Below are 57,671 nucleotides of genomic sequence, written 5' to 3'. Positions count from 1 at the left end.
CTACCGGTGGATTTTTTTCAGCAGTATCGCCGGTGCTACTGCTACCAGATCCGCCACCGCTACAACCGGATAGGAGTAAGGCAATTAGGGAGATCTTTATAATTTTTCTCTTCATAACTTTTAACCGGTTATCTTTGGCGCCTGATTATGCAGTTTGAATCTATAGAAATTCAAATGTTACTTTCTATAATTTTTTTTTCACAAAAATTTTTTTAATTGGCAGGCTTCTATAGATTATGTTTTCGAGAGTTGAAAATTTTGCACTTTGGTGCCACTTGCTATTTGGATGTTTTTTTAAGAGTTCTGTACCAAAAGGAAGGGTGTATTTTTGCAATTTTCAGGATTTTTGATTTTATTTTTGTTTGGTGGATGAGCTGGAGCGGCGATTTCTGCGGTTGTGGCTGATTTTTTTGAGTGGGTTGTGTCTACATGCTAGGGCCTGATTGAGATGAGAGTAAATATAAAGTTACCACAAAGAAAAGAGTATCTTGTTAGATATTTTCAGTGGTATTTTTGGAGGGTTTAGGATGATGGTTTTTTCTGGCTTTAGTGGCAGGTTGGTGGTGTCAATAAGATATTTGAGATTTTAAAATGAGAATAAAGGGGGATCTGGTGGCATTTCAGCTCCAGGCAGTCAGAGTTGAAGATAGTAAGAGCCATATCAGGAACAGACGTTTCATTTAGCTAAATTGTATAGTAATGATTTTTTATTTTGATTGGATGTAGAGTAGCAATAACAAGCGCTTAAACAATATTCAATAAAAAAGCCCCCGGTTTTATTCGGGGGCTTTTTAAAATCTGGATGAAAGAGTTTTAAGATTACACCTTAAACTCAGTATCCAGCTTCTTTTCCACCAGCTGCTTTTTTAATTTCGCATACTGGGGTACGCCGTTTTTGTAGGGTGGGTAGTCCTCGCCCTGAATTAACGGTAACAGGTACTCGCGTCCCGCATCGGTAATGCCGAAGCCGTCCTCGCTAATATATTCTTTCGGCATAAATTTTTCGACGTTGGCCACTTCAGACAATGGCGCTTCCGCGATAGACCAGCTGTACTCTTCACCTTCTGCACGAATAATTGCCGGCATAATGGCGTTTTTGCCGGCTGCCGCCATTTCCACGGCGGCGCGACCGACGGCGTAGGCCTGCTCCACATCGGTGGCGGAGGCGATATGGCGGGCGGCGCGTTGCAGGTAGTCGGCCAGTGCCCAGTGGTATTTCAGGCCCAGCTCGCTTTTGATCATATTGGCGAGGGTTGGTGCCACACCGCCCAGCTGCTTGTGACCGAAGGCGTCGGTAGTGCCGGCATCGGCGAGGAAGGTGCCGTCTTCGTACTGGGCGCCCTCGGAGGCGGCGATTACGCAGTAGCCTTTCTCGTCCACGGTCTTTTGCACCTTGGCCAAGAACTTCTCTTTATCGAAGGCCACTTCTGGGAACAGGATAATATGTGGTGCATCGCCTTCCTCTTCCTGGGCCAGGGCGCCGGCAGCGGCAATCCAACCCGCGTGACGACCCATCACTTCGAGGATAAAGACCTTGGTGGAGGTGGCGCACATGGAGGCTACGTCCATGGCCGCTTCCTTGGTGGAAACCGCAACGTATTTGGCTACGGAGCCGAAGCCGGGGCAGTTGTCGGTTAGCGGCAGATCGTTGTCGACCGTTTTGGGAATATGGATGGCCTGAATTGGGTAACCCATGGTCTCAGACAGCTGCGAGACTTTCAGGCAGGTGTCAGCGGAGTCGCCGCCGCCGTTATAGAAGAAGTAGCCGATATCGTGGGCCTTGAATACTTCGATCAGGCGCTCGTACTCTGCGCGGTTCTCTTCCAGGCTCTTCAGCTTGTAGCGGCAGGAGCCAAAGGCGCCGGAGGGGGTGTGACGCAGTGCGGCGATGTCTTCCACACTTTCCTGGCTCACGTCGATCAGTTCCTCACGCAGTGCGCCGAGGATGCCGTTCAGCCCCGCATAGACTTTACCAATTTTGTCCTGGTTTTCACGGGCAGCTTCTATTACGCCGCAGGCGGAGGCATTGATTACGGCAGTCACACCACCGGACTGCGCGTAAAAGGCGTTCTTCTTCGACATGGTTATCCTGTTTTCATAGAGATCTTGGGAAGTGACCCGATCCGGTTGTCCGCCGGACGCTCTTCGGCGGCGCCAGTGGGGAACTCCGGGAGCTCGTATCGGGTGTCGGCCGTAGCTGGAAAATTCCTACCACCCTACCAGGGGTGAGGCCGATCTGTGCGGGGGCGGAGTCTAATGGAATAGCGAGTAAATTGCATGGCAAACGGGGCATTTGGCAATTACTGGCCTGTTTTGCCGTGGTAAGCTTGCGCCGCAACCCCCAGGAGTACAGATTTTCGCCATGCATATCCATATTCTCGGTATTTGCGGCACCTTTATGGGCAGCCTAGCCCAATTAGCGGTGGCCGAAGGACACCGGGTCACCGGTAGCGATGCCAATGTTTACCCCCCCATGAGCACTCAACTACAGCAGGCGGGTATTCAGATCACCGAGGGCTATGACCCGGCTCAGTTGGAGCCGGCCCCAGACCTGGTCATTATCGGCAATGCCATGTCCCGCGGTAATCCCGCCGTGGAAGCGGTACTTGAACAGGGGCTGGCCTATACCTCCGGTGCCCAGTGGCTCTGTGACCACTTCCTCGGTGGGCGCTGGGTACTGGCAGTAGCGGGCACTCACGGCAAGACCACAACTGCCAGCATGTTGGCCTGGATTCTGGAAGCGGCGGATATGCAACCGGGCTTCCTGATCGGGGGGGTGCCAGGCAACTTTGGAGTGTCTGCGCGCTTGGGGGATTCCCCTTTCTTTGTGGTGGAGGCGGACGAATACGATACTGCCTTCTTCGATAAGCGCTCTAAGTTTGTGCATTACCGCCCACGCACAGTGATTATCAACAACCTGGAGTTCGATCACGCCGATATCTTCGACGATTTGGCGGCGATCCAGCGGCAGTTTCATCATCTAGTTCGCACGGTGCCCGGCAACGGCCTGATTGTCAGCGCCGCAGAAGATAATGTGGAGCAGGTATTGCAGCAGGGTTGCTGGAGTGAAGTTCAGCGCTTTGCCAGTGAGGATCAGCCGGGAATCAGTGCCGGCGACTGGCGAGCGGTGAATATTGCCGCGGATGGCAGCAGCTTTAGTGTGCTGTTCGAGGGTGCCAAAGTGGCGCGTGTGGAGTGGGATCTCACCGGTATGCACAATGTGCGCAATGGTCTTGCCGCTATGGCTGCAGCTCGTCATGTGGGCGTGGTACCTGAGCTAAGTGCCACCGCACTCGGACGTTTTCAGGGCGTAAAGCGCCGTATGGAATGCCTGGGCGAAGTGGCTGGTATCCGCGTTTACGATGATTTTGCCCACCACCCAACTGCGATCGAATCCACGCTTACGGGCCTCAGGGCCAAAGTGGGCAAGGACAAGATCATCGCCTTGATTGAACCCCGTTCCAACACCATGCGTATGGGCGTGCATCAGGGCCAGTTGGCCAGTGCCTGTAGCGGTGCGGATATGGTGTTGTGGTATCAGCCCCAAGGGATGAATTGGTCGCTGAATGAAGTTACTCACCACTCTCCGGTGCCGGCCAAGATTTTTGACACTATCGAGAATGGTGTGGAATCGGCACTGCAGCTCGCCGGTGAGGGCAGTCATATCGTGGTGATGAGTAACGGCGGCTTCGGTGGTATCCATCAGCGTTTGATTGGAGCCCTGGAGCAAAAATATAACTATTCGACCTGAAAAGAGTCAGCACTTTAGTGATCGGGGAAGTGATCTTGCAGCAAGCCACATTTAATAAAACCGTTACCCTGGCCATGACTGGGGCTTCCGGGGCCCAATACGGCCTGCGTTTGTTGCAGTGCCTGCTCGCTTCTGGCGTGCGCGTCTGGCTGTTGATGTCTGAGGCGGCCCAGGTAGTGATCAATACAGAGACCGACCTGCAACTGCCGGAGGGCGACGATGACACACTGCAGGCTTTTCTCGCCGATCGCTTCGGCGCGCAGGAGGGCCAGTTGAAATTGTTTGGCAAGCGCGACTGGTTTTCGCCGGTGGCATCCGGCACTGGAGCGTCGGCCAGCATGGTGATCTGCCCGGCCAGCGGTGGCACTTTGTCGGCCGTTGCCTGTGGAGCTTCCAATAATCTGATTGAGCGCGCTGCGGATGTGGCGTTGAAGGAGCGCCGCCAGTTGATTTTGGTTCCGCGCGAGGCGCCTTACTCGGAGATTCACCTGGAAAATATGCTCAAACTCACCCGCATGGGCGCGATGATTCTGCCGGCCAGCCCCGGTTTTTATCAGAAGCCGCGCACGGTCGAAGACATAGTCGATTTTGTGGTGGCGAGACTGCTCGATCAGTTGGGCGTGGAACAAAAGTTGTTGCCGGCTTGGGGTGAGTAGGTCACAGGGAGATAAAAAATAGTGAAAGCGAGCATAACCATCCACTACTGTGTGCAGTGCAATTGGATGTTGCGGGCTACCTGGATGGCCCAGGAGTTGCTTCACACTTTTGCGGATGACCTACAACAGGTTGCATTACAACCCGGAACTGGAGGAGTATTCGAAATCCGCATTGGTGAAAATTTGATCTGGGAGCGCAAGCGCGATGGCGGTTTTCCCGGAGCAAAGGAACTCAAGCGGCGCGTGCGGGACCTATTGTTTCCCGAGCGCGATCTGGGACATATCGATACTCCCTGAAAATATTTCCAATAGCGCCGTGTAAACGCAAATTTTGTATTTGCACCAGCACTGCCGGGGCGATCAAAATATGCGCCGTACTGCGGCCCACTGATTTATTGGATAGAAGCAAAAACCTATGCTGTCAGCTTTCAAGAACTCGTATGAATACCTGGTAACCAAGCGGCCACTGGCTGTGTTGGTAGTTATCGGCCTGCTCACCCTGCTGGCAGCGATGGGCTTGCCCCGCTTCAAGATCGATGCCTCGGCGGACTCCCTCACCCTGGAGGCCGATGAGTCCCTGGATTATTTTCGTGAGATCGCCGAGCGCTACGCTAGCGGGGACTTCCTGGTGGTCACCTATCGCTATAAGGATGGCGACCTGTTTAGCGATAAATCTCTACAAGCTCTGGCCAAGTTACGCGATGAGCTGGCCGGAGTAGATGGCGTTTCCAGTGTACAGACCATCCTCGATGTCCCTTTGCTGTACAGCCCCAAACTGTCTTTAACCGATATCACCGATGAGATTCGCACTCTGTCCCAGGCAGATACTGATCGAGACCTGGCCCGACAGGAGTTTCTCTCCAGCCCTATTTACCGCGAATTGATTCTGAGCCCGGATGGCCAGACCACCGCACTGCTCGCCAATCTGACGCTGGATAGCCACGGTATAGAATTGGTACGCGAGCGCGATGCCCTGCGCCGCAAGCGCAATAGTGAGGGCCTGAGCCCGGAAGAGGCTGCGCGCTTGGAAGAGGTGAGTGCCGTCTATTTGGAGCACCGCACTGCTCAGGAGTTGGAAGCGCGGGCGCGAGTTGATGAGGTGCGGGGGATTCTCGCCGGTTACAAAGGCGAGGCAGAGTTGTTCCTCGGCGGTGTGACCATGATCACTTCGGACATGATCACTTTTATCAAAAGTGATCTGGTAGTGTTTGGTGTGGGCATCCTCGTCTTCATTATTCTGACTCTGTTGCTGATCTTCCGTCAGCCCCGTTGGGTGCTGTTACCGCTGCTCACCTGTGTCACCACCGCAGTGACGATCCTGGGCCTGCTCAGCTGGCTCGACTGGCGCATGACTGTGATTTCCGCAAACTTTGTCGCGCTGCTGCTGATTATTACCCTGGCGATCACCATCCACCTGGCGGTGCGTTACCGCGAATATATTGCGCAAAACCCCGACTGGAGCCGTGAAACACTGGTGCTGCAGACTGTGCGGTTTATGGCCAAGCCCTGTCTGTACACGGCCCTGACCACTATCGTTGCGTTTGTATCGCTGGTGGTGAGTGGTATTCGCCCGGTTATCGACTTTGGTTGGATGATGACGATGGGGGTAACTCTAGCCCTGATGTTGTCCTTCCTGATTATCCCCAGTTTTCTGATGATCCTGCCCAAGCGCCAGGGCAAAGTGAGTGCGGATAATTCCCATGCATTTACCCTGCGTTTCTCTAGCTTTGCCGAGCGCCATAAGTTTGTGGTGTTGGGGGTGTCCCTGGCCGCTGCGGTGATCAGTGTGGCGGGAATGCTGCAGCTTAAAGTGGAAAACCGCTTTATCGATTACTTCGATGATTCCACCGAAATTTACCAGGGTATGCTGGTGATTGACCGCCGCCTGGGCGGCACTGTGACCCTGGATATTATCCTCGACAAGCCTGTGGAAGAGGAGCCTGCCTTCGAAGGTGAGGAAGATCCTTTTGCCATGGAAGTGGAGGAAGATCCGTTTGCGGTAGAGGAAGATCCCTTTGCCTCAGATGACCCTTTCGGCGGAGAAGAGGAGTCTCAGGAACAGAGTTATTGGTTCACCGTAGCTGGTCTCAATACCTTGGAACAGTTGCACGATTACCTGGAGGAACAGCCAGAGATCGGCAAGGTGCAGTCCCTCGCCACTCTGTACAAAGTGGCTCGTGACTTGAAAGGTGGCCAGCTCAATGACTTTGAGTTGGCGGTGGCCAATACCAGCCTGCCGCCGGAAATTCGCGGCGTATTGGTAGATCCCTATCTCTCGGTTGAGAACAATCAGGCCCGCATTACCCTGCGGGTGATGGAGACTGATCCGAATCTGCGCCGTGGCGAATTGATCGAGCGCATTTACGATTACGCGCATAATGAAATGGGTATAGCGCCGGAAAACATCCACCAGACAGGACTGCTGGTGCTCTACAACAATATGCTGCAGAGCTTGTTTAAGTCCCAAATCCTGACCCTGGGGGCGGTATTTGTGGGCATCCTGTTAATGTTCCTGGTGTTGTTCCGTTCTCTGTCGATTGCCATTATCGCGCTGGTACCGAATATGCTGGCGGCCTGTGTGGTACTCGGTGGTATGGGGCTCGCCGGTATTCCATTGGATATGATGACCATCACCATTGCGGCGATTACCGTGGGTATTGGGGTGGATCACGCGATTCACTATCTGTACCGCTTCCGCGCCGAGTTTGCCAAAGACGGCAATTACCTGGCTACCATGCATCGCAGCCATGCAACTATCGGTCGCGCCATGTTCTACACGGCGATCACCATTATTGCCGGCTTCTCGATCCTGGCGCTGTCCAAATTTGTGCCTTCTATTTACTTTGGCCTCTTGACCGCCTCGGCCATGTCCGCGGCACTGCTGGGCTCACTGACTTTGTTGCCATTGTTATTGGTGATATTCAAACCTCTGGGTGCCGGTTCTGTAGATAGAAGTGAGGTGGAAATTCCAGAGGGGGCAGCCAAGGCCTGAGGGAATATTTTTTAGAGTTAGCAATAAAAAGCCGGGCAATTGCCCGGCTTTTTATTAGCAGATTAATTCGCGGAGAATTAATCCTGGCGGCTGGTGATTTCCAGAAGGTGGTAACCAAACTGAGTTTTTACCGGGCCGTGTACCTTGTTCAGTTCCTCAGAGAAAACGACCTTGTCGAACTCCGGCACCATCATACCCTTGCTGAACTCACCCAGGTCACCGCCGGAACGGCCGGAAGGGCATTGGGAGAACTGCTCCGCGATTTTGCCGAAATCGGCGCCATTTTCGATCTGATCTTTCAGTTCCAGGCACTTGTCTTCGGTCTGTACCAGGATATGGCGGGCTGTTGCTTTAGGCATGAATAGTCTCCATTCGTTAATAAACCGCAGCAGCTTAATGGCTGTGGGTCGTGCTTGCCACCGACAATTACCGGGATTCCGTGGAATATTGCACTCAAACAATTGGATTGGCGCTTAAAGGCCTCGCCAGAAATCTCGGTGATCCTGTTGGCAGTGGTATCTTTAGTACTTCAACCCACCCAACGAGAGAGCATTTTGCAACAGATCCCCCTTTTTCCCCTGAGCGTGCCCCTCTATCCAGGTGTTGCGCTACCTCTGCGTATCTTTGAACAGCGTTATCTGCATTTGGTTAGCGAATCTCTGAAAAATGAGAGCGGCTTTGGTGTTGTTTTGATTCGCTCTGGCGGCGAGGTGGGCAACGCCTCGGTTTGGCCCCTTGGGGTCTATGTGCATATTGTCGATTGGAGTCAGGGAGAGGAGGGCTTGCTGCATGTGCAGGTAGTCGGGCGGCGGCGCTTCCGCATCAGTCACACCGAGCGGGCTGAAGACGGCCTGTTGCTGGGGGATGTTGAGTGGTTGCCGGATAATGCCCCCCGGCCGATACCTGCAGATTGCGATGGCCTAATGGCAGTGCTGGAAGAGTTAAAGGAGCGTGCCAAGGATCTTTCACTCAAGTTCGATAATGTCGACTCCGCCGATGCCCTGTCCTGGCAACTGGCCCAGTTGTTACCCCTTGAGGATAAAGCGAGAGTGGATTTGCTGGCCCTGGAAGACCCCTTGGCCCGTCTCGCCAATATTGCTGAGAACCTGGATCGTTGGAGCAGGGAGTAACCCAGCAGTAGGAATCCATTTATGCCGTTTAAACCCCCGGCTGCTGGGTTATACTGCGCGGCCGACCGGATTTCGCACGGAGAGCCAAGTGACCACGACAGCCAGCACTGATCAGCAATCTACCCGCGACAAACTCGAACAGATGGGGCGAGCCGCTAGAGAAGCTTCTCGCACAATGGCGCGCGCAGATACTGAGGTCAAGAACCGTGCCCTTGCAGCAATTGCTGCCGAGTTGGAAGCCAATCGGATCGAACTGGCCAAGGCCAATGCGGCTGATATGCAGGCCGGACGCGAGCGCGGTCTGGATGCGGCACTGCTCGACCGATTGGAACTCAATGATGAGCGCATCGACGGTATGATCGAAGGGCTGATACAGGTGGCCGACCTACCGGACCCGGTGGGGGAAATTGAGGATTTGTGCTATCGCCCCAGTGGAATTCAGGTGGGTAAGATGTGTGTGCCCCTGGGAGTAGTGGGCATTATTTACGAGTCCCGTCCTAATGTGACTATCGATGCGGCCAGTCTCTGCCTGAAATCCGGTAATGCGACTATTTTACGTGGCGGTAGTGAGGCGTTGCAGTCCAACCGGGCTATCGCCGCCTGCATCAGTGCAGGGCTGCGCGAGGCCGGCTTGCCACAAACGGCTGTACAGGTAGTGGATACTAGCGACCGCGCTGCAGTGGGCGCCCTGATCACCATGCCCGATTATGTGGATGTCATAGTGCCACGTGGTGGCACCGGCTTGATCGAAAGGGTCAGCCGCGAAGCCAGTGTGCCGGTGATCAAACACCTGCACGGCGTTTGTCACGTCTATATCGATGACCTGGCTGACGAGCAGAAGGCCTTTGAGATCGCCTTGAATGCCAAGACCCACCGCTACGGCGTTTGTAACGCTATGGAAACGCTGTTGGTGGCCGAGGCAATTGCCGGGAAAATTCTGCCGCGCTTGGCTGAGGCCTATACGCTGAAAGGCGTAGAATTGCGCGGGTGTGAACGCAGCAGAGAGATATTGCCACAGATTAACGTAGCCAGTGACAGCGACTGGAGTGAGGAGTACCTTGCGCCCATTCTCGCTATCCGTGTCGTGGCGGATATGGATGGCGCAATGGATCATATTGCCCGCTATGGCTCTGGCCACACCGAGGCTATTGTGACTCAGGATTACAGTCGCAGTCGTCGCTTTCTTGCCGAGGTGGATGCCAGCTCGGTGATTATTAATGCCTCCACGCGCTTTGCCGACGGGTTTGAATACGGCCTGGGGGCGGAAATCGGTATCAGTACTGATAAAATCCACGCCCGTGGACCGGTGGGGCTCGAAGGGCTCACCTCGCAAAAGTGGATTGTGCTCGGTGACGGGCATATCCGCCGATAGTTTTTCGGGCCCGGCAGCCAGCAAAGAGGTAATTTTGGCAACTAAGCGGCAGACCATCGCCTTATTCGGCGGCACTTTCGACCCGGTGCACTTCGGCCATCTGCGCATGGCGCTAGAGCTGCGCCAGGCCCTGGGTTTCGATGAAATGCGTCTGTTACCCAGCCATCAGCCTCGCCATCGTCAGAGTCCAGGAGTTTCCTCACGCCAGCGTAGTGAAATGTTGGCGCTGGCATTGGCTGGTTGTGATGAATTGCAGCTGGATGAGCGGGAACTACAGCGCGGTGGCGACACTTATACGGTAGATACCCTCGAAGCGCTGCGTGAGGAATTGGGGCCACAAGTGTCTATCAGTTTCTGTATGGGTACTGACTCCTTGTTGACCTTGCATCGCTGGCATCGTTGGCAACGCCTGTTGGAGCTGGCTCACCTGGTCGTTGTGACCAGGCCCGGCTGGCACTTGCCGGAAGCGAGCGCAGCCACTGGCAATGCCGAGCTAGCGAAATTGCTGCAGCAGCATCGCGGCAACGTGGCCGATTTACATAAATATGCCTCAGGTCGCCTGGTTTTGCGCGCGCAAACCCTGCTGCCAATTTCCGCTACACAGATTCGCCAGTTGCTGGGCAGCGGCCAGTCTCCGCGTTTCTTACTGCCAGCAACGGTGTTGCAATATATTGAAGACCATCAACTCTACACAGAATCGGTTGCCACTGGTGACCAGTAATGAATCAAGGTGTTATGACAAATATTAAAGATATCGCGCTAAATGCTCTGGAAGATCTGAAAGGCAAAGACATTGTCGCTCTGGATGTTTCCGAATTCTCTGATGTGATGGACAACCTGGTGATCTGCACCGGTACCTCCAGCCGCCAGGTAAAATCGCTGGCGGAAAATGTGGTGGACGAACTCAAGAAAGAGGGGGTGCGCCCGATTGGTGTTGAGGGCAAAGAGCAGGGCGAGTGGGTACTGGTGGATTATGGGGATCTGGTAGTGCATGTAATGCTCGCGGATGTGCGCAATTTCTACGACTTGGAAAAACTCTGGTCTATGACTCCAAATACCCGCGATGAGGCGGATGGTAGCGATCCCCATCAGGGTTGATTAAGTGAAGATTCGCATCCTCGCCGCCGGAGGCAAAATGCCGGCATGGGTCCAGGAGGGTTATGCCGAATACGCCAAGCGTCTGCCCCGTGAAATTGCTCTGGAAATGGTGGAGATCCCCCTGGGGCAGCGGGGCCAGAAAAGCTCTGCGGCACTGATTGATAAAGCGCGCAAGAAAGAGGGCGAGGCCATGCTCGCTGCTCTCGGCCCGCGCGATCATGTGGTGGCGCTGGATGTTAAGGGCAAGCCTTGGAGTACAGAGCAATTGTCCGACCAGCTGCGCGACTGGCAGCTGCTGGGGGAAAATGTCAGCCTGTTGATTGGCGGCCCAGACGGGCTTTCGCAGGACTGCCTGAGCCGGGCGCGTCAGCGCTGGTCTCTGTCACCTTTGACCCTGCCGCACCCTCTGGTACGTGTGGTTTTGGCCGAGCAAATTTATCGCGCCTGGACCCTGCTTGCCGGCCACCCTTATCACAAATAAGACATTTGCGACCAAGTGCGGAGAGATTTGCCAACTGGAATTCTCTCTCCGTGCGTTCGCTGTGGTAATGTAGTCCGAATTAGTTTTTTCCCGCGCCAGTCATAATCGTTTAAAAAACGCCAATGCCCCACGATCATCACCTCAAGGACCCCCACACGGAGCAGCGACTGTTTCGCAACCGCATGTTGGTGGCCATTGTTGGTGTCATCGCGTTGCTAGGGGTTTTGATTGCGCGTTTTTATAATTTGCAGGTGGTAGATTACGATGACTACCGCACCCAATCCGATGATAACCGTATTCAGGTACGCCCCGTCGCTCCAACTCGCGGGCTGATTTACGATCGCAACGGTATATTGCTCGCGGATAACCGCGCCAGTTATAACCTTTCTATTGTGCGTGAACGGGTGAAAGACCTGGACGCAACCCTCGAACTGGTCGGCCATCTGGTCCGTCTGGGTGACGGCGATGTGGCCAAATTTCGCAAACGCTTGCGTCGCCGCCGTCCATTTGAACCGGTGCCTCTGAGGTTTCGTCTGAGTGAGGAGGAAATCGCACGGATTAGCGTGAACCAGTTTCGCATGCCCGGAGTTTCCGTGGAGGCTGAGTTGGTGCGCTACTACGCCCTGGGAGACCTGTTTGCCCACAGTGTTGGTTACGTGGGGCGTATCAGTGATCGCGACCTGAGTAATTTCACTAAAGAGGACGTGCGCCTCTATCGCGGTACCCGCAGTATCGGCAAGGTGGGACTGGAGCGCTCCTATGAGAAAACCCTGCTCGGCGAAGTAGGTTATGAAAATGTGGAGATCAATGCACGCGGGCGAGTATTGAGGGTGTTGGAGCGCCAGGACCCCAAGCCCGGTGCTGACCTTACCCTGCATCTGGATGCGCACCTGCAACAGGTGGCCTCGGATGCCCTGGGCGATCGCCGCGGTGCAGTTGTCGCCATCGATGTGAACACCGGCGGGGTGCTGGCCTTCGTCAGCAAGCCCTCCTTCGACCCCAACCTGTTTGTAACCGGAATCAGCTTTGCTGATTATCGCGCCCTGAGTGATTCCCTCGATGTGCCGCTGTTTAACCGTGCGGTACAGGGCCAATACCCGCCTGGTTCGACCCTGAAGCCGCTGATGGGGTTAGGCGGGCTCGAGGCCGGACTGATCACCCGTGAAACCAAAATTAAGGATCCGGGATTCTATAAGCTGCCAAATGATCCACGTCTATACCGCGACCATGTGCGCTGGGGCCATGGAGAAAAGGTGGATCTGATTCAGGCTATGGCGCAGAGCTGCGACGTCTATTTCTGGGATATGGCTCACCGCTGGGATATTGATGGCATGCACGATATGGCCGCTCACTTCGGCCTGGGTTCCAAGACCGGCATCGATCTGCCGATGGAACGCTCCGGCCTCTTCCCCTCGCGGGATTGGAAGCGCGGTGCGCGGGGTATGCCCTGGTTCCCTGGCGATAGTCTGAACGCCGTGCTGGGGCAAGGGTTCGTCCTGGCGACGCCCCTACAGCTGGCGGTGATGACCGCTACCATTGCCAATCGCGGTACCCACTATCGCCCGCAAATGGTGAAAACCATCAACGGGGTCGAACAGCCGGCGGAAATTCTGCATAACCTGGAGGCGCACCCTGATAATTGGGACCTGGTGTTCGAGGGCATGGAGGCGGTGGTCAATCGCAGCTATGGCACGGGCAAACGCGCGGGTAAAGACCTGAACTTCCGTGTCGCTGGAAAATCCGGCACCGCCCAGGTGGTAGGTATAGCCCAGGGCGCCCGTTACGACTCAGAGGCTCTGCAGGAGCGCCACCGCGATCACGCCCTGTTTGTCGCCTTTGCTCCTGTGGATAAACCGCGTATTGCTGTAGCGGTCTTGGTCGAGAATGGTGAAGCCGGTGGCGGCGTGGCGGCGCCGGTGGCGCGGGAATTATTTGCCGAGTGGGTGCCACGACCAGACACCCAAGAGAATACGGCGCAGAAAACCAGATTGAGCAAAGGGGTGGATAATGGCTAGCCGCGATTTTTCTCACCGGCTGTCCGATGCTCACGGCAGTCTCCGAAAGCCGGTGAGTCTGGCGAGACGCCTACACATTGATGTGCCACTGCTGGTGCTTTTATTGGTGCTTGCCTCTGTGGGGCTGGGGGTGCTCTACAGTGCTTCTGGCGGCGATATGAACTACGTGCGGCGCCAGTCTATATTTATGTGCCTGGCGTTCACCGGCATGTTTATTGTCGCGCAGATTCCGTTGGATTTTTATCGGCGCTGGTCTCCCTGGGCCTATCTGGGCGGCTGCGCTCTGCTGGTGGGGGTGTTGCTCTTTGGCACCGGTGCCAAGGGCGCCCAACGTTGGCTGGAGATTGCCGGCTTCCGCTTTCAGCCTTCGGAGGTGATGAAGTTGGGAGTGCCGATGATGGTGGCGGCTTTCCTGCACCAGCGCGCCCAGCCCCCGTCCCTTGTGACTGTCATTGGGGCTCTGGCCATCGTGGCGGTTCCAGCTGCTTTAATTGTGCGCCAGCCAGATTTAGGGACCTCTATCCTGATCGCCGCTTCCGGCCTGTTCGCGCTGTATTTGGCCGGGTTGAGCTGGAAGATGATCGGAGCGGCGGCCATGGGCTTGGTGGTTTCCGCTTGGCCAATCTGGCAGTGGGGGCTCAGGGACTACCAGCGCCAGCGTATCCTGACACTTCTGAATCCTCACGATGATCGCTTTGGTGCTGGCTGGAACATTTTCAATTCCAAAGCCGCCATAGGTTCCGGGGGGGTGTATGGCAAAGGCTATTTGCAGGGCACCCAGTCGCAGCTGGACTTTCTGCCGGAGAGCCATACCGACTTTATTATCGCGGTGTTGGCTGAGGAGTGGGGGATGCGCGGTGTCCTGTTACTGCTTTTACTCTATGTGCTGGTGATTGCTCGCGGCATCTATATTAGCTTTATGGCGCAACATCTATTTGGGCGCCTGCTGGCGGGGAGTATTACCCTCACTTTTTTTGTCTATGTGTTTGTAAACATTGGTATGGTTACGGGATTGTTGCCAGTGGTAGGGGTACCCTTGCCAATAATCAGTTACGGTGGAACCTCACTGATTACCTTAATGGCGGGATTCGGTATTCTCATGGCCGTAGGGACCGAGCGGCGCAGGGTACATTTTTGATGAACCAGCGGCGCAAATCAAAAACTGGATGTAGAGACGCGAGATGAAGACAGGAGCGGTGGTTTTGAAGTGGACCTCGGGACTATTGGTTGGTATGGGGCTAGCGCTGGCAGCTTGTGCGCAGGAGCCCGGCCACGGCGATAATGCCGACGCGCAAAAGTTCGTGGAATATATGGTGCAAGAGCATCAATTTGACCGCAACGAAATGCAGGAACTGATGCGCAATGCTAAGCGCAAGGACTCTATCCTCAAGGCGATCAAGCGCCCCGCAGAAAAAGCCAAGCCCTGGTATCAATACAAAAAGCTATTTTTAACTCCGCAAAGCATTGCCGGCGGTGTGGATTTTTGGGATAAGAATGCTGAGGCCCTGGCAGAAGCTGAGAAAAAGTATGGTGTCCCAGCTGAGGTTATTGTCGCGATCATCGGTGTTGAAACCCGCTACGGTGGCAATATGGGAGGCTACCGGGTACTGGATGCACTCTCCACCCTAGCCTTCAATTACCCGCGCCGCTCTGAGTTCTTTACCAAGGAGTTGGAAAACTACCTGCTTTTAACCCGTGATCAAGGTATGGACCCTCTCGCGCTGAAGGGCTCCTATGCCGGTGCCATGGGTTACGGCCAGTTTATGCCTTCAAGCTACCGCGCCTATGCGGTGGATTTCAGTGAAGATGGCAAGGTGGACATCTGGACCAATACAACCGATGCGATCGGCAGTGTGGCTAACTATCTGGCCAGGCACGGCTGGAAGCCCGGTGAGCCAACGACTGTATTAGCCAACCCGCGCCCCAATGCAGATATGACCATCGTCAACGATACCCTACAGCCCGAGTGGACAGTGGGTGAGCTGGCGGAAAAAGGTTTTAATGCTACCAGCCAAGTGGCACCTGAAATGCCCGCGATTGTTTTCTCTCTGCAGACTGAGCAGGGCAAGCAGTACTGGTTAGGCCTGAATAACTTCTCCACTATTACGGCTTACAACCGCAGCCGCCTCTACGCCATGGCAGTGAATGAACTTGCCCAGGAGATTGTTAAAGCGCGCGGCGGAAAGAGCTGAGTTGGAGATAAATAATTCCTGAGAATAATTGCCAAAGCCGGGAACTAATGGTGATGGTGGTAATCAATAATTTTCTGTTTTACTGAGCAGTTATAGATAACAGCGGCTTGGAGATGGCAGCCTGGGGTTGCCGCGCGCCGGGGGGATTATGTTTCAGCGCAATATACGGCGAGTGTTCCTACTCGCCGCTTTGTTTTTGGTCGCTTGTGGCGGCCCGCAAATTAAGCCGAATAAGCAGGGCGAGCAGGACTTCGATAGCCTTAAGGATAGCGGCCCAGCCAAACCGGTAAATATGCTCGCTACGCCGGAGCCCACACCCGTGCGGGAACCAATCGGACCGGCGGGCAATAAAAGCCCTTATAAAGTCAAAGGTGTAACCTATCACGTACGCCCTGCGGTTAAGGGCTACAAAGAGCAGGGTAAGGCCTCCTGGTATGGCACCAAATTTCATGGGCGACGCACTGCCAATGGCGAAATTTATAATATGTATGCCATGTCCGCCGCGCACAAAACCCTACCGCTACCCAGTTATGCCAAGGTAACCAACCTGGATAATGGGCGCAGTATTATTGTGCGCATTAACGACCGCGGCCCCTTTGTTCACGGCAGAATTATCGACCTGAGTTATACAGCAGCGCAAAAGTTGGACTATGTGAATCAGGGTGTTGCCCGTGTTGAGGTAGAAGCGCTGGACCCAAATACCCTGCCACCGGTGACGGAAACCCTATTGGCTGGCGATGTAACTGGCGGCCTGCCCCAGGATGCCAGTATCCGCCTGCCGGAAAATACCTTCCTGCAAGTGGGAGCCTATAGCAGCCCAGCCCAGGCCGAGAAAATTCGGGCTCGCTTGGCTGCAGCAATTGACTATCCTGTTTCTGTCAGTCCGGTTGAGCGCAGTGGCAAGCAATTTTATCGGGTGCGCATAGGCCCAATCTCCCAACAGCGGGCCCTGGCCAATGCACGGGAAACTGTGCAGAAGAATCAGCTGGGAGAGCCCCAGGTTGTGTATGAGTAAAACCCATCGGTAAAAGTGCGGCCCAAACGGTGAATACTCCAGTTTGTGGAGAAAGGTCACGGTTACCGGAGAACCGTAAAATCCTGACGATATTCTTTTCTCGAAATTGCTGAAAAACCCGTCATCAGCTGTGCCGGCAGCATAGGGGGGATAGCTAGTCGTCAGTGATCACCAATGGAATTGACGGTCATAGGAACGACCGTTCACAAAATACTGCGCAATGGCGTGAATTTTCTTGTATTTTGTCTTTATTACTGGCTCACGGCATAAGGTGATAAGCCTTCGCTGTGAAATAATCGCTTAAAATAAGTAATAGGTTAACAGCCAGCCAACGAACACGAGGATTAACGAGACTCTCACCTATGATCACACGGATTATCGCCTGCTCTTTTCTGTTGCTTTGTGCGGGCCTAGCCCAGGCGCAATCACTTATTCCAGCGCCGCCCCAGCTGGCGGCTACCTCCTACTTGCTTGTGGATGCCAATACCGGTCAGGTATTGGTGGAACACGAGGCTGATAAGGAGGTTCCTCCTGCCAGCCTTACAAAAATGATGACGGCCTACATTGTCTCGGAAGAGATGATCAAAGGCAGCATTAAAGAAGATGACAAGGTACGTATCTCTGAGAAAGCCTGGCGCAAGGGCGGCTCTAAGATGTTCGTTAAGGTTGGCGACCAGGTACCGATTATGGACCTGATGCGCGGCGTTATTATCCAGTCTGGTAATGATGCCAGTATCGCCCTGGCTGAGCATGTTTCAGGTAGTGAGGAGGTATTTGCTGAAGTGATGAACCAGCAAGCCGAACTGCTGGGGATGGAGAACACCAATTTTGTCAATGCTACTGGCTGGCCGGCTGAGGGGCATGTGACCACTGCCCGGGATTTGGGGGTTCTCGCACGTGCTCTGATTGCCAACCACCCGGAGCACTACGACATCTACTCCGAGAAGTATTTCAGTTATTCCGGTATCAACCAGCCCAACCGCAATCGCCTATTGTGGCGTGATTCCGCAGTAGACGGCATTAAAACAGGCCATACCGAAGAGGCTGGCTACTGTTTGGTGGCTTCTGCCATGAAGCGCGGTATGCGCCTGATAGCCATCGTGGTAGGCACCGATAGCGATGAAAAACGCGCTTCAGAGACCCAGAAGCTACTGGCTTATGGTTTCCGCTACTACCAGACCCACAAAGTATATGGGCAGGGCGAAGTACTGCAGACCGAGCGTGTCTGGGGTGGTAAAGAACCCAGTGTTGGCATAGCGGTTGAGAAGGATATTTTTGTAACTATCCCACGCGGTGGCGAAGAGGGTATCAAGGCCGACCTGATTGTGGATGGAGAGTTGGAAGCTCCCGTCGAGAAGGGTCAGTCTGTTGGTAAAGTTGTTGTGACTCTCGATGGCGAAACTGTCGCGGATGTTAAAGCGGTCGCCGCAGAAGAGGTAGACCGAGCCGGTTTCTTCAAGCGCATGTGGGATTCTATCAAGCGCTTTGTTATGGGCTTCTTCAATTAAATTTGCTCAGTTTTGACCAGCCAGGGGTGGCAATTTTGCTTCCCTGGCCGGCTCGCCCGGTTCCCTGACCAGTTCCTCTGTCATTCCCTGTCCACTGCCCTGCGCTCACTGTATAATCGCCGCCCGGCTGCACCTAAGCTTTTCTTAATGTCCTAAGGCCGGTCCCGGAGAGTGGTATGAGTCAAGATCCCAATCAGAAACCCCCGAAGATTGAATTCCCTTGCGAAGACTATATGGTCAAAGTGGTACGCGATGCCAATAAGGACGCGCATCAGTTCGTTCTGGAAGTTATGCGTCGCCATGCCCCCGGTTTGGATGAGGAGCGTATTACTCTGCGGGATAGTAGCAGTGGGAAGTTTACTTCCATGACCTTCTTTATCCTCGCTACAGGTGAGGACCAGCTCAAGGCCCTCTTTGAGGAGTTGAAAGTACATCCTGCGGTTCATATGGTGCTTTGATGACCATTGTCCGCAACCTAGCCCGGCGGGACTACGAGATCGTCTGGCGTGCCATGTCCCGATATACCGATCTTCGTGATGAAAGTAGCGCAGATGAAATTTGGTGTGTGGAGCATCAACCGGTATTTACCCAGGGGCAGGCCGGCAAGGCAGAGCATCTGTTGAATACCGGTGATATCCCAGTGGTGCAGGTGGACCGTGGTGGCCAGGTGACCTATCACGGCCCCGGCCAGCTTGTGGTTTATCCATTACTGGATTTACGTCGTGCCCAAATCGGCGTACGCGATCTGGTGACGGCCTTGGAAAAGGCTACGGTAGCAATGCTGGCAACCTTGGGTATTGCAGCTGCGCCCCGTGCTGATGCACCTGGGGTCTATCTGACGGAAGGGCCTCGCAGTGGCAATAAAATTGCTTCCATAGGCCTGCGTGTGCGCCGCGGCTGCAGCTTCCACGGTATTGCCATCAATATCGATATGGATTTGGCCCCTTTCCTCCGAATTAACCCCTGTGGATATGCCGGCATGCAAATGGTGCAGATGGCCGAGTTATTGCCACAGGTACCCTCCTGGGAACAGGTGGCGGAAATTTTTGTGTGCGAATTACTGCGTACCTTGGAGCTGCCCCCGGCAAAGTGGCAGCCACTTGAAGAACATGTATTGGCGCAACTGAGCGCGGAACAGCAGGAATTGAGTAATGGCTGATAAACCCGATCTGGTGCCGGTAAAGCGCACCCGCCGCCTTCAACAGGGGGAGAAACTGCGTGATGGTGACAAAGTAGAGCGTATCCCAGTCAAGGTTATTGCCAGTGATACTGTGCTGCGCAAACCCGACTGGATCCGGGTGAAAGTGCCAGCCTCAAAAGAAGTGGATCGCATCAAGAGTATCTTGCGCTCGCAAAAACTCTCCACCGTATGTGAAGAAGCCAGCTGTCCGAACCTGGGTGAGTGCTTTAGTGGCGGTACTGCCACTTTCATGATCATGGGGGAAATCTGTACCCGCCGCTGCCCCTTCTGCGATGTTGGCCACGGTAAGCCCAACCCTCTTGACCCGGAAGAGCCCAAGAATCTGGCGGAGGCCATTGCCGCTATGAGTCTGCGTTATGTGGTTATTACCTCGGTGGATAGGGATGACCTGCGCGATGGGGGTGCTCAGCATTTTGCCGAGTGTATCCGCGAAGCTCGTGAGCTCTCTCCGAACCTGCAAGTGGAAATCCTCACCCCCGACTTCCGCGGGCGCATGGATATTGCACTGGATATCCTTGAAAAGCAGGCACCGGATGTATTCAACCATAACCTGGAAACCGTACCGCGCCTTTATCGAGAGTCCCGCCCAGGTGCCAATTACCAGTGGTCTCTAAAGCTGCTGCAAGAGTACAAAAAGCGTCGCCCGGATGTACTCACCAAGTCTGGTTTGATGGTGGGCCTGGGTGAGGAAAAGGAAGAAATTTTCCAGGTAATGGACGATATGCGCGAGCATGATATCGATATGCTCACAATCGGTCAGTACCTGCAGCCGAGTAAAGAGCACCTGCCCGTGCAGCGCTATGTACACCCGGATGAGTTTGAGGAATATCGTCGTTATGCAGAGCAAATCGGTTTTAAGCATGCCGCTTGTGGTCCGCTGGTGCGTTCTTCATACCATGCAGATAAGCAGGCTCATGGTGAGACAGTAAGCTAAAAATAAGGAAATAAAAGAGGGGAGAGTTGGATGAGCTTTCCTCTTTTTTAAGATACTTTAATTGTAACTTTTATCTTCCTCATCCTTTATCCTCTCAACTCTGTTGCGCATAAAGTTCTTCGCAGCAGTGAGTTATTCAAAATAACTTTTAATTTAGTAAATGTTTTTCACTGGTTGAGTGTTTCTAGCGAAGCTTTAGTCAGAGTGAGCGATGGTTTGCTGATTCGATTAAAATTCCTGTTTTTATCTTTTAAAAAACGATACTGTTTAGCTCTTTTCATTTCTGGGAACACACATTTGCTTTGACAGTTTAGGCTGGAGAGTAATTAGATTTTTTAAAGTGTGAAAGTATAAGAATATAAGTATTCACAATTATTACTACCGTGATTATAGTTGGTACTGGCTAGTCATCTCTTGCGCCGTAAGCTTTTCTAAGTTTTTTCATTAACTCAAGCTTTTGCCTTTCCACAAAAAGTGCACCAGATACTGTCTTATTGCAATCTCATTGCAACGGACTGGGTAGTCTACACTCTTACTGAAATGGTACATCTATTCCTAGTGCTTAGTAATTGCACTAAGCGAGCATATTCAGTAACTTTAAGTTAAATAATAACGATAAGCTGACGTTGACCTATATATTTGTGACTGCACCTCTTAGAAAGCTGCTAGTCCGAGTGCACTAAAATGGTGATTTAGGTGCGCGGTCAATTGAATTGGCGATCTGGAATTTAAGTCGCTGCTAGTACCCAAGTGCAGGGTCTTACAGTGCTATCCAATATCAAACCATAATAAACACAATAATGAGAGAGAAAGCGATGACTCCAGAAGAGCGATACGAGAAGGTGAAGGGCCTGCAGCCATTGGAGCTTCTCTACAAGAGAGAGGCGGAAGAACCGGAAACGGTATTTCTTCGTCAGATGCAGCGCCGCGAGTGGCAGGATTACACCTGGCGTGAGGTAATGGATCGGGCCAGACGTATCGCGGGCTACCTGCGCAGCCGATTCGAACCAGGCGATCGAATTGCAATTCATGGTAAAAACTGTGCTGACTGGATCATTGTTGATGTAGGTATCATGCTTGCTGGTATGGTTAGTGTGCCTCTGTATCCTGGGCAATCTGCATCCTCTATGTCTTATGTTTTGCAGCACTCCGAGTCGAAATTGCTTTTTTGTGGAGCTACAGATAACAATGCCGCTCTTCAGGAAGTGGCGGACACTCTACCTTCGGTAGCGATTCAGCGCTGTGAAATACACTGCGATGAAGAGTTGGGAGCTGTTATCGCCTCTAATGAACGCTATGAGGAAAGTCCCGTTTTTAATGAGGATGACCTCTTCACCATTATGTACACCTCTGGCACTACCGGTAATCCCAAAGGCGTGATGCATACATGGTCGTCGGTAGTCTTTGTAGTACCCAATATGATTCGTGGTTATGGCTTTAATGAGAGCGACCGCGTGCTTTCCTATCTGCCTTTGGCCCATGCCGCAGAGCGAATCTTGGTGGAATTCCACTGTCTCTATTCAGGTACGCCGGTACATTTTCCGGAGTCCCTGGATACTTTCCTCGAAGACTTACAGCGCACCAAGCCAACTATGTTCTTCTCGGTTCCCAGATTGTGGACCAAGTTTAAGGAGGGAATTGACGAGAAGATTCCGCCTGCGTTGCAAAATGTACTGCTCAGAATTCCGGGCCTGAATAGTTGGTTAAAAAATAAGGTGCGTGCCGGGCTTGGACTGGATCAGGCACGAATGCTGGTAAGCGGTGCCTCACCAATTTCCATCGAGCTATTGCGCTGGTATGAGCGTATGGGGATGCAGATAGCTGATGGCTATGGGATGACGGAAAACTTTATCTATGGCTGTTTTGTGATGCCTGGTGAGGACCCAGTGCCTGGTACGGTGGGTAAACCTTACCACGGTTGCGAGGTGAAAATTTCTGATGAGGGTGAAATCCTTTTCAAGAGCGGCTCTCTGATGAAGGGGTATTACTTGGAGCCAGAGAAAACTGCAGAAGCCATTCGAGATGGTTATTACCATACCGGGGATTCTGGTTTTATCGATGAGAGGGGCTTGCTGCATATTACAGGTAGGATCTCTGAAACTTTTAAAACGAGTAAAGGAAAATTTATTCAGCCCAGCTTACTGGAGGGACACTTCGGTAATGAGACCCTTTTGGCACAACTTTGTGTGTTGGGGCATGGTATGGATCAACCTGTGATGTTGGCGACCCTATCGGAATCTGCGGAAAAGCTTCCTCGTGCTGAGGTCAATGAACAGTTGCGGCGTATACTGGAATCAGTTAATGAGCGTTTACCGCACCATGAACGTATCCGGGCAATTTTTATCTGTAAGGAGGAGTGGACTCCGTTAAATGAATTTCTGACTCCCACTCTAAAAATTAAACGCAAAGTGCTGGAATCCCATTATCAACCTCTCTTTAAGCAGCATGCGACTACTCAAGGGGTAGTTTGGGAGCCCCGGGATATCAAAGAGAAGTCTCAACCGGATTTACAAGCTGTAGATTAAGATCGTGTAGTGCCTTAAAAGAAAAAGCCCGATAGCGGATAGCTTTCGGGCTTTTTTATTGGGGAGGAACTTGCCAGCTGATCCAGGCTCAGTGGGTATAGCTTAGGCAATTTGTTGAGTTGCCATTGCGCCCAACCTCTATACGGTCCGCTGAACATTCGAAGTCATCGTTAAATTTACAGTCTTCCATTTTACAAGCGCCAACACCCGCGGTGCGGGAGCTGCGGGTGTGCCTGGAATTAGTGAAGAAAGTGTCGCAATCTGGGTCCGCGCCTTCACCTATAGTTATCGCCCTGGCGTGGCAGGCATCATTAGCATTATAGGCACACTGAGTTGCGGCACATTTGCTCACTTCAGGCATATCTGTCGCGATTATCATGGCTTTCTTCTCCTAGATTAATAAGTTGGAGACTAGCTTAGCGCCGTGGCATGTCAATAAAGAAACCATGATTTTTGTAAGGCATTAAAGCTTTATCATATTTGTCTTGAATTGATAGTGTAATTACTCAATGGAAATGATTTAAATAGATGATTATGATTCAAAAGTAGTTTTTTATATTCATTTTCGGAATTTCACGATTCTTGACCGTGTCGGCTATATCTTCAGATGCAATGTTTCTACAAAAAATACTATTTAATATTTTGGCCTGAATGCCAGCCCTAGATATTGACTAATCGAAAAGCTCAAAAGTAAAAATTTATTTTTTTAATTGTATTTTGATTGGATTTGTAGGAGCGATATCTGGTAAAGATTGGACTTGTCTCTGGTGATAAGCTACCAATCAACGCAGTTCATAACTTGGTTTGGAGTTCTGATATAAAGAGAAGGGACTTCTGGGTTCAAATGAAGAATAGCAATCTTGAAGTTTTACTGCTGTAGTCAATCAGTGTCATTACGTGTGATTACTGTCAGCATAAAATCTCTTGATTGGTATTGTTCTCATGCCTACTATCCGCCCCCTGTTCATGGTCTTTAGATTGAGGGGATAAATGAAAAAAATAGCTGTGCTGGTATTATCTGTCATATTTCTAGCCTCCTGTGGAGAAAACTCAACACCAGAGGATTTGGCAGAGGATCTTGTAGATGCGCTAACCTCCCAGGATCAGGAAGGCTACAACGATTTATTTATGACAGCGGAAGATCATGAAGGTTTGATTGAGTTGGCTCTAAATGCTGATATTCGTGAATCCAGTAAAAAAGGTTTTATGAAGCGAACCAATGAGTTGGTAGAGAAGATGCAGGGTGCAGATTATATACGTACCCAGAAAAGTAGAATTCAAACCGCTTACAAGAAAATCCTGTTGAAAAGTAAAAATCATTCCTTTGATTGGGATAAGGCTGATCTGGAGTCTATTGACTACTCTATCGAAACTAAGTTTGGCGTTGAGCGGGCAAAACTTGTTATTACGATGGAGTACATGGATATGAAATATAAAATCAATGCCCCCAGAATAATAAAAAGCCAAGATGGTTGGAAGCTGGACCTGATGCCAAGCTGGAGAGGCTAAGTTTAGGTCGCTGAGTCGGTGGTTGAAACTGTCGGCTCAGAAGAGGCACTCTATCCAGTCACTTTTTTACGAGTTGGTCATTATTGGTTGCAGTATTTTTGGATACCAAATGACTTCTGTTATTCTATTAAGCTTCCCATGCCATCAGGAGAAGCTCTTCTGTTTCCCCTGGTAAAACAATCTTTTTCTCTATTTGAAGCCCAATTTTATTCAGCAGCTTTATTGAGGGTGTGTTTTCGGGTAGTGTGATCGCGACAATTCGCTCTAAGTTTAATTGGTGTTGAGCATATTCCAGCACGGCTTGTGCTGCCTCTAACGCGTAGCCTCTGCCTCTATATTTTGCTAAGAAAGCGAAGCCAATATCTACATCATCAAGACAGTCCCGCTTGATTAAGCCGCATATACCAATGCCGATACCATTGCCAAGTTCAACTTTATAGAGACCAAAGTTGTACTTGCGGTACATGGCTATTGGCCCTTTTTTAATGTAATCACTAGCCTGCTCAAGAGTGCGCACTCCGCGATCGCCAATATATCTCACGAAGTCCTTATCATTGAGTAGGTTGAGCATCAGTTTCGCGTCACTTTCACAGAGCTCACTGATCACTAAATTAGGTGTTGTGATTTGAAACATACTGGTTTTTTTCACAATGAGGGTTGGCTTTGTATTGTGCCGGTAAGCTGTTTATATAGCGAGAAGGAGGCTCGGGAGGAACTTAATTGTTAGGAGAGGGAAGAGAGTCGCGCCCCCTGAGGGGCGCGAGTGTTAGCCCTATAGCTGGATTAGAAGCGGTAGGTAACATTGACCGATGCTTGCTCAGCCGCTGGGCGTGAGGTCACATTGGCACTTAAAGCGAGGGAGTCAGCCGCTTGCCAGCGAATACCAGCAATCAGGCCCATACCATCGTCGAAGAGGCCTTGGTCCACGCTGGAATAGCTGGGCATAGCGTTCATGTTACCAGCCATAGACTTAACACCTACCTCAAGGGTATCTGTGTCAGTACCGTTGGTATCTTCATACCAAACCTGCGCGTAGGCATTGATGGTGTTCCAGCTCTTATTGGCAAAAGCACCGAAGCGCAAGGTGTTGTAGTCACGCTCTTGGTCACCGTAATTCATGCCCAGGGGATCGTACTCATTACCCATGGAGTCGGTGTAAGTAAAGCCCTCGATGGCCTTTTCGGTATAGCCGTCAACTTCCATGGTCGCTCGGGTTACGCCGATGAAGGGCCCTAGCTGGAAGCTTGATTCGCTAAACAGGTTGGCACCAACCGTCAGGCTCAGGGTGGTATTTTCACCGGAGGTATCGCCTTCCAGCTCGGAAGCAAAATTATTGCCGAGGGTCAGGGCGCGGTTTGCCTGGTCGAAGTCTACATCGGTCAGGGTCATGCTACCTTCAACGAAGAATACATCGTGATGGAAGCGGCCAAACAAGCTGTAGTTGGTAGAGGTGGACTCGATATCGGAGCGGGCGTTATCCACATCGATATCGGAGCGGCTCACCGCGAAGCCCAGTTCCAGGTTGTCGCGCAGGGCGTAGGTCATACCGATCAGGTTGGCATTACTATCGCCACTCATATCGGCGGCAAAGCCGTTGTCGTAATCGATATCACCGAAAATGCCACCAGCAAATACTGCGGTTTGGGCCTGGCTATAGCGAACACCAGCCAGGTTTTCATCCAGGCTGTTAATGTGTGTGCGAGCAGCCTGAGCGCCGATGTCAGGCAGCTGACCGGCGACCTGGGCGGCATTCACAATAGCGGTGTAGTAGTCGGCAAGAACCTGCTGACCAACTTGGGTGGGATGAACGGTATCGTTGAAGATCAGCTTGGAAGCGTCTGGAGCTGATCCGTCAATGCTGTATATATCGTGCCCAACGCAGTCCCCGCTTCTGTCATCGTAGCAATATCGGCTCTGGTCAAGACCTGTAGCCAAGTTAAGTTTTCCAGCATTTTCCAGAGCGACCTTGAGTAGGCCGGCCTGATCTATCATCAGCACACCATCGATATCTTTGGCTTGAGCTAGCAAGTTGGCGTTGAAGGCCTCAGAGGCTTTGCTGGCTTCAATTAGTAACTCATCAATGGCGCCAGGTAATGTCGCACTGGCCTCTTCTGGCGTGATCTGACCTGCATCTACGGCTTTAGCTAGATCTGCGCTAACTTTTTGATAAGCGGCAGCGTATACAGCTGGAGTCTTGCTGATATCCGGCACATTGGATACCAGAATATAGTTTGCCCCTGCGTTAGATAAGGCGCCGGCAGCGCTCGCGAGCATCACGGATGCCAGACCTGCATTCGCAGTGGCTTCCTCAATGCTCATTTCACCTTTGGCAACACTTTCAAAGCCGCTCAGCAAGTCATTACCGCCACCATTCACCCAATAAAGGGCGTTGGCGTCGGCAGTTCCAAGAGTGGTTTCCAGGTAACCCCTACCCAAAGGGTGTGGGTTGCCAGAAGTACCTAATTGTTCTAGAGCTTGATCAGCCTCGCCTTTAGCAGCCAATGCTTGCTGTTGATACCCAGCTGCTGCGGCTAAATCACCTTGTGCCTTAGCAGCCTCCGCCATAGCGGCGTAGGTTCCAGCTTCGGTTAACTTCTGTTTTAGCAAGCCGGCCAATTGTTGGTCTGGGTAGGCTGGTTTTCCATCGGCACCCACTTTTGGCATAAAAGCGCTAAGAAGGTTGTGTCGATTGACGTCAGCGTCTAAGCCATTAGCTTGAAGGAAAGCCATGTAGTTTTCTGTGCCGATAATATTCATCAGCACGTCAGCAGCTTTGTGGCCACCAACAGCCCATACAGACCCTGCTTCGTTGACTCCGTTAAAAACCTGCCGCGAAACATCTGCTTCAAGCTTGGCGGGGTCAGTCATCAATGCAGGGTCAATACTGGGTAGGCAGAGAGAAGATTGCATACCAGCACAAGATGCTGTTAAAGAGCCCAGGCCAAGATTCTGGGACATGACATTGATAGCGATATCATTTGCATCGCCACCATTAGTGAATACATCGTAGTTGCCTACGTCGGTGAGGCTGTCACCAAAAGCAATAACCTGGCTGAAGGCCGATTCTTCTGCAATTGCAGAAACGCTGGTAAGGGATGCAAGTGCAATAGCCGCCGCAAGGCTGCGCTTGGCGTTAGGCATGGTTTTCTCCTAGTCGCGGTAATGGCACACCCGCGGAGACATCGGGAGGAGTCCAGAGGAAACAACTGGGCGTGCATCTTTATTGTTTTTTTGTTCCTGTACCTCAAGGAAGCTTGGCAATACTAGCGGATTTGACCCAGACAATAAAATAAGTCACGGGTTAAGTGGCTGGCTGCTTGGTCATCCCAAAATTGGGGGCCTTGAGGCACGCACAAAGTGGCGCAATAGTACTGAATGATTCTTTTTAGGTAAATGCGCTATGGCTTTTTAATCGTTCGATTCATGGTGCGTCTGATTAATGGGAAGGGCAAGTGTTTTTCTAAGAATGAGGGGTACCAGGGTACCGAAAGGAGAGTGTCCTAAAGAGTGATGAATTTCAGTAAAATATAAGTTCTCACCCTGATGGTCATCGAGTTGGTTTTGGATTTGAAATTATGTTAAGTGCCCGTTTAAAGATTAACCTGGCTGATGTACAGTTCAGCGCTGTCCGCGCCCAGGGGGCGGGTGGTCAGAATGTAAATAAAGTCTCTAGTGCAATTCACCTAAGGTTTGATATTAGAAGCTCCTCTCTGCCTGAGGCGGTTAAGTCCCGGCTACTACAATTACGTGATCAGAGAGTTTCAGCTGATGGTATTGTGGTTATTAAGGCGCAGCGCTTTCGGACCCAGGAGAAAAATCGGGCAGATGCTTTGGAACGTTTACAGCAATTGGTCGAGCAGGTATCCAGGGTGGATAAGCCGCGTATAGCGACGAAACCCAGTCGAGGCTCAAAGGAGCGGCGCCTGAAAAATAAAAATCGCCGCTCTCAAGTAAAGGCGATGCGGGGAAAAATTAGGGACTAAGTAAGCAATTTCTTTAGTCTTTTTTTATAATGACTGTTTTTATAGAAGCTAAATAGACAGGACCCAGAGAATTTAGTGTTAGCTGGATACGGTTAGAGTTTTGTTTCAGCTGTTTATTTTAGAACAAAAATAAAATAAAACTATACTGCCAGTAAATTATATTGGACTCTGCATTAGAAACTTATTTAAAGGCGGAAGATAATAACTCCTTACAGATAAGGCTATTTGAAGAGTGGCGTTAATAACTAATTTTTCCATGCTCCAGGTCGTTTAATGAACAGTTTCTCTTCTCCTCCGCCTGGGTTTACCCTGTTACTTATTGTGGGTAGGGAGATATAGCCAATAAATCCTGATATTCCAATTGTCTTTGTGTCAGCTCGAATAGTAGGTCGTCAATCTCTAGTCCCAGCTCTGTATGGCGCACCTTAAGACGTGCGATGTCGGCCAACAGGGTAACCCGCTCTTCGCGTGTCGCTTCATCTTCAACCAGTTGGGCACCTATTTCAGTCATGTCATCTAGGAGGTGCTCACGTTCCAGCTCCCGATCATGAATAGCCGCTTCAATTTCTTCAACTGCAGTTTTGGCAATGAAAAGATTCCGGCCGGTTTCATAGCCTTTCAGAAAGAGCCCTTCAAGGCCCGCGGGACAAACGCCGGCGTAGTTTTCCCCTGAACGCCCTTCAGAAAAGCCGCGTAGCTCTGTACAAAAAAGTTCTAACCCCTCATCCCGCCCGTTGCGGTAGGAACTGGTATTGAGCTGAACGCCATACTTTGCACAGGACTCCCGTCGTTTGCCCATGTAACTCAATCCTCTTCCTTCGGCGCCGTCTTCATAACCCAGTGCCTGCCAGTCGGCTACTTGGCATTCATCTTTGCTCATGGTGGCGCAACCGGTGCTTAAGAGCGTGATGGCGACCAAAGAAAGGGTTCCAAATCTTAGCTTCACTGCTGTTTCCTATGATCGGGATAAAAGGGCAACTTACCTGAGCCAACCTGACTGTAAGCTGAAGAGAATGGGTCAAAGGCTCATAAACCTTGTGCGATACCAAAGTGTCTCTGCACTCTCTACATAAGGTGAAAAAGAAGAGGGCTAAGAGTTGAGGTATAGAGTTAAGAAGGCAGTGTAATTCATTGCGCGATAGGCCCTGTCTAATCCAACAGAGTTTATTATGTTGAGTGATTTCGATCGTTTTCTAATAGCCCTTTATTGGATTTAATTCGCCTGGTGATTGTCGTTCTCTATTCACGATAGTGAAACTTTTTATATTCAGAATTTTTTAAGTTCTCTTCAGTCTTAAAAATTATTATTTGTTTTTTGGTGAGTGGTGCTAAATTGTTCAAGTACCATTTTTCTGTTGGTGCTTGTTTCTTTGATTTTTATTGAGTTTTTCTATCTGTTAATCCCGGCGTTTATCAAAGTTTAAATAATAAAAATAAATCCATATGTCGTACAGTATTTCTTCTTGAGTCAGGTTGCGTATTTAAGAACGTTTTTTTATGGGTTTTTTTAATGTCGTCAGCATCGGTACATGCTGTTTGTGCAAGGATTTTGCATGAGTCTCCAGTGCCTCCCTGCGTTTTTTGGGAAATTGCCGACTTACGCTGGGGGAATCAATCAATGTGGAGAAGATAATGAAAAAAATGATTTGTACATCGCTACTAGGGTTACTGGTGGTACCCGGTGTAACTTTAGCTGAGGACTTGTGGATAACGATCGGCAGTGACGGTTATCAATCCCTGAAAAAAAGCAGTGCGTTAATGGCTAAGGAGCCCCTGAATGCACTAGGAGAGCGCAATGGTATAACCATATTGAAGGTGAATGAGGATAATTTATCCGAAATTTCTACGATAATGCATAATAGCCACAATCGTTGTGGTGGCTTTATGGTGCATGATTCCCTGCAGGAGGCGCAAACTGCGCAGCTCTCTCCACTGGCTAACACTGTGTCGAGTATTGCCAGCTATACCATTGATAATGCCAATGTGGTGAATGCCCTACAGGCGGAAATCTCTGAGGCAAATATTCGCTCGACAATCACCAGCCTTTCCAATTTTACCAATCGCTTTTACACCACCTCTACAGGCGTAGCTGGTGCTGAATGGATTCGGGATAAATGGCAAGCATTGACTAGCTCTCGCAGCGATGCATCTGTGCAGCTCTATAGCCATAGTTGGGCTCAGCCTTCGGTCATTCTCACTATTCAGGGGCAAACAAACCCTGATGAAATCGTGGTATTGGGGGCGCATTTGGATTCCACCGTTGGCTGGGGTACCGGGGAAGGCACCAGGGCACCGGGTGCCGATGATGATGCCTCGGGTATCGCCACTCTGACCGATGTGGTGAATGCCATAGTGGCAACAGGTTACAAGCCAGCAAAAACTCTGGCTTTTATGGGGTATGCGGCAGAGGAGGTTGGCTTGCGTGGTTCCGATGATATTGCTACGGATTACAAGAACCAAAATAAAAATGTGGTTGGTGTTCTACAGCTGGATATGACCAATTATTATGGTTCAAACAGTGATATCTATATTATTGGTGATTACACCAACAGCTCACAGAATGCCTTCCTGAAAGATCTTGCTCAGACCTATCTGGGGAACCTTAGTGTCGGCACAACTACCTGTGGCTATGCTTGTTCCGATCATGCCTCCTGGCACAACCAGGGCTTCGCGGCCTCTTTCCCTTTCGAGGCCACATTTAATGGCTCGAATCCTTATATCCACACTGTCAATGACACCTTAGCCAACAGTGGTGGCGATGCAAATCACGCTGTGAAGTTCGGCAAGCTGGCTGCCGCTTATGTGGCAGAGCTGGCCAAGGGATCCATTGGTGATGATCCAGGCCCTGATCCCGATCCGGATCCCGATCCCGATCCAGGCCAGGAGAAAACGGAAAGCTTCTCTGGCAGTGTGACTCGTGGTGGAGAGGAGCATTACGGGCCATTTAGCGTGACACCGGCAACCAATTTTGTTGCGGATATGACCGGCACCAATGACGCTGATCTATACGTGCGGTTTGGAGCAGCCCCGACCTGGCGCTACTACGATTGCCGGCCCTACGAGAATGGTTCAGCCGAAAATTGTTCGCTACAAGTGCCGAGCGGTGATAGTCAAGCTTTCATCATGGTTCGCGGATACAGCCGTCAAACTTCCAACTTTGAGCTGGATGTCACCTATACCCCGCAATAAAAAAAGAGGGCCCAGGGAATTTTCTTCCCTGGGCCTATTATCTCCATCCTGGACTTTAAAATATCAGCAAAAAAATGACATGATTGGCAGTTAAGGCTGGCAGTAGGCTTTGACAACCATTGCTATAAATTAATTTAAACGCCATGGATTTTGGTTTCCAGAGTAACTGTTGTCTAATCGAACGGGGGAAAATGCCAAAAAGTGAAAGGCTTTTAGCACTGACGCCAAAATTTGCAGCTATCTTGGTGAACTGACATATTCCCACAGAAATAAGTCGCGCACAGTTATTGAAATTGTGCGCATGAAAATTACTGTGCATCACTTATCAGGGATATCTTGTGGTGTGCTGTCCGAATTAATAATGAGAAGAGAGGACGGGCAATATGCAAACCCATTTGCTAAAACCTTTATCGTTGGCAATCGCCATCGCGCTGACTGCTCCAGGTGCTTTTGCGCAGGATCGGAATGAAAAATCTTCGACAGCCGATGATCGTACTATGGAAGAGGTGATTACTACCGGTACCCGTAAGGAAGGTGTTTCCCCAACAGAAACTCTTTCACCGGTTGACGTAGTTGGCGGAGAGGAGTTGGCAGATCAAGCAGGCTTCGACCTCACTGAGTCTCTGGCAAAAATTGCTCCCTCGTTTAATACCCAGCGCTTTCCCATCGCCGATGGTACGGCATTTATTCGTCCAGTAACCCTGCGTAATTTGTCCCCGGACCAAACATTGGTACTGGTCAATGGCACTCGTCGGCATCGTTCTGCCTTGGTAAATTTACAGCTCGCTCCTCTGGGTACGGTAAATCAGGGGGCTCAGGCGGTGGACTTTTCCACATTGCCTTCACTGGCTATCGAAAGAGTCGAGGTGCTGCGTGATGGTGCTTCGGCCCAGTATGGCTCCGATGCTATTGCCGGCGTGGTTAATATTATCTTAAAGGATGATGCTGAAGGTTTTGCTCTTTCTGCTCAGACCGGTGAATATTTTGAGGGGGATGGAACTCGTAATTCTTTTGCCGCTAATGCTGGTTTCAACCTTTTTGATCAGGGGTTTGTTAATGCCACTGTAGAATATTCCAAAGCGGATAAAACTTGGCGTGGTGTCACTCACAATCGCGCAGAAGTAGTAGGTTCTATTCTGGGTAGTAATCTGGTGCCTCTAGATGGACTTGGTCAACGCTGGGGTGATCCGGATGTGGAGGCTCTGAAATTTTTTGTCAATAGTGGCCTGGATATTAATGAGAATGTAGAGCTATATGGTAATTTTGGGTATTCCAGTAATGAAACGATTTCTGATTTTTTCTATCGCGAACCCGTGCTGGATCCGGAATATGAATTTGCAGCTGAGCCGACTTTACAGAAGGATGATGATGGCGATTTTCTTCCCGATGCCGCCCCTCAGTCACTGATTGATTATATTGTTACTCAAGGCTTAAATCCGTCCGATTACCTGGTGGCGGATGACTCCAGCCCCAGTGGCTATGTATTGCGCAATCCGATTTATACTCAATTCCCGGGTGGTTACAATCCACAATTTGGTGCGGAAATTCAGGATATCTCCGCTGTAATAGGTGCTCGTGGAGAATTTCAAAATGGTTTGACCTGGGATCTGCGTGCTCGTGTTGCAGAGAATGAGGTGGAATATGTATTGAAAAACTCCATTAATCCCAGCCTCGGGGTTTTGTCACCCACTAGTTTCAAACCGGGCACCCTCACCCAGGAAGAGACTAGTTTAAATGCAGATTTTGTGAAACCTATTGATGTTGCTGCCTTTGCCTCTCCACTGAATGTCGCTTTTGGTGTTGAATGGCGTGAAGAAACCTATTCAATTGGAACTGGTGATACTGCATCTACTGAGGTTGGCCCAACGGCGGTGTATTTTGGTGTGGGCTCAGATGGTTTTCAGGGGTTCTCCAAAGACTCAGACGGTAGTTTTAGTATTGAGAGTATTGCCGCTTATATCGACCTCGAAGCGGATGTTACTGATGCATTAACCCTTGGCGTGGCGTTGCGCTTAGAAGAATATGATGAGTTTGGTTCCACCTCCGACTGGAAGCTTTCAGCTCGTTACGATGTTAATGAGAACCTTGCTCTGCGCGGGACAGTGAATACGGGCTTCCGTGCGCCAACACCTGGGCAAGTGAATACCCTTAATGTCACTACCACTGCAGATTCCAGTGGTAACCTGATTCCGAGTGGTACCTATCCGGTGGACCATCCGGTAGCAATGGCCTTGGGGGCAAAAGAGTTGGCGCCAGAGGAGTCGACCAGCTTTACCTTAGGGGCTGTGTTTACGCCGTTTAGCAATACCAGCGTCACTCTTGATTACTACAACATTGACATCGAAGACCGCCTTGCATTGCGCAACAATAAAGTCGGCGCAGAAGAAATCGAGCTGCTACAGAATGCAGGGGTAGAGGATGCTGCCTTATTGAAAGACAGCAATGCCAACTATTTTGTCAATGCATACGATTCAGAAGTTTCAGGTATCGACTTGGCCATTACCAGTGATTTTGAAGTGGCAGGTAATTTACTGGTTGTGGATTTACGTCACAACCACAATAAGCAAGAAGTGAGTAAAGTAGAAACTAGTACGATTAATGCCTCCAGAGTCTTCGACCTGGAAAATCAGGTGCCCAGTGATCGCACAACTCTGACTTTTGATTTTGATACAGGTGATTTGTTTAGCGGCTACTTAAGATTCAATCGCTACAGTGATTGGGAGTCTACTGGTGGTTTGTTTGGTCCTGGTGATGCTACGGATACCTACAGTTATGGTAGTGAAATTTTGGTGGACTTGGAGGCGACCTTTACTCTCTATGAAAATTATAAATTATCCATAGGTGGTGAAAATATTTTTGATGTGCAGCCCGATGATGAACAAGACGGTACTCTGCAATATTTAGGCGTTCGCCATGCTCTGACATCACCGTTTGGTTTTAACGGCGGCTTTTGGTATCTCCGTGCGAGTGCAGAGTTTTAGTGGATTGGGTTTTTTGATTGGGGACTGGTATCAAGCTTTCATTAATTGATAGCCGTTGCCAATCAAAATTTACTCTGAAGTACTTATTGTAAGCAATAAAAAACCCGGTATTTGCCGGGTTTTTTTGTTCATGGGCCAATCTCTATGAAGACTCAGATTGATTTTCCGCTCGTAATAACCTGCATATTGAAGTCCAGTACTATCTTTGGTTGATCAGTAAAAACACCGTCCACACCTTGTGAGGCTAGGAGTATCAGGTCATCAGGGCTGTTAACCGTGAAGACATAGTTTTTTAAGCCTCTCTGTTTTGCATCGGCAATCAAATCAGCACTGATAAAATCCAAGCTGGTATGCAGGGAATAAGCCTTCAAAGGTACTGTGCTCGCGGCTAAGTCGAGGGGAATACCACTGAATAAAACTCCGCGGCGCACACTGGGTATCAGTTGTAAGCACTCGTGGAGCTGTCGGTGATCAAAAGAGGAAACAATATATTGATCAAAGCTTACGCCCTTGTCGCTGACAAATGTTTGTATTTCTTTGGCTACTAGGGCAGCTGAATTTGGACCCTTGATCTCTATATTGAGTTGGGCGTTGCTACCGATTAACTCCAGTACTTCACGCAGGGTTGGAATGTTATTTCCGCAGGGTAGGGGGCGTTGGCGCAGGGCGTCTGGATGTAGATCAGTTATCAGCTCGTTGCCGGAAAGTAGTCTACCCAGGCGCCTATCGTGTGTTACCAAGAGCTGCCCACCAATATTCCAGACATCGATTTCAATACCATCAACATCCAACGCCAATGCTTGGCTGATGGCCTGTAAAGTGTTTTCACTGGCCTGGCGTTGGTATCCCCGGTGGGCAAAACAGAAAAGTGTGCTTAGGCTCATTGTTGCTTAACTCCCCCCGATAATTTTTAAAAGCTTATTATTAAATGATGAGGCAAGGGTGATTTAAGTCTATCGGTTGTTAACCCAGTCAGACAGGCAAATACCTTTATAGGTTTGGAAAATTTAACAGGGGGCAGAGTGCCCCCTTAAAAGTCTTGATGGTGGAGTCTCTGGTTTTTTTATTCTCCAGACAAGGCGCGGTAGCGTCCGCGGTGGAATATTAGGGGTTCGCCGCCGAAAGCACTGAACTCCAAAACTTCTCCCAGCAGGATGGTGTGATCCCCACCTTCAATACATTGGACACGGCGACAGTGGAAATAGGCGGCGCACTCTTCCAGGCGAGGTATTCCATCTGGGCCCTCGCTCCACTGAATCTGCCCAAACTTATCGGCCCCGCGACCGGCAAACAGGTTGGAAACGTGTTGCTGATCTGCGCGCAGTACGTGTACTGCAAAGTGTTCGCGGCTGGTGAAGGCCTCGTAGCCCAGTGATTGTTTGTCGATACTCCATAGAACCAGTGCGGGGTCCAGAGATACTGAATTAAAGCTGTTGGCGGTCATCCCCGCAGGCTGTCCCTCAGAGTCCTGCGTGGTAATAACGGTGACCCCAGTAGCGAACTGGCCCAGAGTATCGCGCAGCAGGCGGCTTTGTTGAGGGGAGGGAGTGATAATGGAGCTTCTTTCTGTCGACATACGATGGTTGCTTGTACAAAAACTGTGCTAGCCAGCCATTTTACGGCAAAAGCGTACTGATTGCGCGTCTTGCCTCGCAAGCTAGTAAAAGAAGCTCGAATATCGTTATTCGAATGACTTATTGTCCATAAGCGGCATGCACTCACTCATCAGTCGCTCCCTTTCTGTAATTGCGGTGCCAGTCAGTGCGAAACCGAGCAGTTCTCCCCTACTGTTGCGAAACTCGGCACAGACGCCTTTTGTGTCTTGAGATACTTGCCAGCGGCCCTCGGCGCCTGGATGGGGAGGGCAGAGGGTTGTGGGGCGCAGGGTTGTTTTAACCGCAACCGGGATAACGCCGTAGTGTACGGGACAGGGATTGCCGCTAAGGGTTTGAGCCAGGGCGCGGGCACAAGTCATTAGGGGAGCGACGTAAAACAGCTGGTGCCCCTCTACCTCCGCACAGTCGCCAATGGCAAATATATGCGGATTGCTACTCTGTAATTTCCGGTCTACGGCAATTCCCCGCTGAATTTTCAGCCCCGCAGTTTCAGCCAGGGCAGTATTGGCTTCAAGACCCAGTGCCGCCAGGGCGATATCTGCCACTAGCGTCTCACCGTTATCCAGCAGGGCTTCAATACCTTTAGGATTTTTATTCAGGGAGCGAATGGACTTCCCCAGATAAAAACGAACGCCACTGTTATTGAGCACCTCCTGGAGATCGCGACCGGCAGCCTCTGGCAAGAGAGAGGCGAGCGGCCACTCCTGAGGATCTACCACAGCCACTTCATATCCGGCTTGCACCAAATCATTGGCAAACTCACAACCAATCAGACCTGCACCGATCAGGAGGACCCGCTGGCAGCCAACGAGCGCGGTGCGAAAGCGGTGGTAGTCTGCCAGGTTGTTAATTCTAAATAGCCTTGCGTGGGCATTGCCCGCGATAGCCGGCAATTTGCGGCAGTGGGCACCAGTAGCCAATATCAACCTGTCGTAAGGAATATCCGCTATGTGATTATCAACATCCTGCTGCAACTGTAATGTTTTGCTGTGGGGGGAAATTGAAGCCACACGGGTATGTACGAGAATCTGTGCGTCCAATTTACGCGCCATTTCTTCAGCGCTGGTTTGGCATAACTGCTGGGCTGTTTTTCCATGGGAAAGGGAGGCTGATAGAAGGGGTTTAGAGTAAAAGGCCCCGTCATCACTGGAGATCAGAACCAGGGGGGTTACAGAATCGAGCTTGCGAAACTCCAAGGCTAGGTGATAGCCGGCCAGGCCTGTGCCGACAATCACTAGTGGGGCTTGGTTCTCGTTGGAGACTTCACCGCCACTTAGCTCAGTGTCATTTTCTATAGGTTTTGATGCCGGAGTCACCAGCACCATGTCGAAGTCTTCCTTACCCACTCCGCATTGCGGGCAGCTCCAGTCCTCGGGGATATCCTCCCAGCGGGTGCCGGGAGCAATGCCTTCCTCTGGACACCCCCTGGCTTCGTCGTAGACCCATCCGCACACCATGCACTCCCAGAGGCGAAAAGTAGCTGTGCCCTCATGAGTTGGTAACGGGGAGTCAAGCGCGGTATCAAGTGGAGAAGGGGGGGGGGCTTTTTTATCCAACTCACACATTGCAAAGTCTTGCTTGTGTGCTCCGCACTGGGGACAGCACCAGTCTTCGGGGATATCTTCCCAACGGGTACCAGGGGCTATCCCATCCTCAGGCCAGCCCTTGGCTTCATCGTAGATCCAGCCGCAGATTTGACATTCCCACTGGCGATAGTCTGGCATGGTGCCCCCGTGCTAGCTAGACAGTAGCCGGCTGTAGGGCAACCGGCTTTAGGGCAAATATAAGGGAGATCGTCGGAGGGTGCTGCTAATCGTGTTTGCCTTGGGAAATATTTGTCAGTGCATTTTGATAGACGTCTGCAATCTCTCCTGGGTGGCGAATGGAAATCCCCAAATCGTGTACGAGCCCGTCTTTTAGCCCGTAGACCCAACCGTTAATGGAGAGTGACTGACCTGAGCGCCATGCGTCGCGTACTATTGTCGTTTGGCAAATATGGATTACTTGCTCCAAGACATTGAGCTCGCACAGTAGGTCTGTACGCTGTTGTTCCTGGAATAAGTCAACCAGAGTGTGGTGCTTGTCGCGAACATCTTGGATATGGCGCAGCCAGTTATCAATTAGACCAAGCTGTTCGTTGTGTAGTGCCGCCTGTACGCCACCACAGCCGTAATGCCCACACACGATAATATGCTTGACCTTCAAAATCTCTACCGCGTACTGCAAAACGGATAAGCAGTTGAGGTCAGAATGCACCACCACATTGGCGACATTGCGGTGTACGAACAGCTCACCGGGCAAAAGCCCGACAATTTCATTCGCGGGCACACGGCTGTCTGCGCAGCCAATCCAAAGGTATTCCGGTGATTGCTGCTTTGAAAGCTTTAAGAAAAAGTCCGGGTTGTCCTTGTGGGTGGCCTCGGACCAGTTCTGATTATTTTTTAATAGATGATCTAGCGGGTGCAATGGGTTTGTATCCTGATATGACTAATTGGACATAATGTTGGGAGGATAGCGGCTTTATTCCTGCGGGCCAAGAGGGTATGGGCTAACCTGAAAGATGACTATTTTTTAGCATTGGGTCTCAATTTAAGGAGAAATGATGGCGAGAAGGAATCACTCCGGTCCCGGTAGGCGACAGCGCACATCCTTGCGCTCTGGATTTGCTGATCGGCACCGTTTGCGTATGCGCCAGCTACAGGCGCGGCGGACTCGGCTACGTGGATACACCTCTAATTCTGATGAAGAGGAAGGAGCTATTGAACCAATGAATGGTGGAGAGGACCCCTTTAGTCGAGAACTGGAAAGGGAGCCCTTGGCTTGAGTTTTGCTGTTTCCGATAAATTAACCAGGAAATGAAAAGAGCGCTTAAAAGCGGTATGGATTTTATTTGGCAGTAATAATCGTCAAATTAACAAAAATTTGTTTACATACTCGCTTTTCAATACTTTTGCATTTCCCAGGTGGAAAAAGTCGGAGGAATAATAATGGCCTTGGTTACCCCGGAGACTTCCAGCGCATTGCGTGTGGTTTTGGCGAATTATACGGACTGCCATCAGGCTGAGGATATTATCCATTTAATGGATGAGTACTCCCGCCATCCTTTTGGTGGAGGGGGGCCATTGCCAGAGCCTTGTCGCAATGAGCTGGTGCCTAAATTGGCAAATTTTCCCGGTGCTTTCAGCGTGCTCGCCTATGGCGATAATGAGGCCTTGGGTTTGGTTAATTGTTTCACCGGTTTTTCCACATTTTCCTGTATGCCGCTGATTAATATTCACGATGTTATCGTCAGTGAGCGCGCCCGGGGGCAGGGCGTTTGCGCTGCCATGATGGACTTTGTGGCGTTAGAGGCAAAAAAGAGAGGGGGCTGTAAGCTGACTATGGAAGTACTGGAAAAAAACTTTGCCGCGAAGAATGCCTATCGCAAGTCGGGGTTCAAGCCTTATACGCTGGATGAAGAGTTTGGGCAGGCCGAATTCTGGCAGCGGTATCTCTGAATCTTCAGGGGTGGCACAGGCCACCCTTTTTCAAATTAAGCAATAACTTTGTTACCTGGCAGTGTATTGGGTCTGTCCCACTTTCTTTTTCTTGCTGATTATGCTGCTGAGTAGTGCAAAAAGCGCGATAAGTGAGACGCTGACCAGTAATCCCAATAAGGGTTGCTGCGGATCCCTTTCATAAAGCCAGCCACCGATGGCAAAACCGATAGTGTAACCGCCGGTGTGCATCAGTGATAGAAATCCAAATAGCCGGCCACCGCGTCGATTCGCTTGGCTCAAAAGTGCGCTGTAGCCCGGTACCAAAAAGGCAATCCCCACCACAAAGATCAGCAGGCCGGCAGCTGCGAGCAGGCTGCCTAGGGTACTGGAGAGTAAGATGGTGCCTGTGCATAGGGAGCTTACGCCCAACATAAAACTCATCTGCGGCGCCTTGAGTTTGCGCACCAGACCAATCTGAACCAGGAACCCACAAATCGCCACTGCAGCCAACAATACGGCAGTAGCTGATGAGGCGCCCATGGCGCTGAGACCGTAGAGATCTTTAAGAGCAGGTCCCATGACAACCTGCAGCTGACCAACACTAACGGTACCGAGCAGAGCGGTGGCAAAAAGGGCCAGAGCACCAGGAGGGAGGGAGGAATTTCCAGAGGATTCTGTTTCTGCAATATGGCTCTTTCCCTTCGGCAGACCGGCGGTTAAAACGAGGGTGATGAATGGTAGCAATATCAGCCACGCCAGAGGCCAAAGAGCGCCAGCGAGGAGAGCCGGCAAGGCAAGTAGTGGCCCGAGTCCTCGTCCCAGATTAGCCGCCGCACTCAAGCCTGAAAGAATTGATAAACGCTTTTCCGGCTCCCCCAGGTCAATAGCCCAAGCCTGGCAACAGGGGTAGATGGCTGCAGCGTTCAACCCATAAATGACACGACTGATTGCCAGAGCTATTAGGGCATTACTTTCCTCCAGGTACCCCTGGGACATGGCCACCAACAGGGCCACAAAGAGGCACTGGGCCAGCAGTGCTCCAGTCAGCCCTGCGAGTAGTACTGGCTTGCGGCCAACCCTGTCCCCCATTTCACCCCAGAGTGGTCCGGCAATCATCAGGCAAAAAGTACCCAGGGCCACTAACCCCCCGATGCTGGCCAGACTCAGTCCACAGCGCTCAACGATGAGTGGAATTTGAGTCAGTAGAACAACCTGGGCAGCTCCCTGGCTGGCCACCACCATATTGATTTTACGCAGGTGATGTTTGGGGTGATTCAGGGATCTCCGCATCCGGGACTCCACAACAAATTCATAAAAAATCACAGGAAAACGCGACCCTTTCCTGTGCAAGAGTTCACAGCCAGATAATTTCTCTGGCAATGGGCTTGAAGTGCGAGAAATTTACCTGCATCATAAGGCTAATGCAAACCATTCTCACTTAGATTTAGCCGATAAAGAATCACCACCATGAATAATCCTCAATCCGATGCAGCCAGCACTGGCGGCGTCGACGGCGATGCTTTTGCTCAAAATCCAGTTATGACCGCCGGGGATACGGAGGTCAATATGGCTGCGGAAAGAATGTCAGCCAACTGCTTCTTCAATGCGCTACTGCGGGAGACAGATAGCGGTATTTGGCACGAACGAGCTGGCGAGCAACTTCCACAAGGGATCAGTGTACCGGCGGTGCATATTCCTCTACCGGCCAGTGGTGCCGAACTCTGGCTGAGTGTCTCCTATCGCAGTGAGTGTGGCAGGCACCAGTTTACCCTGCCGATGATATTGCGTAACGCAGAGGGTGCCAGCAAAACTATTGGGTTTGCCGATGCGGCGCAGCAGGTTGCACAGGAGCCTGCTTTTTTCCCTGGCGCCACAGCAGAATCCAGAGCGCAATTTACTTGCAGGGTCTCGGCCAGCGTGAAAAATATGGCTCAGGCACTGAATGCTCGTCACGCAGATACAGAGAAACTATTTACTCAGCCCCTCACTTTTGTCGAGTCGGAACAGGCACTTTTATGCGGACACTCTATCCATCCGACTCCTAAAAGCCGCGATCCATTTACCGATAAGGATGCCGAATGTTACGCCCCGGAATTTGGCAATAGTTTTGCCCTGATGTGGCTGGGGGTGGACCCACAATATTTGCTTGGAGCCAGTGGGGCGGAAATTAGCGAGGCGCAGTTTGCCGATCTGGTGCGTGCAACGGATGGTGCTCCGGTGGCACCGAAAGGATTTATTGCTATCCCGGCACATCCCTGGCAGTGGCGTCAGCTAGGGCAAGACCCACGTGTGGCCGAATTACTTGAGAGTGGAAAAATTATTGAGTTGGGTGAGGGCAGGGAACCGTGGCGGGCAACCTCTTCACTGCGCGCAATTTACAGCGCTCAAAGCCCTTATATGCTCAAGTTTTCTCTCAGCCTGAGGCTGACTAATTCGGTGCGTACTCTGCAACCAAAAGAAATGGTGCGTGGTCTCGAAGTCTTAAAAGTAAGAGATACGCCTCTGGGGCAGGAGTTTGCCAGCCGCTACCCGCGCTTCCAGGTGTTGGCGGAACCGGCCTACCTGATGCTTGCCGATGGTAGAGGTGAGCAGATTATAGAAAGCCTGGTTATGTTTCGGGAAAATCCTTTCTTGGAAACAGCCGCAAAAAATACCTGCCTGTTGGCAACATTGACTCAGGATCATCCTAATGGTGCTCCCTGCCGGGCTGCGCAATTGGTACAGCGCCTCGCTGGAGAGGAAAATATTTCCATTGAGGCTGCTAGCAAACGCTGGTTTAAGGCTTTTCTCGATGCAGTTATTGAGCCCTTGCTAATTGCCCAAGCCGATTTTGGAATTTTATTTGGCGCCCATCAACAAAATCTGATTTTGAGCTTCGAGGGTGCTCTGCCTGTGGCTGGTTTTTTCAGAGATTGTCAAGGCAGTGGTTATAGTCGCCTGGGCGAGGAATTACTCAAACCTTATCTGCCTAATCTGGCCCAGGACAGTGAGAATGTCATTGACGAAGAAATGGCCAACCGCCTTTTTGTGTATTACCTGATCGTTAATAGCTGTTTTGGTTTGATCTGTGCGCTTTCCGCTGCAGGTTTAATTTCCGAGCAGGAGTTGTTGCGCCAGCTGCGCGAGCGCCTGCAATTGCTGTACGAAGGCCAGCGACGTGACTTTAGCTGTTTGGCGTATTTGCTCAATGCCGATGAAATTTGGGCTAAGGGCAATTTTCAATGTGCGGTGATTGGTATGAATGAAACCACCACCGAAGACCCGCTTTCCATCTATCACACTATGGCGAACCCCCTGCGAAAGGTAGTAGACGCTGAAGTTGCTGAAGCTTGATCACCGTGACGATAAAAATTGAAAGGAAAGAATTATGACCAGCTCAACAGCTGCGCTTGAAATATCTTTTGGGGAACAGGGTCAGCTTCCCGATGGGCGCTCTTGGCAAGTTGCTGTGGGAGGATATCGTTGCCAGTTAAATGGCGATAACTATTTTCAAATTGAATATGTTCCCGGACAGGAAATAGCAATTTTCATCCTGTCGTCTGGTGAAATTTCGTTAGAAGCGTTAGATCTCTGGTTCGACTGGCTTTTTGCGCTGAATCCAGCATTGCAAAATATGGATATTGTCGATGCGGATACTGTGGTAAGCCGAGTTTCCCGCAGCAATTTTTATCAACGTACAGAGCTCTGGTATCGAGGTAACAATGCCGGTGAGTTTCCCTTGCAATGGGTAGAAAATACGCAGGGAGTTCGCCACCCTCTCCGTGCGGAACCACCTAAAGGGGAAGTTTATCACCGTCATTTCCACACACTGGGAATAGATTTCAGTTTACGTCACCTGGATCCAGAGAAAGATTTGGAGCGCTTTACCAACTGGATGAACCAGGAGCGTGTCGCAAAATTTTGGGAAGAAGAAGGTGATAAAGAAAAGCAGAGACAGTTTATTGACTCTGTTATTCAAGATCCCCATAAGCATCCATTGATCGCCTGTATTGATGGTGAGCCCTTTGCCTATTTTGAAATTTATTGGGCGCTTGAAGATCGTATCGCACCTTACTATGACAGCCAGCCCTTTGATCGCGGTGCACATATGTTGGTTGGCGACCAACGCTTCCTGGGAGGCCGTTTTGCTCAGGCTTGGTTTAATGGTGTTACCCATTTTATGTTTCTGGATGACGCTCGCACAGAAACTTTGGTTGGAGAGCCGCGCGCAGATAATCGCGCATTGCTTAAATACATCAACGGCACTTTTGGCTGGAAAAAAGTTAAAGAATTTGATTTCCCCCACAAAAGAGCTGCTTTGATTATGTGCAAGCGAGACGAATTCTTTCAGAGTATGGGGGGAATATGAGCGGCGATAAATATTGGAAGCAGGCGAATAGAAACCTGCTGGTGAAATCGCTGGCTGAGCTTTGTTATGAACAGGCTCTGACGGCAAAGTTAGAAACGGGTGCCCGTTACTTTGTGGAACTTGCTTCTGGTGTTATCTATCGTTTCCAAGCTCAGTTAACTGTGTGGGATTGGTTATTAATTGATGCAGAAAGTATTGAGCGGGAAGGTGATGGGCAAGTAATACCTGCGGATGACGCAGCACAGTTTTTTATTGATGCTGCTCTGGATCTTGAAGCCTCCCCCAGTACTTTGGGCAATTTATTACACGAACTGGCCAATACCCTGGTTGCGGATGTTACTTTGCTGCAAAAGCGTGAATCGCTCACAGCGCATACCCTAGCCACACTAACTGATGAAAAATTGCAGTGCCTACTGGATGGTCATCCTAAGGCTATGGTGAATAAAGGCCGTATCGGTTGGGGCGCACAAGAGTTTAACGCCTTTGGTACAGAGGCCGCTCAGGGGGTCAGGCTGTTATGGCTTGCTGTGCGCCGGGATCTCGCTGTGAGTGGCAATAGCGACCTGTGGGATTGGCCTCAGCTATTGGCAGAAAGCCTGAGTGAATCACAGCTACAACAGCTGGACGATAAATGCCGTGAGAAAGGGGTTAACTGGCAAGAGTTTTTGCCGTTGCCGGTGCATCCATGGCAATGGCAGCATCATATTAGTCAGCATTATGCACAACAGATTTTTAGTGGTGACTTGGTTTTACTCGGTGAGTTTGGCGATGAATATTTGCCGCAGGTTTCACTACGTACCTTGTCCAACTTGAAGCGCCCGCAGGCTCTCCATGTGAAGTTGCCATTAACGATATTGAATACTTCCTGCTACCGTGGAATTCCAGGCAAGTTTATGCGCTGCGGACCGGCGTTATCTGAATGGATGCAGTTACTCTGTGAGCGTGATGAGCAATTACAATCGCGGGGCACCGGTGTTCTTCAAGAAGTAGCTGGCCTGCATGTACCGCACTTACACCAAGAGTCGATAAAGGGCGCGCCCTATCGTTACCGTGAATTACTGGGAGCTACCTGGAGGCAGAGCCCGGCAAGCTTGTGTGCTGAGGGCGAGCGCCATCTTTTAATGGCCGCGTTATTACAGAAAGATAGCAGCGGCAAGTCTGTAATTTCTGCTCTGATTGAAGCCTCCGGCCTTTCAGTAGAAGCCTGGCTTGAGCAGCTATTCGACGCTACGGTGGTACCTCTTTATCACCTGCTTAGCCGTTATGGCATAGGTTTGGTAGCTCACTCGCAAAACCTAACGCTGGTATTGCGCGACAACAAAGTTGTTCGTGTTCTTCTTAAGGATTTCCAGGGAGATCTGCGTCTCGCCCAGGGTGATTTTCCCGATCGTGCGGACCTGCCGGAATCGGCGGCACAAGTTCTCGATCAATTGCCTGCTAATTACATTATTCACGACCTGTTTACCGGTCACTTTGTCACAGTGCTGCGCTATCTGTCCGCCCAATTAATGACAGAGATTGGTCTAGAGGAAAGGAAATTCTACGGAGTTTTAGCCAAGGTCCTACGCCGATATCAAGAATCCGCACAGCGAGATAATGGCGGTATGGCGGAGCGTTTCCAGCAGTTTAATTTGTTCCGTCCCCATATCGAGCGCGTTTGTATTAATCGCGTGCGCCTGCGTCAAGGTTACGATGACAGCGCTGAACGTCCGGTCCCCATTGTCGGTGGAGACCTGACTAATCCCCTTTGGCTCGCAGAGCAAGAGTCACAACAACACCAACCAGCAACCGCTTCCGCTTTAGAGGCATAATCATGAGCAATTTCCTAGATCTCGCCGGTATCGGAGCCGGTCCTTTTAATTTGGCTGTGGCCGCTCTAATGCGGGACACATCTTTGAGCCATCGCTTTTTTGATGCTAAAGCGGAATTCTCTTGGCATCCTGGTTTAATGTTGCCGGGGGCTATGATGCAGACTTCTTACCTGAAAGACCTGGTAACGCCGGTTGATCCAACCAATCCCTGTAGCTTTATGGCGTACCTGGTAGAAAATAAACGTTTCTATGACTTTCTACACGCAGAACAGCGTACCGTAACCCGTCGCGAGTTTGCCGATTACCTGGCGTGGGCTGCCCGTCGCTTGGATTCTATCCAAATGAGCAGCCGTGTACAGAGCGTGGTGGATAATGGGGATTTTTTTGAGTTGGACGTGCACGGCCCCAATGGTCGCGAACAGGTACTCACCAAAAACTTGTGTGTTGCAGCGGGTAAAAAACCAAATATTCCAGAGTGCAGCCGCCCATTCCTGTCTGATAATTGCTTCCACGCGCTGGAAATTGCCCTGCGTAATCCGGATGTAAGTGGTAAGCGCGTCGCCGTGGTCGGTGGCGGCCAGACTGGTGCGGAAGTGGTTATTAATCTTTTGAGTAAACACTGGGGCCGCCCACAGCAGGTAACCTGGGTATCCCGCCGCAGCAATTATTTGCCATTGGATGAGACCCCCTTCACCAATGATTGGTTTACCCCAGAGTATGTCGATGTGTTCCGTCAGTTGAGCCCTCAGCGTCGTGAGGAAGTGGTTGCAGAGCAGAAGCTGGCTTCTGATGGTATATCTCCTGATACCCTCAAGGAACTTTACCAGTTGTTCTACCGTCTTGTGCACCTGGAAAAGGATGCTGAACGAGTAGCATTATTGCCCAATCGCGAACTGGTGGAGATGTCTCACCGCGGTGACTATCAACTGCAGCTGGAAAATCACTTGCTGGGTGAGGCAGATGGTACTGAGTGGGTTAATGCGGATATCGTTATTCTATGCACTGGCCTGTGTGAGGCTCTACCTCCTTGTCTGGCGCCTTTACAAGAGCGCATTGCACGCGATGCAGAGGGTCGCTTGCTGTTGGATGATGCTTTTGCGGCAAGACTCAGCGGCGATGAGAGTGGTCGACGTTTGTATTTCCTTGGTACTGGCCGGACCAGTCATGGTATTGCGGAGCCACAGCTGAGCTTATCGGCCTGGCGTGCGGCACAGGTAGTGAATGATTTACACGGTAATGCGGTCTATGACAATCAGCAAACCGGCAACTTTATGAAATGGATTACCCCGCAAGCCCAGCAGGCAGCTGTTGCTTAAATAGAGGGAGAAATCATGATCGACCTCCAGGTGTCCACCAATAAGGTCGATCATGGATATACAAGTTTTTGCAATCCTATCTATAGCCGAAATGGCTGCCAGCCTTACTTGGTTACGTCAACAAAAATACCCATGTGGTCAGTGACAGCTGCAGCCATATTGACACCGTCAATATTCACTGCAGTACTCTGTGATAGGTAGTCCACATTTACGATATTGATAGTCGCAGTATTGTAAACCGCTACATCATATTTTTTACTGGCAGTACTATTGGTGCCAGAAAAACTGCGTTGATGGGAATCTGAGGGTGTTACCTCGCTTGCAGGGTGTGCGTCGTGAAAGATCGTATTTGTTGCCCGGCTTATTACTGAAGGAGTAAAACTGTTGCTGCCTTGGTTGGTATCTCCCATCACGAGGTCAATTGCACCGTGGCCCTGTTGCAACAGGTATTTTTTAATATTCTGATAAAACAATGTTGCCTGCCCTTCACTCTTGGCAATGCTATTGGGGACATGCACAAATACAGCATTGACATTGCCTGTTTTCACCGCGATCCAGCCCATACCTGACCCCAGGACTTGGTGTTGGGTAGTTTTTGCGGCATGGACACTAAAACTGTTGCAGGCCTTGCCTGTGGAGCTTGATCCCACCAGCGCTCCGGCATGTTGCTGCATGGAGCTCCATTCGCTATTAGCCCCATCCATTTCACCATATACCAATAGATCGCAAGTTTTTCTTAGCGAGCGATAGAGATGTTGGTGAGTCTGTCGCGCCTTGCCCTCAACCATAGTGAGAAATTGGCTGCTGCTGTGTTGGCCCTTGGCCATATAACCCACAGGTGCCTGGGAGACCAGCTGGGCGGGGCCGTAAAGCGGAGTGTGGGGGTCCAGTCCTTTGGCGGTTGGCATTACCAAAAGCCAGGGACTTTGATTGGCGGCTTGGTGGTTATGGGTAACACGAGTGAAATGCTGGCTGTTGGAAGCACCAATATCATGATTGGTACTAGCGTTTGAATTTATGGATTGATAGGCAAAGGTTGGCATGTCGGTTACTCATTTTTATTGAATCTTCCAATGAATCACGAGGTTTAATACCTTTTGTTAATAATAAAAGCCAGATCTTTTTTGCGATTGTGGTCTTTTAGAGCAGGTGCTTGTTACTGCATTTTGGCGTCAGTTTTATTTTTCTGGCTGTAGTTTTGTAGGGTGATTAAAAGTTTTTATTTGCTCGAATGAATTTTCAGTTGATGCCAGGTGAATTGGTTTTAAATTTCAGTGCTGGAGCAATGAATAAGTTGCCTTATAAATAAATGAATTGCGGATTGGATCAATCAGGATTTCACTTTTATTAAGCATTGTGTCTAATCGATAGGTATTATCAAAGATTAACGAGTCGGATTTGTCAGTCGCTGTTTCTTTATTTTTCTTAATAACTAGTCTATGCCAGCATGGAATAGTGCTAGTCAATACTTGCGTTACTTGTTTTGATAGCGATGAGATATATCCATTTTTCTCCTCTTATTTCCGCTCGGAAATCCCCGTACAAGCGCATAAATATATAGTTAATCTCCGCGTCAAAGCCCGGGTGCTCAAGCCACCTTGTGCAATACTTTTTGGGTACTGAACCATCGGTCTGGTGCATGCAGTGAGCAGGGAGGAAATCTGTAATGCGTTTGAACTCAACCCTTGCACAAGGGCGTTATCATTACAGCTGTGACGGGCGTGAGATGCCTGTTCAAGATAGCTGGCAGTTGGGCTTTGATGCCCTTGGACGCCGCTCTCTGGTCAGCCAGAGACTGGTGGGTGATCGAGGCTTCGGCATAGAGGTCTTTGCGCTGCTAAATAATGGCTTGGTGAGTGAATGCCAAGTGAATTGGCGCGATGAGGTTGATGAGGTTAATGCGCATTATCATTTGTGTTTCCCTGAAGGTCAGCCTCCCCGATTAGGAGATGAAATAGAGGCAAACTGGAGTGGCCCTAACGGCCCTCAAGAGTTGCGTTTGGGGGGAGAAAACCGTCTGCTATTCCCTCTAATGCGCGTTTTTATGGGGCCGCTATTGAAAACACTGGTAAAATACCAAGCGGGTTTGGAAGTGGTTTCTCCAGATATTGTCGACCCCTCCCAGCGAGGAAAACTATTGGCCCCAAGAGTAAGCCATCGCACGGCGCGAATTATGGCGGGTGATCAGGCTAGTCAGCGCTCTCAGGATCTGGGCCCAGATATCAGCGGTTATATTTATCAGGGGGATGAGGCCGAGCGGGATGCGCACTGTTATGTGGATAACCGCAGCCTGCTAGTCGGTTATGATTGGCCTTCCAGTACCGGGCGTTTGTGGCAGGTTCGCCTCAGAGACCTGGAGTGGTCTCCCAGTCTCACCAGTCTCCTTTTTTAATTATTATCTTGATATTGTGTTCACCGGACTTATACCCTGTGAACACAACTGGGTTTATCAGTCTAGTGAATAATGATGATTATTTGACGCATCATTCACTCTGCCGGAGGCTTATAGCCTTTCCAGCCTGGTAAGAATTTCCTCAAAATATCTTTTCTCCCACATTTTGAACTTTTTGTGTCTGATGCACATCGTAGTCAACCGCCGGTAACAGGACTTTGAGAGAGTGCCGGGGGAATTTATACCGCGGGATTTTTTCAGTACCGCAGTGTAAGATTTCGTCACTTATGTGCTAATGGGGGAGCCATTTTGCCTTTATCCAAAACCAATTCGCGCTGGGGTATGCCGCTGGCGGTCATCTTATTTGTGACTTCACAGTTACCGCTTAATGTCGCTTTGGCAAGTATTGATGGTGAGACCGAAATAGAGCTTAAGGAGTTAGACACAACCCCGGAGCAACAACAGGAGCAGTGCTTGCACGAGCAGCTGCTGATTTCCTCCGCCGATACCACACTGAGGGATATTCGCCTGCTCTGTGCCGATCGGGTGAGAGCCCAGCTTGGTCTGGAGGAGGATTTCTTCGAAGTCGACCCTGTGGTGGAGGAGTACTCTGAGGAATTGCCTACGGATGAGGTCTTACTTGGTGGCCGGGCCCAGGCCATTCGCGATGCCGCCAGCAACCCCTTTACACTTGCCTCCCACAAGACCAACTACATATTGCCATTTACCTATAACCCAACTCCTGAGAAGGGTGGGCTATCGGATTACGAAGGCGAAGGGAAAGACCTTGATAATATCGAGGTGCAATTCCAGTTATCAGTACAAGTACCGGTATGGCGGGGTTTTCTTGGCAGCGCTTCATTTATGAGCGTGGCTTACACCAACCGGAGTTTTTGGCAAGCCTATAACTCTGATAACTCGGCACCATTTCGTGAGACCAACCACGAGCCAGAGCTGATTCTCACCTGGCTCAATAACTGGAGCCTGTTTGGCTGGCAGAATGTCGCTAACCAGATCGCTTTCAACCACCAGTCCAATGGACGCAGCGAACCTTTCTCCCGAAGTTGGAATCGGGTATATGCCAACTTTATTTTTGAGCGGGATAATTTCTCGATTGGTATAAAGCCCTGGTATCGTCTCAAGGAGGATCGTGAGGATGATGACAATCCGGATATAGAGCATTATTTAGGACATTTTGAGCTGGGTGGCCGCTACCGCGATGGCGATCACACCATAGCCGTTATGGTGCGCAATAACCTGCGCTCGGAAAATCACGGTGCGTTTGAACTGACCTGGGGTTTTCCCCTGGGTGACCGGGTGGATGGCTACATTCGCTACTTTAATGGTTACGGAGAAAGCCTGATCGATTACGATGAGTCAGTGCAGACTCTTGGCTTCGGCTTCACCCTGGCACAGGGGTTCTAACTCCTATTGGGCAAAGATTCAGGGATGGAATCGATGGGATTTGAAGATAGCTACCGGCTCAGTGCGCATGCGGTGATTACCAATGACTCTGGTGAGGTCCTGCAGCTGCTGGCGACCTATGCCAACCGCAGTTGGGGGTTACCCGGTGGTGCACTCGATCCCGGAGAGACCATTCACGAGGCTCTGCGGCGGGAGTGTCATGAAGAGTTAGGGCGTGAAGTGCGTATCGAATACTTGAGCGGCGTCTATTACCATAAGATCTACAACTCTCATGCATTCATATTCCGCGCCCACTTTACCGACAGAAGACATATCACCCTCTCTAGTGAGCACTCAGAGGTAGCTTATTTTCCCCTTGAGCGCCTCTCCGAAGTGCAACGGCAGAGGGTCAGGGACTGCCTCGAATTCGACGGCGTTGTTCGCAGCGCAAAGTTCTAACTTTACCCCCTTCTTTGGCAATAGATCTGGTCGGTCAGCACGCTTTTGGCGATTTTCGCCAAAAGCACTGACATCGCGGAATTCCCCGGTCCGCTCCATTAATATTTGCGTCCTGGTTTTTTACCCAAGAACTCCAGATTCTCCGCTTTTGCCGGGGGACTAAATAAAAGTTAATAAAATCAAATAGTTGAATAATTAAGGCAGCGGCCCTCAGCAAGTTGCGGGCTATGCTGGTGGATAAGAATATGGGTTTGGAAATGAAGATGCCTGAACTGGGCAACCTGAAGCACAGCGTACAGAAGCTGGAATGCCATGTCGCGCTAGTGAGCGCAGACAGCAAATTAGCGGGAGACTGGGTTAGCGCCCTCAATAACACCGCGACTCTGCATGAAAACCCCTTTGGCCTGGTGTTTGAGGCGGTGTTACCGGCAGATGTGGAACAACTGGCACTGGAGGAGTCTCGTCTTCAGGCGATTATCGTAGATGGTGGCACCGATACACAGGGGTTGGAAGCTGCCGATCTGCTTGCTGACCAGATACATGCACTTCGTTCTCAACTCAATATTTTTTTGGTGGCACAAAGTGATGTCGCCGGTGGTACTCCTCTTGCCGGTAAGAGTGGGGTCAAGTCACTGACCAACCTGCGCCGCCGCTTTGACGAGTTGTTTGATCGCCGAGAGGGCAATTTCAACCATATGTTCCGCCTGGTACAGGCGTTTATTGCCCGCCGCGCCTCCACGCCTTTTGCCGATACCCTGAAGGAATATGTATTCTCCGCACGTGACGCTTGGCATACTCCTGGTCACTCCGGTGGCGACAGCCTGCGCAACAGCCCCTGGGTAGGGGACTTTTACCGTTTTATGGGCGAGCATGTATTCAATACGGATTTGTCTGTTTCCGTACAGATACTCGACAGCCTGCTGGAACCGCACTCGGTAATTCAGGAAGCACAGGATCTTGCCGCCCAGGCGTTTGGTTCGCGCCATACCTTTTTCCTGACCAATGGCACTTCTACTGCTAACAAGGTAGTGATTCAGCAGATACTCGGTGGCGGCGGCAAGATTATCGTCGACCAGGCCTGCCACAAATCGGTTCACCATGCGATAGTGATGAATCGCTGTGAGCCGGTTTATCTGAAGTCGGTACTGCACCCTGAATTCGGCATTTATGGCCCGGTGAAGCGCTCGGATATCGAGGCGGCGCTTGATGAACATAGCGATGCGCGCTTATTGGTTATCACTTCCTGTACCTACGATGGTCTGCGCTACGATTTGAAACCTATTATCGATTATGCCCATGAGCGCGGTGTCAAGGTGCTGGTCGATGAGGCCTGGTTTGCCCACGGTTTCTTCCATCCAGAGCTGCGCCCGACCGCGCTCGAGTGTGGCGCCGACTATGTGACCCAGAGTACCCATAAGATGTTGTCGGCTTTCTCCCAGGCCAGCATGATTCATGTGCAGGACCCGGACTTCGACGAATTCCGTTTCCGCGAAAACCTGAACATGCATGCGTCTACCAGCCCGCAATACGCCATGATCGCCAGTCTCGATGTGGCGCGTAAGCAAATGGCGATGGAGGGTTATGGACGTCTCAAGCAGTGTCTGCAGATGGTGGAAACCCTTCGCCGTGCAGTCAATGAAACCGGAGTATTCCGAGCCCTGACCCGCGACGACCTGATTGCTGAGCCTCTAGCGGGTGACAATATCGGCCTGGACCCCACCAAGGTAACCATCGATATTTCCCGCAGCGGTTACTCGGGCAACGAGATGCAGATCAAGCTGTTTGATCAATACGGTATTCAAGTGGAAAAGACCACCTACAATACCATCACAGTACTGGTAACCCTGGGCAGTACTGAGAGTAAATTGTTGCGCTTGATTCATGCGCTGAAGCAGCTGGCGGGGAATACTCACAAGCGTATTCATGTCGGTACTCCGCGCCGCCTGCCTGAGTTTACCCGCTTCACCTGTCTGCCGGCGGATGCCTACTTTGCCGATACGGAAGAGTTGCCGTTGATGGACAATGGGGTGGACGCTACACAGAATCTTATCGGTCGCACCAGCGCCGATGAGATAGTGCCTTATCCGCCGGGCATCCCTGTTCTGGTACCTGGCCAGGAGATTTCTGAGCAGATAGTGCAGTACTTGCAGCAGTTGTTGCAGGGGCAGAATACTACGGAGATTCACGGCCTGATTTTCCGCTCAGATGAACCTATGCTGCGTGTAGTCAAGGAAGTCGCTGAGAAATCAGAAAACAAAGACAAAAAGTCCGGCGGCAAAAAGGCAAAATAAAGCCACACGAGCTATCCGGCATGGAGGCCGGTATGTTTGATCAACCAAGGATGGTATTACTGGCTGGTGCCTCGGGCGGTTTGGCTCGCGCGATCGGCGCCGAAATCGTTCGGCGCTATCCCGATATTACTTTGGTGACTTTGAGCCGTGGTACAGTAGATCGGGTACCTGGACACGCCGGCGAGCGTCGTCACCTGACAGTCTCTCTCGCGGACGAGCACTCTATCAGGGCTGTCGAGACTTTCCTTTCTGAATTTTCCTCTCCGCCTGACTGGGTAATTAACTGTTGTGGATTGTTGCACGATGAATTCCATGGCCCGGAAAAATCTCTAGCGCAATGTGAGGATGATTGGTTGATACAGTCTATGCGTATCAACCTCCTTACTCATATGCATCTGGCCCAGGCGCTGGATAGAAAATTACAACGCAAGCAGCCGCTGTTATGGGTATCCCTGTCTGCCAAGGTGGGTAGTATCGGCGATAATGAGTTGGGGGGCTGGTATAGCTATCGTATCAGCAAGGCGTCACTCAATATGTTGGTAAAAAACCTGTCTATTGAATGGGGGCGCCGATTGGAAAACAGTTGTGTGGTGGCCATTCATCCGGGCACTACGGATACAGCACTTTCCAAACCCTTCCAGGGTAATCTGGCGCCGGGAAAATTATACAGCCCGGCACTGAGTGCCCGGCGTATTGTGGATGTACTACAACAACTGGCGCCCGCCGATAGTGGTAATCTGTTTTTTTGGGATGGTAGCCGTTTGCCCTGGTAGTGAATCAGGGGGTCATCAAGCCTGGCCAGGTTTCATTATCTGTTGTTCTCGGATACCCACTGTATGCTTGATCAGATGTGATGGAGTAGCGTATATAGCGCTGGTTTTTGAGGAAAAAATATGCACGAAATGTGTTCCATTGGTGGGCTGCGGTAATCTCCGTAGCATAAGGACCGAGTCCTGGCCAATTGCTGTCATTGATAGGTTGGGGGTAGCCGCTGTCAAGTTGGTCTTCTTCCAGGTCGTAGCGTAAATAATTCCCGTCTTTGAGAAAGAAATAAACTTTGCTATTAGGCCATTTCAGGACAGCGCGAATTCTTGTCGCGTAGGTAGCCAAACCTGGCCAAGTAATGTTGTCCACCAATTTGGGATAGCCGGAATCGACCCGATCTTCATTGAGGTCATAGCGCAGGTAACGCCCGTCATTTAAGAAGAAATAGCCTTTGTCACTGTTGGCTTTAAATGCAGCAACAATCAGGTGGGCATAGTCGCCCAAGCCAGGCCATGTACTGTTATTGGTTGTGCGCGGATAACCGCTAGAGGCTTTGTCCAGGGTTTTATTGTAGCGTACATATTGATCGTCACCGCGAAAATAGTAAGCACGTGCACTGCCCCAGTCCAGGCCAGCAGTAATTTCCAGGGCCGATTTACGCAAAGCAACTGGGGTATCGTTATGTACGAATACATAGTCCAGGACTCCCTGTGCTTCTGTATAGTCGGTCCAGCTTTGTGAGCTAGCGTCGACGACATCAATGAACTGGTCATTCTGGTGAATCTCCACGGGTCCGCTATCTATGGAATACCATTTAATTGTCTTATTGTCAGCAGCCATCATTTTACGTATTCCAGGGCTGCCAATCAGTGGGTTACCATCCAGCTTCCAATTCGTTTGCAGCTCAATATCCATAAAACGCAACACCGTTGGTGCAATGGAGGTTTGGGCTGCATAGCCATAAATTCCATTGAAATCTCCATTGTGGATATCTCCAATAAACTCGCTGTGCTCAGCATTTAACGGCAAATTACTGCCAATAAAAATTGTTTTCTCGCTGGCAGTTTGTGCCCCATGCCCGCAGCCGCGAGAATCACGGCCGTGGTCTGTAGTTACAAGCACTAACCATTCTTCACCTTTTGCAATACGTGTATCTACGGCATCTAACAGAGCGCCCAGCTGAGTGTCGCTTGTGCGAATGCTTTCGTTATAGTGATTGCCAAAACAGGAGCTGTGACCGACACCATCGGGGTCATCCAGGTGCAGGAAAAGGAAATCCACATGACCTGAGGATATTTCCTGCACGCCGCGTGTGGTGATATCCGCATCGGAAAGGCCACTTAAAACCAGGTTAGCCTGTGCCAGGTCGGTAGTAAAAAAGTTGGTATTTATAGGGCTCCAATGGGATATGCTGCCCACCCAAAGGCTATTATCAGCCTCCTTTATCCGTTTGAACAAACTGGGGAATTCTGCATTTGCCAGGCCTGAGTCATTGGACGTGACTTTGTGCTTGTTAACCCAAACTCCTGTAAGGATAGTGGACCAGCCGGGGCCACTTTTAGTGTCCTGTTGACTTTGAGAGCCACTGATACCACCGGTATAAGCCTTGTGTAGAATTAATCGATCATAATTGGGGGTGTCTATATCCTTGAGCTTTTCGTACTGCAGCCCATCAACGCCAATTAGAAGTACCTTTTTATTATTCTGGGCAAAAACGAATTGGTTACTGGAAACAAACGAAATTAACAACAGGCAGGAGATAAGTGTCTTCATATCGAATATCCCGTATTTTCAATGATTTTCTGGTCTAGACCAGTAATGGTAGAATAGACGATAGCTATTAAATCCCAATGAAGGGACTTTTACAGCGATACTGCAAAGAAAAGACAGCTATTTAAAAGCTAACAACTAACCAATCTCCCTCATTAAAATTAAAGAGCAAGGAATTTTTTAGGTGCGGTAAAAAATAAGTACTATCTAGTGGCTACTTCCATTTCTATGGCGTGGGGTAGCCAGTATTCAATATTGTAATCAATCAGATATTCAGCAGAATCATAGCGAAGTCTTAAGATTCTCAGGCCTGGAGCACCAGCGTGTATACCCAATGGCTCTGCATATTGCAACTCCAGGTTCGCAACCTGAATATTACAGCGCTCGTGAGTGATATTTACCCTATAATTATCTTGCAATATTTCGGTAATAGATCCGGATAAATCGAAGTCAGATAATTCAGGAAAACACTCTGATGAGAGATAACTCTCTTCTACCATGACTGGCCTTTGGTCCAGGTAGCGGATTCTTCGGATTTCAAAGTACCTGGTACTTTTAGTGGCGTTAAAGGCGGAATAAATATTGTGTCTTACGGTCAGCTTACGGACCCCAAGTACTTTGGTGGTTGCTCTAAAACCCTGTTGTCGGGCCATGGAGTTGAAATTTACCTTTTGTGTCGGGTTCATCACAAATCGATTTGGTGCAACAAACCAGCCTCTGCGATTTTGTCGGTACACCAGTCCCTCACCTTCAAGACGGTTTAAACCATCTCGTAAAGTAATACGTGTGACTTGCAGCTGCTCCGCCAGCTCGCGCTCAGCGGGCAGCTTGTGATTGGCGGCCAGGCGACCATTACCGATCAACAATTGGATATGTGATTTAATTTCTACGTAACTGGAGGACACAGTATTTCTCTTGGGTTTGACTGAAACTCGGTCTTAAGCCTGGGCTACCAAACTGGTATTCCTGAAGTTTGATAGCCTATCAGGGGCGTTGTCCAAGAGCCAGTCGGCGATTGATATCGACCAGTACGGGTTCAAGCTTATTGATATCGTCTATCAAATAATGAGCGCCGCAATTCTCAAGTTTTTGATAAGCGCCAATACTGTGATTTCTTTTTTCTTCCTCCGAGAGTGCTTGCCAACTTCCCAGGGATAATCCCGAAGCATTTCCTGAAATTACCACTGCAACTGTCCACATGCCGGCATTGCGCCCCTCATGAATGCCTGCGGCGGTATCATCAATCTTGACACATTGGTTGACAGACGGGATTTCCATTTCAATGACGTTCTTTAATGCAGCTGCGGGTCCTGGTCTTGCGCCCACAGCTTCATCTGCTGCAATAACACAGTCGGGCTCTAGGCCTTGTTGTTGAGCTTTTGCCAGCATGCCTTCAATCATTATGCGACTGTAACCTGTGGTGCTACCAATACGTATATTACGCTCACGCAAGCGGACAAATAGTTTGTCGGCTCCGGGTATTATTTG

The 57,671-nt window shown here is 50.5% G+C and carries 49 protein-coding genes (2 of these 49 only partly in view); 33 read left to right on the top strand and 16 right to left on the bottom strand.

Annotation, left to right across the window (positions count from 1 at the left end; genetic code table 11):
• Positions 1-115: the beginning of a hypothetical protein gene (locus ACJJIO_RS05470; RefSeq protein ID WP_444910369.1), read on the bottom strand. The gene continues 1,697 nt to the left of window position 1, outside the view; only the first 115 of its 1,812 coding nucleotides appear in the window; it begins with the start codon at positions 113-115; its stop codon lies off the left edge, out of view.
• 704 nt (positions 116-819) lie between these two features.
• The gene (locus ACJJIO_RS05465) at positions 820-2,082 is read right to left on the bottom strand and encodes a 6-phosphofructokinase (protein WP_444910368.1); all 1,263 of its coding nucleotides are present in this window, start codon (positions 2,080-2,082) and stop codon (positions 820-822) included.
• A gap of 280 nt (positions 2,083-2,362) precedes the next feature.
• Between ACJJIO_RS05465 and mpl the strand changes: the two genes are divergently transcribed.
• The 4 genes from mpl to ACJJIO_RS05445 all read left to right on the top strand — a co-directional run bounded on the left by mpl (position 2,363) and on the right by ACJJIO_RS05445 (position 7,399).
• A complete protein-coding gene (gene mpl, locus ACJJIO_RS05460; RefSeq protein ID WP_252083129.1) occupies positions 2,363-3,751 on the top strand; it encodes a UDP-N-acetylmuramate:L-alanyl-gamma-D-glutamyl-meso-diaminopimelate ligase in 1,389 nt (462 codons plus the stop codon).
• A 29-nt stretch (positions 3,752-3,780) separates the two neighbouring features.
• A complete protein-coding gene (locus ACJJIO_RS05455) occupies positions 3,781-4,407 on the top strand; it encodes a flavin prenyltransferase UbiX (RefSeq protein WP_435583650.1) in 627 nt (208 codons plus the stop codon).
• A 21-nt stretch (positions 4,408-4,428) separates the two neighbouring features.
• The gene (locus ACJJIO_RS05450) at positions 4,429-4,704 is read left to right on the top strand and encodes an Rdx family protein (RefSeq protein ID WP_286036977.1); all 276 of its coding nucleotides are present in this window, start codon (positions 4,429-4,431) and stop codon (positions 4,702-4,704) included.
• A gap of 118 nt (positions 4,705-4,822) precedes the next feature.
• On the top strand, positions 4,823-7,399 hold the full coding sequence (locus ACJJIO_RS05445) for an efflux RND transporter permease subunit (protein ID WP_252083128.1): 2,577 nt from the start codon (positions 4,823-4,825) through the stop codon (positions 7,397-7,399).
• 77 nt (positions 7,400-7,476) lie between these two features.
• On the opposite strand, the gene ACJJIO_RS05440 is transcribed toward ACJJIO_RS05445, so the two are convergent.
• Positions 7,477-7,779 (bottom strand): peptidylprolyl isomerase, encoded by a 303-nt coding sequence (locus tag ACJJIO_RS05440; RefSeq protein WP_286037026.1) that lies wholly within the window; start codon positions 7,777-7,779, stop codon positions 7,477-7,479.
• 33 nt (positions 7,780-7,812) lie between these two features.
• Here ACJJIO_RS05440 and ACJJIO_RS05435 point away from each other — a divergent pair, with 33 nt between their 5' ends.
• The 14 genes from ACJJIO_RS05435 (at position 7,813) to ACJJIO_RS05370 (ending at position 22,870) form a co-directional block, all read left to right on the top strand.
• A complete protein-coding gene (locus tag ACJJIO_RS05435) occupies positions 7,813-8,529 on the top strand; it encodes an LON peptidase substrate-binding domain-containing protein (RefSeq protein WP_252083126.1) in 717 nt (238 codons plus the stop codon).
• 88 nt (positions 8,530-8,617) lie between these two features.
• The gene (locus ACJJIO_RS05430) at positions 8,618-9,901 is read left to right on the top strand and encodes a glutamate-5-semialdehyde dehydrogenase (protein WP_444910367.1); all 1,284 of its coding nucleotides are present in this window, start codon (positions 8,618-8,620) and stop codon (positions 9,899-9,901) included.
• The gene (gene nadD, locus ACJJIO_RS05425; protein ID WP_444910366.1) at positions 9,879-10,622 is read left to right on the top strand and encodes a nicotinate-nucleotide adenylyltransferase; all 744 of its coding nucleotides are present in this window, start codon (positions 9,879-9,881) and stop codon (positions 10,620-10,622) included. Before ACJJIO_RS05430 ends, nadD begins: the two co-directional genes overlap by 23 nt.
• Positions 10,622-10,999 (top strand): ribosome silencing factor, encoded by a 378-nt coding sequence (gene rsfS, locus ACJJIO_RS05420; RefSeq protein ID WP_252083125.1) that lies wholly within the window; start codon positions 10,622-10,624, stop codon positions 10,997-10,999. The genes nadD and rsfS overlap by 1 nt, the downstream gene beginning before the upstream one ends.
• Positions 11,000-11,003: 4 nt before the next feature.
• A complete protein-coding gene (gene rlmH, locus ACJJIO_RS05415) occupies positions 11,004-11,480 on the top strand; it encodes a 23S rRNA (pseudouridine(1915)-N(3))-methyltransferase RlmH (protein ID WP_444883939.1) in 477 nt (158 codons plus the stop codon).
• A gap of 122 nt (positions 11,481-11,602) precedes the next feature.
• Positions 11,603-13,495: a penicillin-binding protein 2 gene (gene mrdA / locus ACJJIO_RS05410; RefSeq protein WP_252083123.1), complete on the top strand. Its 1,893-nt coding sequence runs from the start codon at positions 11,603-11,605 to the stop codon at positions 13,493-13,495.
• Positions 13,488-14,633, top strand: a complete 1,146-nt coding sequence (gene rodA / locus ACJJIO_RS05405; RefSeq protein ID WP_252083122.1) for a rod shape-determining protein RodA — start codon at positions 13,488-13,490, stop codon at positions 14,631-14,633. The genes mrdA and rodA overlap by 8 nt, the downstream gene beginning before the upstream one ends.
• 43 nt (positions 14,634-14,676) lie before the next feature.
• Positions 14,677-15,687, top strand: a complete 1,011-nt coding sequence (gene mltB / locus ACJJIO_RS05400) for a lytic murein transglycosylase B (RefSeq protein WP_444910365.1) — start codon at positions 14,677-14,679, stop codon at positions 15,685-15,687.
• Between the two features lie 148 nt (positions 15,688-15,835).
• Positions 15,836-16,702 carry a septal ring lytic transglycosylase RlpA family protein gene (locus ACJJIO_RS05395; RefSeq protein ID WP_444889549.1) on the top strand — a complete coding sequence of 289 codons (867 nt, stop codon included), beginning with the start codon at positions 15,836-15,838 and terminating at the stop codon, positions 16,700-16,702.
• A gap of 362 nt (positions 16,703-17,064) precedes the next feature.
• Positions 17,065-18,210, top strand: a complete 1,146-nt coding sequence (locus ACJJIO_RS05390) for a D-alanyl-D-alanine carboxypeptidase family protein (protein WP_252083120.1) — start codon at positions 17,065-17,067, stop codon at positions 18,208-18,210.
• 176 nt (positions 18,211-18,386) lie between these two features.
• Positions 18,387-18,668 carry an HP0495 family protein gene (locus tag ACJJIO_RS05385; RefSeq protein WP_444910364.1) on the top strand — a complete coding sequence of 94 codons (282 nt, stop codon included), beginning with the start codon at positions 18,387-18,389 and terminating at the stop codon, positions 18,666-18,668.
• Positions 18,668-19,369 (top strand): lipoyl(octanoyl) transferase LipB, encoded by a 702-nt coding sequence (lipB, locus tag ACJJIO_RS05380; RefSeq protein WP_444910363.1) that lies wholly within the window; start codon positions 18,668-18,670, stop codon positions 19,367-19,369. Before ACJJIO_RS05385 ends, lipB begins: the two co-directional genes overlap by 1 nt.
• The gene (gene lipA, locus ACJJIO_RS05375) at positions 19,362-20,345 is read left to right on the top strand and encodes a lipoyl synthase (protein WP_444910362.1); all 984 of its coding nucleotides are present in this window, start codon (positions 19,362-19,364) and stop codon (positions 20,343-20,345) included. Before lipB ends, lipA begins: the two co-directional genes overlap by 8 nt.
• A gap of 815 nt (positions 20,346-21,160) precedes the next feature.
• On the top strand, positions 21,161-22,870 hold the full coding sequence (locus ACJJIO_RS05370; protein ID WP_444910361.1) for an AMP-binding protein: 1,710 nt from the start codon (positions 21,161-21,163) through the stop codon (positions 22,868-22,870).
• An 88-nt stretch (positions 22,871-22,958) separates the two neighbouring features.
• Here ACJJIO_RS05370 and ACJJIO_RS05365 read toward each other — a convergent pair whose 3' ends face one another.
• The gene (locus tag ACJJIO_RS05365) at positions 22,959-23,249 is read right to left on the bottom strand and encodes a DUF1540 domain-containing protein (RefSeq protein WP_252083115.1); all 291 of its coding nucleotides are present in this window, start codon (positions 23,247-23,249) and stop codon (positions 22,959-22,961) included.
• Between the two features lie 611 nt (positions 23,250-23,860).
• On the opposite strand from ACJJIO_RS05365, the gene ACJJIO_RS05360 reads away from it, so the two are divergent.
• Entirely contained in the window at positions 23,861-24,379 is a 519-nt protein-coding gene (locus ACJJIO_RS05360; RefSeq protein WP_444910360.1) for a hypothetical protein, read from the top strand.
• 127 nt (positions 24,380-24,506) lie between these two features.
• Here ACJJIO_RS05360 and ACJJIO_RS05355 read toward each other — a convergent pair whose 3' ends face one another.
• On the bottom strand, positions 24,507-25,028 hold the full coding sequence (locus ACJJIO_RS05355; RefSeq protein ID WP_444910359.1) for a GNAT family N-acetyltransferase: 522 nt from the start codon (positions 25,026-25,028) through the stop codon (positions 24,507-24,509).
• 134 nt (positions 25,029-25,162) lie between these two features.
• Positions 25,163-27,520 carry an autotransporter outer membrane beta-barrel domain-containing protein gene (locus ACJJIO_RS05350; RefSeq protein WP_444910358.1) on the bottom strand — a complete coding sequence of 786 codons (2,358 nt, stop codon included), beginning with the start codon at positions 27,518-27,520 and terminating at the stop codon, positions 25,163-25,165.
• Between the two features lie 434 nt (positions 27,521-27,954).
• Between ACJJIO_RS05350 and arfB the strand changes: the two genes are divergently transcribed.
• Entirely contained in the window at positions 27,955-28,362 is a 408-nt protein-coding gene (gene arfB / locus ACJJIO_RS05345; RefSeq protein WP_444883946.1) for an alternative ribosome rescue aminoacyl-tRNA hydrolase ArfB, read from the top strand.
• Positions 28,363-28,678: 316 nt separating this feature from the next.
• Here the strand turns inward: arfB and ACJJIO_RS05340 are convergent, their stop codons facing one another.
• Positions 28,679-29,308 carry a DUF2799 domain-containing protein gene (locus tag ACJJIO_RS05340; protein ID WP_444910357.1) on the bottom strand — a complete coding sequence of 210 codons (630 nt, stop codon included), beginning with the start codon at positions 29,306-29,308 and terminating at the stop codon, positions 28,679-28,681.
• A 686-nt stretch (positions 29,309-29,994) separates the two neighbouring features.
• Between ACJJIO_RS05340 and ACJJIO_RS05335 the strand changes: the two genes are divergently transcribed.
• Positions 29,995-31,551 (top strand): M20/M25/M40 family metallo-hydrolase, encoded by a 1,557-nt coding sequence (locus ACJJIO_RS05335; protein ID WP_444910356.1) that lies wholly within the window; start codon positions 29,995-29,997, stop codon positions 31,549-31,551.
• A 383-nt stretch (positions 31,552-31,934) separates the two neighbouring features.
• The gene (locus tag ACJJIO_RS05330; RefSeq protein WP_444910355.1) at positions 31,935-34,532 is read left to right on the top strand and encodes a TonB-dependent receptor plug domain-containing protein; all 2,598 of its coding nucleotides are present in this window, start codon (positions 31,935-31,937) and stop codon (positions 34,530-34,532) included.
• Positions 34,533-34,684: 152 nt separating this feature from the next.
• Here ACJJIO_RS05330 and ACJJIO_RS05325 read toward each other — a convergent pair whose 3' ends face one another.
• The 4 genes from ACJJIO_RS05325 to can form a co-directional block, all read right to left on the bottom strand.
• Positions 34,685-35,416, bottom strand: coding sequence for a glycerophosphodiester phosphodiesterase (locus ACJJIO_RS05325; RefSeq protein WP_444910354.1), 732 nt, complete (start codon positions 35,414-35,416; stop codon positions 34,685-34,687).
• Positions 35,417-35,595: 179 nt separating this feature from the next.
• Entirely contained in the window at positions 35,596-36,108 is a 513-nt protein-coding gene (locus ACJJIO_RS05320) for a flavin reductase family protein (protein WP_252083106.1), read from the bottom strand.
• Positions 36,109-36,213: 105 nt separating this feature from the next.
• Positions 36,214-37,872 carry an FAD-dependent oxidoreductase gene (locus ACJJIO_RS05315; protein ID WP_444910353.1) on the bottom strand — a complete coding sequence of 553 codons (1,659 nt, stop codon included), beginning with the start codon at positions 37,870-37,872 and terminating at the stop codon, positions 36,214-36,216.
• 85 nt (positions 37,873-37,957) lie between these two features.
• Positions 37,958-38,614, bottom strand: coding sequence for a carbonate dehydratase (gene can, locus ACJJIO_RS05310; RefSeq protein WP_252083105.1), 657 nt, complete (start codon positions 38,612-38,614; stop codon positions 37,958-37,960).
• A gap of 136 nt (positions 38,615-38,750) precedes the next feature.
• On the opposite strand from can, the gene ACJJIO_RS05305 reads away from it, so the two are divergent.
• Both ACJJIO_RS05305 and ACJJIO_RS05300 read left to right on the top strand, forming a co-directional pair.
• Complete coding sequence (locus ACJJIO_RS05305; protein WP_444883952.1) at positions 38,751-38,972, top strand: hypothetical protein; 222 nt, start codon at positions 38,751-38,753, stop codon at positions 38,970-38,972.
• A gap of 163 nt (positions 38,973-39,135) precedes the next feature.
• Positions 39,136-39,645 (top strand): GNAT family N-acetyltransferase, encoded by a 510-nt coding sequence (locus ACJJIO_RS05300; RefSeq protein WP_252083103.1) that lies wholly within the window; start codon positions 39,136-39,138, stop codon positions 39,643-39,645.
• Between the two features lie 51 nt (positions 39,646-39,696).
• Here the strand turns inward: ACJJIO_RS05300 and ACJJIO_RS05295 are convergent, their stop codons facing one another.
• The gene (locus tag ACJJIO_RS05295; protein ID WP_444910352.1) at positions 39,697-40,917 is read right to left on the bottom strand and encodes an MFS transporter; all 1,221 of its coding nucleotides are present in this window, start codon (positions 40,915-40,917) and stop codon (positions 39,697-39,699) included.
• Between the two features lie 177 nt (positions 40,918-41,094).
• On the opposite strand from ACJJIO_RS05295, the gene ACJJIO_RS05290 reads away from it, so the two are divergent.
• The 4 genes from ACJJIO_RS05290 to ACJJIO_RS05275 are packed head-to-tail and all read left to right on the top strand — an operon-like array spanning position 41,095 to position 47,102.
• Positions 41,095-42,960, top strand: coding sequence for an IucA/IucC family protein (locus tag ACJJIO_RS05290; RefSeq protein ID WP_444910351.1), 1,866 nt, complete (start codon positions 41,095-41,097; stop codon positions 42,958-42,960).
• 34 nt (positions 42,961-42,994) lie between these two features.
• Positions 42,995-43,975: a GNAT family N-acetyltransferase gene (locus tag ACJJIO_RS05285; RefSeq protein ID WP_444910350.1), complete on the top strand. Its 981-nt coding sequence runs from the start codon at positions 42,995-42,997 to the stop codon at positions 43,973-43,975.
• On the top strand, positions 43,972-45,786 hold the full coding sequence (locus ACJJIO_RS05280; RefSeq protein WP_444910349.1) for an IucA/IucC family protein: 1,815 nt from the start codon (positions 43,972-43,974) through the stop codon (positions 45,784-45,786). Before ACJJIO_RS05285 ends, ACJJIO_RS05280 begins: the two co-directional genes overlap by 4 nt.
• A 2-nt stretch (positions 45,787-45,788) precedes the next feature.
• The gene (locus ACJJIO_RS05275; protein WP_444910348.1) at positions 45,789-47,102 is read left to right on the top strand and encodes a lysine N(6)-hydroxylase/L-ornithine N(5)-oxygenase family protein; all 1,314 of its coding nucleotides are present in this window, start codon (positions 45,789-45,791) and stop codon (positions 47,100-47,102) included.
• A 104-nt stretch (positions 47,103-47,206) separates the two neighbouring features.
• Here the strand turns inward: ACJJIO_RS05275 and ACJJIO_RS05270 are convergent, their stop codons facing one another.
• On the bottom strand, positions 47,207-48,145 hold the full coding sequence (locus ACJJIO_RS05270; protein ID WP_444910347.1) for a hypothetical protein: 939 nt from the start codon (positions 48,143-48,145) through the stop codon (positions 47,207-47,209).
• Positions 48,146-48,768: 623 nt separating this feature from the next.
• Here ACJJIO_RS05270 and ACJJIO_RS05265 point away from each other — a divergent pair.
• The 5 genes from ACJJIO_RS05265 to ACJJIO_RS05245 all read left to right on the top strand — a co-directional run bounded on the left by ACJJIO_RS05265 (position 48,769) and on the right by ACJJIO_RS05245 (position 54,421).
• Positions 48,769-49,494, top strand: coding sequence for a hypothetical protein (locus ACJJIO_RS05265; RefSeq protein ID WP_444910346.1), 726 nt, complete (start codon positions 48,769-48,771; stop codon positions 49,492-49,494).
• Between the two features lie 309 nt (positions 49,495-49,803).
• Positions 49,804-50,919 carry a phospholipase A gene (locus ACJJIO_RS05260; RefSeq protein WP_252083095.1) on the top strand — a complete coding sequence of 372 codons (1,116 nt, stop codon included), beginning with the start codon at positions 49,804-49,806 and terminating at the stop codon, positions 50,917-50,919.
• A gap of 24 nt (positions 50,920-50,943) precedes the next feature.
• Positions 50,944-51,357 (top strand): NUDIX hydrolase, encoded by a 414-nt coding sequence (locus ACJJIO_RS05255; RefSeq protein WP_444910345.1) that lies wholly within the window; start codon positions 50,944-50,946, stop codon positions 51,355-51,357.
• Positions 51,358-51,620: 263 nt separating this feature from the next.
• On the top strand, positions 51,621-53,648 hold the full coding sequence (locus tag ACJJIO_RS05250; RefSeq protein WP_444910344.1) for an aminotransferase class I/II-fold pyridoxal phosphate-dependent enzyme: 2,028 nt from the start codon (positions 51,621-51,623) through the stop codon (positions 53,646-53,648).
• A 32-nt stretch (positions 53,649-53,680) separates the two neighbouring features.
• A complete protein-coding gene (locus ACJJIO_RS05245; protein ID WP_444889568.1) occupies positions 53,681-54,421 on the top strand; it encodes an SDR family NAD(P)-dependent oxidoreductase in 741 nt (246 codons plus the stop codon).
• 4 nt (positions 54,422-54,425) lie between these two features.
• Here the strand turns inward: ACJJIO_RS05245 and ACJJIO_RS05240 are convergent, their stop codons facing one another.
• The 3 genes from ACJJIO_RS05240 to phnX all read right to left on the bottom strand — a co-directional run.
• Positions 54,426-56,186, bottom strand: coding sequence for a hemopexin repeat-containing protein (locus tag ACJJIO_RS05240; protein WP_444910343.1), 1,761 nt, complete (start codon positions 56,184-56,186; stop codon positions 54,426-54,428).
• A 200-nt stretch (positions 56,187-56,386) separates the two neighbouring features.
• The gene (locus ACJJIO_RS05235; protein WP_444910342.1) at positions 56,387-57,088 is read right to left on the bottom strand and encodes a UTRA domain-containing protein; all 702 of its coding nucleotides are present in this window, start codon (positions 57,086-57,088) and stop codon (positions 56,387-56,389) included.
• Between the two features lie 79 nt (positions 57,089-57,167).
• Positions 57,168-57,671, bottom strand: partial view of a phosphonoacetaldehyde hydrolase gene (gene phnX, locus ACJJIO_RS05230; protein ID WP_444910341.1) — the 3' portion only. The gene runs 306 nt beyond the window's last position; the window shows 504 of its 810 coding nt (coding positions 307-810); its start codon lies off the right edge, out of view — the gene reads right to left on this strand; it ends in the stop codon at positions 57,168-57,170.

The sequence above is a fragment of the Microbulbifer mixtoriginis (SeqCode) genome (genome assembly GCF_052467235.1).
Note: the sequence above shows the minus strand (reverse complement) of the source record. Positions and strands in the feature narration are given on the sequence as shown.

Excerpts from the sequence above, each read along its gene's own strand:
- ACJJIO_RS05350 (WP_444910358.1), bottom strand. The coding sequence starts at position 27,520 with ATGCCTAACGCCAAGCGCAGCCTTGCGGCGGCTATTGCACTTGCATCC.
- ACJJIO_RS05270 (WP_444910347.1), bottom strand. The coding sequence starts at position 48,145 with ATGCCAACCTTTGCCTATCAATCCATAAATTCAAACGCTAGTACCAAT.
- ACJJIO_RS05315 (WP_444910353.1), bottom strand. The coding sequence starts at position 37,872 with ATGCCAGACTATCGCCAGTGGGAATGTCAAATCTGCGGCTGGATCTAC.
- ACJJIO_RS05255 (WP_444910345.1), top strand. The coding sequence starts at position 50,944 with ATGGAATCGATGGGATTTGAAGATAGCTACCGGCTCAGTGCGCATGCG.
- ACJJIO_RS05240 (WP_444910343.1), bottom strand. The coding sequence starts at position 56,186 with ATGAAGACACTTATCTCCTGCCTGTTGTTAATTTCGTTTGTTTCCAGT.
- ACJJIO_RS05280 (WP_444910349.1), top strand. The coding sequence starts at position 43,972 with ATGAGCGGCGATAAATATTGGAAGCAGGCGAATAGAAACCTGCTGGTG.
- ACJJIO_RS05290 (WP_444910351.1), top strand. The coding sequence starts at position 41,095 with ATGAATAATCCTCAATCCGATGCAGCCAGCACTGGCGGCGTCGACGGC.
- ACJJIO_RS05320 (WP_252083106.1), bottom strand. The coding sequence starts at position 36,108 with ATGTCGACAGAAAGAAGCTCCATTATCACTCCCTCCCCTCAACAAAGC.
- mrdA (WP_252083123.1), top strand. The coding sequence starts at position 11,603 with ATGCCCCACGATCATCACCTCAAGGACCCCCACACGGAGCAGCGACTG.
- ACJJIO_RS05285 (WP_444910350.1), top strand. The coding sequence starts at position 42,995 with ATGACCAGCTCAACAGCTGCGCTTGAAATATCTTTTGGGGAACAGGGT.
- ACJJIO_RS05395 (WP_444889549.1), top strand. The coding sequence starts at position 15,836 with ATGTTTCAGCGCAATATACGGCGAGTGTTCCTACTCGCCGCTTTGTTT.
- ACJJIO_RS05265 (WP_444910346.1), top strand. The coding sequence starts at position 48,769 with ATGCGTTTGAACTCAACCCTTGCACAAGGGCGTTATCATTACAGCTGT.
- rodA (WP_252083122.1), top strand. The coding sequence starts at position 13,488 with ATGGCTAGCCGCGATTTTTCTCACCGGCTGTCCGATGCTCACGGCAGT.
- mpl (WP_252083129.1), top strand. The coding sequence starts at position 2,363 with ATGCATATCCATATTCTCGGTATTTGCGGCACCTTTATGGGCAGCCTA.
- mltB (WP_444910365.1), top strand. The coding sequence starts at position 14,677 with ATGAAGACAGGAGCGGTGGTTTTGAAGTGGACCTCGGGACTATTGGTT.
- ACJJIO_RS05275 (WP_444910348.1), top strand. The coding sequence starts at position 45,789 with ATGAGCAATTTCCTAGATCTCGCCGGTATCGGAGCCGGTCCTTTTAAT.
- ACJJIO_RS05360 (WP_444910360.1), top strand. The coding sequence starts at position 23,861 with ATGAAAAAAATAGCTGTGCTGGTATTATCTGTCATATTTCTAGCCTCC.
- ACJJIO_RS05335 (WP_444910356.1), top strand. The coding sequence starts at position 29,995 with ATGAAAAAAATGATTTGTACATCGCTACTAGGGTTACTGGTGGTACCC.
- ACJJIO_RS05250 (WP_444910344.1), top strand. The coding sequence starts at position 51,621 with ATGCCTGAACTGGGCAACCTGAAGCACAGCGTACAGAAGCTGGAATGC.
- arfB (WP_444883946.1), top strand. The coding sequence starts at position 27,955 with ATGTTAAGTGCCCGTTTAAAGATTAACCTGGCTGATGTACAGTTCAGC.
- ACJJIO_RS05365 (WP_252083115.1), bottom strand. The coding sequence starts at position 23,249 with ATGATAATCGCGACAGATATGCCTGAAGTGAGCAAATGTGCCGCAACT.
- ACJJIO_RS05295 (WP_444910352.1), bottom strand. The coding sequence starts at position 40,917 with ATGCGGAGATCCCTGAATCACCCCAAACATCACCTGCGTAAAATCAAT.
- ACJJIO_RS05465 (WP_444910368.1), bottom strand. The coding sequence starts at position 2,082 with ATGTCGAAGAAGAACGCCTTTTACGCGCAGTCCGGTGGTGTGACTGCC.
- ACJJIO_RS05370 (WP_444910361.1), top strand. The coding sequence starts at position 21,161 with ATGACTCCAGAAGAGCGATACGAGAAGGTGAAGGGCCTGCAGCCATTG.
- ACJJIO_RS05330 (WP_444910355.1), top strand. The coding sequence starts at position 31,935 with ATGCAAACCCATTTGCTAAAACCTTTATCGTTGGCAATCGCCATCGCG.
- ACJJIO_RS05325 (WP_444910354.1), bottom strand. The coding sequence starts at position 35,416 with ATGAGCCTAAGCACACTTTTCTGTTTTGCCCACCGGGGATACCAACGC.
- ACJJIO_RS05245 (WP_444889568.1), top strand. The coding sequence starts at position 53,681 with ATGTTTGATCAACCAAGGATGGTATTACTGGCTGGTGCCTCGGGCGGT.
- ACJJIO_RS05445 (WP_252083128.1), top strand. The coding sequence starts at position 4,823 with ATGCTGTCAGCTTTCAAGAACTCGTATGAATACCTGGTAACCAAGCGG.
- ACJJIO_RS05305 (WP_444883952.1), top strand. The coding sequence starts at position 38,751 with ATGGCGAGAAGGAATCACTCCGGTCCCGGTAGGCGACAGCGCACATCC.
- lipB (WP_444910363.1), top strand. The coding sequence starts at position 18,668 with ATGACCATTGTCCGCAACCTAGCCCGGCGGGACTACGAGATCGTCTGG.
- ACJJIO_RS05300 (WP_252083103.1), top strand. The coding sequence starts at position 39,136 with ATGGCCTTGGTTACCCCGGAGACTTCCAGCGCATTGCGTGTGGTTTTG.
- lipA (WP_444910362.1), top strand. The coding sequence starts at position 19,362 with ATGGCTGATAAACCCGATCTGGTGCCGGTAAAGCGCACCCGCCGCCTT.
- rsfS (WP_252083125.1), top strand. The coding sequence starts at position 10,622 with ATGAATCAAGGTGTTATGACAAATATTAAAGATATCGCGCTAAATGCT.
- ACJJIO_RS05390 (WP_252083120.1), top strand. The coding sequence starts at position 17,065 with ATGATCACACGGATTATCGCCTGCTCTTTTCTGTTGCTTTGTGCGGGC.
- ACJJIO_RS05385 (WP_444910364.1), top strand. The coding sequence starts at position 18,387 with ATGAGTCAAGATCCCAATCAGAAACCCCCGAAGATTGAATTCCCTTGC.